At 40.6% G+C, this 57,671-nt stretch carries 51 protein-coding genes (1 of these 51 running past the window's edge); 26 read left to right on the forward strand and 25 right to left on the reverse strand.

Annotated features, from left to right (window positions below):
- Window positions 1-332 precede the first annotated feature (332 nt).
- Both L4D78_RS16370 and L4D78_RS16375 read left to right on the forward strand, forming a co-directional pair.
- Window positions 333-1,646: a sulfite oxidase gene (locus L4D78_RS16370; RefSeq protein ID WP_428467926.1), complete on the forward strand. Its 1,314-nt coding sequence runs from the start codon at window positions 333-335 to the stop codon at window positions 1,644-1,646.
- Window positions 1,647-1,655: 9 nt separating this feature from the next.
- Window positions 1,656-2,000, forward strand: coding sequence for a hypothetical protein (locus L4D78_RS16375; protein ID WP_428467927.1), 345 nt, complete (start codon window positions 1,656-1,658; stop codon window positions 1,998-2,000).
- A 58-nt stretch (window positions 2,001-2,058) separates the two neighbouring features.
- On the opposite strand, the gene L4D78_RS16380 is transcribed toward L4D78_RS16375, so the two are convergent.
- The 3 genes from L4D78_RS16380 to L4D78_RS16390 form a co-directional block, all read right to left on the reverse strand.
- Entirely contained in the window at window positions 2,059-3,066 is a 1,008-nt protein-coding gene (locus L4D78_RS16380; protein ID WP_428467928.1) for a hypothetical protein, read from the reverse strand.
- 182 nt (window positions 3,067-3,248) lie between these two features.
- Window positions 3,249-4,457, reverse strand: a complete 1,209-nt coding sequence (locus L4D78_RS16385; RefSeq protein ID WP_428467929.1) for an RHS repeat-associated core domain-containing protein — start codon at window positions 4,455-4,457, stop codon at window positions 3,249-3,251.
- 15 nt (window positions 4,458-4,472) lie between these two features.
- The gene (locus L4D78_RS16390) at window positions 4,473-8,225 is read right to left on the reverse strand and encodes a hypothetical protein (protein ID WP_428467930.1); all 3,753 of its coding nucleotides are present in this window, start codon (window positions 8,223-8,225) and stop codon (window positions 4,473-4,475) included.
- Between the two features lie 984 nt (window positions 8,226-9,209).
- Between L4D78_RS16390 and L4D78_RS16395 the strand changes: the two genes are divergently transcribed.
- From L4D78_RS16395 to L4D78_RS16410, 4 genes are all read left to right on the forward strand, one after another.
- A complete protein-coding gene (locus L4D78_RS16395) occupies window positions 9,210-10,340 on the forward strand; it encodes an S-(hydroxymethyl)glutathione dehydrogenase/class III alcohol dehydrogenase (RefSeq protein ID WP_428467931.1) in 1,131 nt (376 codons plus the stop codon).
- A gap of 55 nt (window positions 10,341-10,395) precedes the next feature.
- Entirely contained in the window at window positions 10,396-11,025 is a 630-nt protein-coding gene (locus tag L4D78_RS16400) for a MarC family protein (protein ID WP_428460299.1), read from the forward strand.
- A 268-nt stretch (window positions 11,026-11,293) separates the two neighbouring features.
- Window positions 11,294-12,526 (forward strand): NAD(P)/FAD-dependent oxidoreductase, encoded by a 1,233-nt coding sequence (locus L4D78_RS16405; RefSeq protein WP_428467932.1) that lies wholly within the window; start codon window positions 11,294-11,296, stop codon window positions 12,524-12,526.
- An 86-nt stretch (window positions 12,527-12,612) separates the two neighbouring features.
- Window positions 12,613-13,902, forward strand: a complete 1,290-nt coding sequence (locus L4D78_RS16410; protein WP_428467933.1) for a dicarboxylate/amino acid:cation symporter — start codon at window positions 12,613-12,615, stop codon at window positions 13,900-13,902.
- A gap of 182 nt (window positions 13,903-14,084) precedes the next feature.
- Here L4D78_RS16410 and L4D78_RS16415 read toward each other — a convergent pair whose 3' ends face one another.
- From L4D78_RS16415 to L4D78_RS16425, 3 genes are all read right to left on the reverse strand, one after another.
- Window positions 14,085-14,336, reverse strand: coding sequence for a hypothetical protein (locus tag L4D78_RS16415; protein ID WP_428467934.1), 252 nt, complete (start codon window positions 14,334-14,336; stop codon window positions 14,085-14,087).
- A gap of 150 nt (window positions 14,337-14,486) precedes the next feature.
- On the reverse strand, window positions 14,487-17,813 hold the full coding sequence (pulA, locus tag L4D78_RS16420; protein ID WP_428467935.1) for a pullulanase-type alpha-1,6-glucosidase: 3,327 nt from the start codon (window positions 17,811-17,813) through the stop codon (window positions 14,487-14,489).
- A 255-nt stretch (window positions 17,814-18,068) separates the two neighbouring features.
- Complete coding sequence (locus L4D78_RS16425) at window positions 18,069-19,271, reverse strand: autotransporter domain-containing protein (RefSeq protein WP_428467936.1); 1,203 nt, start codon at window positions 19,269-19,271, stop codon at window positions 18,069-18,071.
- A gap of 254 nt (window positions 19,272-19,525) precedes the next feature.
- Here L4D78_RS16425 and L4D78_RS16430 point away from each other — a divergent pair, with 254 nt between their 5' ends.
- Window positions 19,526-20,860, forward strand: coding sequence for a winged helix-turn-helix domain-containing protein (locus tag L4D78_RS16430; RefSeq protein ID WP_428467937.1), 1,335 nt, complete (start codon window positions 19,526-19,528; stop codon window positions 20,858-20,860).
- Between the two features lie 109 nt (window positions 20,861-20,969).
- The gene (locus L4D78_RS16435; protein WP_428467938.1) at window positions 20,970-21,320 is read left to right on the forward strand and encodes a hypothetical protein; all 351 of its coding nucleotides are present in this window, start codon (window positions 20,970-20,972) and stop codon (window positions 21,318-21,320) included.
- A 426-nt stretch (window positions 21,321-21,746) separates the two neighbouring features.
- Here L4D78_RS16435 and ppiC read toward each other — a convergent pair whose 3' ends face one another.
- Window positions 21,747-22,028, reverse strand: a complete 282-nt coding sequence (gene ppiC, locus L4D78_RS16440) for a peptidylprolyl isomerase PpiC (RefSeq protein WP_428460556.1) — start codon at window positions 22,026-22,028, stop codon at window positions 21,747-21,749.
- A gap of 117 nt (window positions 22,029-22,145) precedes the next feature.
- Window positions 22,146-22,835, reverse strand: coding sequence for a VC0807 family protein (locus tag L4D78_RS16445; protein WP_428467939.1), 690 nt, complete (start codon window positions 22,833-22,835; stop codon window positions 22,146-22,148).
- A 257-nt stretch (window positions 22,836-23,092) separates the two neighbouring features.
- Between L4D78_RS16445 and L4D78_RS16450 the strand changes: the two genes are divergently transcribed.
- Together L4D78_RS16450 and L4D78_RS16455 are read left to right on the forward strand one after the other, a co-directional pair.
- Window positions 23,093-24,637 (forward strand): glutamate synthase-related protein, encoded by a 1,545-nt coding sequence (locus tag L4D78_RS16450; protein WP_428467940.1) that lies wholly within the window; start codon window positions 23,093-23,095, stop codon window positions 24,635-24,637.
- Window positions 24,638-24,726: 89 nt separating this feature from the next.
- Window positions 24,727-25,266: a hydrolase gene (locus L4D78_RS16455; protein ID WP_428467941.1), complete on the forward strand. Its 540-nt coding sequence runs from the start codon at window positions 24,727-24,729 to the stop codon at window positions 25,264-25,266.
- Window positions 25,267-25,363: 97 nt separating this feature from the next.
- Here the strand turns inward: L4D78_RS16455 and L4D78_RS16460 are convergent, their stop codons facing one another.
- A complete protein-coding gene (locus tag L4D78_RS16460) occupies window positions 25,364-26,779 on the reverse strand; it encodes an MDR family MFS transporter (RefSeq protein WP_428467942.1) in 1,416 nt (471 codons plus the stop codon).
- 95 nt (window positions 26,780-26,874) lie between these two features.
- On the opposite strand from L4D78_RS16460, the gene L4D78_RS16465 reads away from it, so the two are divergent.
- The 3 genes from L4D78_RS16465 to L4D78_RS16475 all read left to right on the forward strand — a co-directional run bounded on the left by L4D78_RS16465 (window position 26,875) and on the right by L4D78_RS16475 (window position 29,990).
- Window positions 26,875-27,792 carry a LysR family transcriptional regulator gene (locus L4D78_RS16465; RefSeq protein ID WP_428467943.1) on the forward strand — a complete coding sequence of 306 codons (918 nt, stop codon included), beginning with the start codon at window positions 26,875-26,877 and terminating at the stop codon, window positions 27,790-27,792.
- Between the two features lie 107 nt (window positions 27,793-27,899).
- Complete coding sequence (gene nagA / locus L4D78_RS16470; protein ID WP_428467944.1) at window positions 27,900-29,024, forward strand: N-acetylglucosamine-6-phosphate deacetylase; 1,125 nt, start codon at window positions 27,900-27,902, stop codon at window positions 29,022-29,024.
- 87 nt (window positions 29,025-29,111) lie between these two features.
- On the forward strand, window positions 29,112-29,990 hold the full coding sequence (locus tag L4D78_RS16475; RefSeq protein WP_428467945.1) for a LysR family transcriptional regulator: 879 nt from the start codon (window positions 29,112-29,114) through the stop codon (window positions 29,988-29,990).
- Here L4D78_RS16475 and L4D78_RS16480 read toward each other — a convergent pair.
- Window positions 29,979-30,596 carry a LysE family translocator gene (locus L4D78_RS16480; protein ID WP_428467946.1) on the reverse strand — a complete coding sequence of 206 codons (618 nt, stop codon included), beginning with the start codon at window positions 30,594-30,596 and terminating at the stop codon, window positions 29,979-29,981. The genes L4D78_RS16475 and L4D78_RS16480 overlap by 12 nt on opposite strands.
- A gap of 139 nt (window positions 30,597-30,735) precedes the next feature.
- A complete protein-coding gene (locus L4D78_RS16485; RefSeq protein WP_428467947.1) occupies window positions 30,736-31,038 on the reverse strand; it encodes a hypothetical protein in 303 nt (100 codons plus the stop codon).
- Window positions 31,039-31,307: 269 nt separating this feature from the next.
- Between L4D78_RS16485 and ltaE the strand changes: the two genes are divergently transcribed.
- Window positions 31,308-32,318: a low-specificity L-threonine aldolase gene (gene ltaE / locus L4D78_RS16490; protein WP_428467948.1), complete on the forward strand. Its 1,011-nt coding sequence runs from the start codon at window positions 31,308-31,310 to the stop codon at window positions 32,316-32,318.
- 72 nt (window positions 32,319-32,390) lie between these two features.
- Here ltaE and nhaD read toward each other — a convergent pair whose 3' ends face one another.
- Window positions 32,391-33,818: a sodium:proton antiporter NhaD gene (gene nhaD, locus L4D78_RS16495; RefSeq protein ID WP_428467949.1), complete on the reverse strand. Its 1,428-nt coding sequence runs from the start codon at window positions 33,816-33,818 to the stop codon at window positions 32,391-32,393.
- A gap of 193 nt (window positions 33,819-34,011) precedes the next feature.
- On the opposite strand from nhaD, the gene L4D78_RS16500 reads away from it, so the two are divergent.
- Both L4D78_RS16500 and L4D78_RS16505 read left to right on the forward strand, forming a co-directional pair.
- Window positions 34,012-34,485 carry a DUF2753 family protein gene (locus L4D78_RS16500; protein ID WP_428467950.1) on the forward strand — a complete coding sequence of 158 codons (474 nt, stop codon included), beginning with the start codon at window positions 34,012-34,014 and terminating at the stop codon, window positions 34,483-34,485.
- Window positions 34,486-34,718: 233 nt separating this feature from the next.
- Entirely contained in the window at window positions 34,719-35,933 is a 1,215-nt protein-coding gene (locus tag L4D78_RS16505) for a serine hydrolase (RefSeq protein WP_428467951.1), read from the forward strand.
- Between the two features lie 125 nt (window positions 35,934-36,058).
- Here the strand turns inward: L4D78_RS16505 and L4D78_RS16510 are convergent, their stop codons facing one another.
- The 5 genes from L4D78_RS16510 to L4D78_RS16530 form a co-directional block, all read right to left on the reverse strand.
- Window positions 36,059-36,181: a hypothetical protein gene (locus L4D78_RS16510; RefSeq protein WP_428467952.1), complete on the reverse strand. Its 123-nt coding sequence runs from the start codon at window positions 36,179-36,181 to the stop codon at window positions 36,059-36,061.
- 127 nt (window positions 36,182-36,308) lie between these two features.
- On the reverse strand, window positions 36,309-38,009 hold the full coding sequence (gene sgrR / locus L4D78_RS16515) for an HTH-type transcriptional regulator SgrR (protein WP_428467953.1): 1,701 nt from the start codon (window positions 38,007-38,009) through the stop codon (window positions 36,309-36,311).
- A 187-nt stretch (window positions 38,010-38,196) separates the two neighbouring features.
- The gene (locus L4D78_RS16520; RefSeq protein WP_428467954.1) at window positions 38,197-38,619 is read right to left on the reverse strand and encodes a hypothetical protein; all 423 of its coding nucleotides are present in this window, start codon (window positions 38,617-38,619) and stop codon (window positions 38,197-38,199) included.
- Between the two features lie 296 nt (window positions 38,620-38,915).
- Window positions 38,916-39,302, reverse strand: a complete 387-nt coding sequence (locus tag L4D78_RS16525) for an NADH:ubiquinone oxidoreductase (protein WP_428467955.1) — start codon at window positions 39,300-39,302, stop codon at window positions 38,916-38,918.
- A gap of 376 nt (window positions 39,303-39,678) precedes the next feature.
- The gene (locus L4D78_RS16530) at window positions 39,679-41,070 is read right to left on the reverse strand and encodes a HAMP domain-containing sensor histidine kinase (RefSeq protein ID WP_428468026.1); all 1,392 of its coding nucleotides are present in this window, start codon (window positions 41,068-41,070) and stop codon (window positions 39,679-39,681) included.
- 322 nt (window positions 41,071-41,392) lie between these two features.
- On the opposite strand from L4D78_RS16530, the gene L4D78_RS16535 reads away from it, so the two are divergent.
- Complete coding sequence (locus L4D78_RS16535; RefSeq protein ID WP_428467956.1) at window positions 41,393-42,025, forward strand: hypothetical protein; 633 nt, start codon at window positions 41,393-41,395, stop codon at window positions 42,023-42,025.
- Window positions 42,026-42,112: 87 nt separating this feature from the next.
- On the opposite strand, the gene L4D78_RS16540 is transcribed toward L4D78_RS16535, so the two are convergent.
- The 6 genes from L4D78_RS16540 to L4D78_RS16565 all read right to left on the reverse strand — a co-directional run bounded on the left by L4D78_RS16540 (window position 42,113) and on the right by L4D78_RS16565 (window position 47,666).
- Window positions 42,113-43,018 carry a L,D-transpeptidase family protein gene (locus tag L4D78_RS16540; protein ID WP_428467957.1) on the reverse strand — a complete coding sequence of 302 codons (906 nt, stop codon included), beginning with the start codon at window positions 43,016-43,018 and terminating at the stop codon, window positions 42,113-42,115.
- A 304-nt stretch (window positions 43,019-43,322) separates the two neighbouring features.
- Window positions 43,323-43,943 (reverse strand): heme-binding beta-barrel domain-containing protein, encoded by a 621-nt coding sequence (locus L4D78_RS16545; protein WP_428467958.1) that lies wholly within the window; start codon window positions 43,941-43,943, stop codon window positions 43,323-43,325.
- A 238-nt stretch (window positions 43,944-44,181) separates the two neighbouring features.
- Entirely contained in the window at window positions 44,182-45,306 is a 1,125-nt protein-coding gene (locus L4D78_RS16550; RefSeq protein ID WP_428467959.1) for an acyl-CoA desaturase, read from the reverse strand.
- 152 nt (window positions 45,307-45,458) lie between these two features.
- Window positions 45,459-46,091 (reverse strand): SDR family oxidoreductase, encoded by a 633-nt coding sequence (locus L4D78_RS16555; RefSeq protein ID WP_428467960.1) that lies wholly within the window; start codon window positions 46,089-46,091, stop codon window positions 45,459-45,461.
- Between the two features lie 100 nt (window positions 46,092-46,191).
- Window positions 46,192-46,683: an acyl-CoA thioesterase gene (locus L4D78_RS16560; RefSeq protein ID WP_428467961.1), complete on the reverse strand. Its 492-nt coding sequence runs from the start codon at window positions 46,681-46,683 to the stop codon at window positions 46,192-46,194.
- Window positions 46,684-46,952: 269 nt separating this feature from the next.
- Window positions 46,953-47,666, reverse strand: coding sequence for a hypothetical protein (locus L4D78_RS16565; protein WP_428467962.1), 714 nt, complete (start codon window positions 47,664-47,666; stop codon window positions 46,953-46,955).
- A gap of 252 nt (window positions 47,667-47,918) precedes the next feature.
- Here L4D78_RS16565 and L4D78_RS16570 point away from each other — a divergent pair, with 252 nt between their 5' ends.
- The 3 genes from L4D78_RS16570 to L4D78_RS16580 all read left to right on the forward strand — a co-directional run bounded on the left by L4D78_RS16570 (window position 47,919) and on the right by L4D78_RS16580 (window position 50,159).
- Entirely contained in the window at window positions 47,919-48,770 is an 852-nt protein-coding gene (locus L4D78_RS16570; RefSeq protein ID WP_428467963.1) for a lipase family protein, read from the forward strand.
- An 82-nt stretch (window positions 48,771-48,852) separates the two neighbouring features.
- A complete protein-coding gene (locus tag L4D78_RS16575; protein WP_428467964.1) occupies window positions 48,853-49,581 on the forward strand; it encodes a nitroreductase family protein in 729 nt (242 codons plus the stop codon).
- Between the two features lie 89 nt (window positions 49,582-49,670).
- Window positions 49,671-50,159: a hypothetical protein gene (locus L4D78_RS16580; RefSeq protein WP_428467965.1), complete on the forward strand. Its 489-nt coding sequence runs from the start codon at window positions 49,671-49,673 to the stop codon at window positions 50,157-50,159.
- 71 nt (window positions 50,160-50,230) lie between these two features.
- On the opposite strand, the gene L4D78_RS16585 is transcribed toward L4D78_RS16580, so the two are convergent.
- Complete coding sequence (locus L4D78_RS16585) at window positions 50,231-51,409, reverse strand: amino acid aminotransferase (protein WP_428467966.1); 1,179 nt, start codon at window positions 51,407-51,409, stop codon at window positions 50,231-50,233.
- A gap of 256 nt (window positions 51,410-51,665) precedes the next feature.
- Between L4D78_RS16585 and L4D78_RS16590 the strand changes: the two genes are divergently transcribed.
- Both L4D78_RS16590 and L4D78_RS16595 read left to right on the forward strand, forming a co-directional pair.
- Window positions 51,666-51,977, forward strand: coding sequence for a DUF3081 family protein (locus L4D78_RS16590; RefSeq protein ID WP_428467967.1), 312 nt, complete (start codon window positions 51,666-51,668; stop codon window positions 51,975-51,977).
- 263 nt (window positions 51,978-52,240) lie between these two features.
- Entirely contained in the window at window positions 52,241-52,411 is a 171-nt protein-coding gene (locus L4D78_RS16595) for a hypothetical protein (RefSeq protein WP_428458546.1), read from the forward strand.
- Between the two features lie 69 nt (window positions 52,412-52,480).
- Here the strand turns inward: L4D78_RS16595 and L4D78_RS16600 are convergent, their stop codons facing one another.
- A complete protein-coding gene (locus L4D78_RS16600) occupies window positions 52,481-52,879 on the reverse strand; it encodes a VOC family protein (RefSeq protein WP_428467968.1) in 399 nt (132 codons plus the stop codon).
- Window positions 52,880-53,250: 371 nt separating this feature from the next.
- On the opposite strand from L4D78_RS16600, the gene L4D78_RS16605 reads away from it, so the two are divergent.
- The 4 genes from L4D78_RS16605 to L4D78_RS16620 all read left to right on the forward strand — a co-directional run.
- Window positions 53,251-55,041, forward strand: coding sequence for a flavin monoamine oxidase family protein (locus L4D78_RS16605; RefSeq protein ID WP_428467969.1), 1,791 nt, complete (start codon window positions 53,251-53,253; stop codon window positions 55,039-55,041).
- 5 nt (window positions 55,042-55,046) lie between these two features.
- Entirely contained in the window at window positions 55,047-55,640 is a 594-nt protein-coding gene (locus L4D78_RS16610) for a carboxymuconolactone decarboxylase family protein (RefSeq protein ID WP_428467970.1), read from the forward strand.
- 82 nt (window positions 55,641-55,722) lie between these two features.
- Complete coding sequence (locus L4D78_RS16615; RefSeq protein ID WP_428467971.1) at window positions 55,723-57,186, forward strand: Dyp-type peroxidase; 1,464 nt, start codon at window positions 55,723-55,725, stop codon at window positions 57,184-57,186.
- Between the two features lie 8 nt (window positions 57,187-57,194).
- On the forward strand, window positions 57,195-57,671 hold the 5' portion of the coding sequence (locus L4D78_RS16620) for a thiamine pyrophosphate-binding protein (RefSeq protein WP_428467972.1). 1,359 nt of this gene lie beyond the right edge of the window; 477 of the gene's 1,836 nt are visible here — the first part of the coding sequence; it begins with the start codon at window positions 57,195-57,197; its stop codon lies beyond the right edge, outside the window.

The following is a 57,671-nucleotide window of genomic DNA, read 5'->3' on the forward strand; positions in this document are numbered from 1 at the left end:
CAAACCGCGCGCTTTTCAGCACCTAGTCATCGTGATGCTGGCGTAATGACCGTGATTAAACGTGAGTTACTCGATTAAGCCTGATAAAGCTCGAGTGGAAAGCTGTCAGGATCTTTAAATAAATAGGGGCAACGCATTGTGCCCCTTCCCCTTTAGCATCCCCCTCCCCAAAAAACACCCATTAACACTTGCTTACAATTTCACTTCCGAAATATTGCTTATTTTGCCAACCCAAACAAACACTGCATTGTTATCTATACAATAATCACCAATTAAAATTAACAAGTCATTAACAAGAAAGCAGTGGGTAAATTCAGTCAAAAGGATTAAAAATGACAAATAAAAATAACCACAAAGGCATTCATGAGCTCTATCGTGAAAATCCAATAAACGCAGATAAAAAGGTTTTTGGAAGAACATCTGATCCCATTTCACGCAGGGGATTTCTTACTGGGCTTGGCACAATGAGTGCCATTTTAGGGGCTGAAGTTGTTTTCGGACGATTTATGCCAGCAGGGATGATCCCAGCAGCTTTTGCTGAAACAACCGAACAATTTGCACTAACGGGAAAGCACTCCGGTTTAATTGTTCTCAATGACCGCCCTATAAATGCAGAAGTTCCCGCTCATTTGCTCAATGACTGGATCACTCCCGCTGATAAGTTGTTTGTTCGTAATAATGGACTTCCCCCTGAAACTGTTGACCCGAAAAGTTGGACGCTAACTATAGATGGAGAGTCAACTAAACAAAGTAAAACGTTCACGATTCAAGAACTGAAAGATAAATTCGAGCATCATACTTATCAATTAACCATTGAATGTGGCGGTAATGGTCGTGCCGAATTTAATCCACCAGCAAAAGGGAATCAATGGACCACTGGCGCTGTTGGATCGCCTCAGTGGACAGGCGTAAGGCTACGAGATGTACTAGAAGATTGTGGGATAAAAGACGATGCGGTCTATATTGGCTATCATGCTGCGGATTCTCACCTAACTAGAGACCCAACCAAGACACCAATATCCCGTGGTGTACCAATAAATAAAGCGTTGGAGGATGAAGCTCTCATTGCTTGGGAAATGAATGGCGAAGCAATTCCGATGTTAAATGGTGCCCCTTTACGTTTGGTCTTTGGCGGGTGGCCTGCATCGACATCAGGAAAGTGGCTAACAGGTATTTCCATTCGCAATAAGGTGCACGATGGCACCAAAATGGGTGCTCCAGCCTACCGAGTTCCCTGCTCACCCGTAGCGCCAGGCGCAAAAGTAGACAAGGAAGACATGTGCATTATTGAACAGATGCCAGTGAAGTCTTTAGTTACCTACCCTAAATCCGGCGAGCGCCATAATATAAAAAATAAGTTTATAGCAAAAGGTCACGCTTGGGCTGGTGATAAGAGTGTGAAAGTTATGCATGTTTCCATTGATTTCGGGCAAACATGGCAAGAAGTTGAAATAACAAAGCCAGTCAATAAAAATGCGTGGCAACACTGGGAGGCTGAGCTGACTTTTCCTAAAAAAGGCTATTATGAAGTGTGGGCAAAAGCAACAGACAGCGATGATATATCGCAACCCATGATACTTCCCGGCTGGAATCCCAAAGGATACTTAAATAACGCCTGCCACCGAATTGCGGTTCAAGTTGTGTAGAGGGATTTTATGTATAAATGGATATTATTATCTTGCCTTTTCGTTATTCCAACGAGTTACGCCTCCGACCCAAAAGGACATGATGAGCAAACAGGGCTTATCATTGATACGGGCTACGAATTGGTTAAAGGAAATTGCACGGTGTGCCATTCGGCGAAAATTATTGTTCAAAACCGACTATCACGTGAAAGTTGGTTGGCGAGTATTCGGTGGATGCAAGAAACTCAAGGGCTATGGCCACTTTCTGTTAATGAGAAGCCTATTTTGGATTATTTAGAGAAGAATTATGGCCCAACAACGGTCGGCCGACGCGCCAACCTCCCCGCAGCATTACTTCCAGTAGGCAGCAAATAAATAAAATAGAAGGCATTACACAACGTGATGCCTTCTACTTCGTATCAAAAATTTCTATTTAGGGCTTAACCCATTCAAGCTCAATATTACCGCTACTGTTAAAACTTACGGAAAGTGTAGCCTGTGCATTACCATATACATCCAAGCCTAACAGGTAGAAGGAAGACAAATTTGAGAGGTGTGGTGAAACTGACGTTTCTCTCGCTACATTCGATATATTTGGGCATGTATAGTATCTATATGGTATTGGATTTGCCGATGATGGATTAAATGGACCAACACATAATCGGTCTGTATATAGAAAGCCGTAGTTGTATTTCAGTTCCAAAACCGAAAGGAAGGTATCATCCTCACTCTTTAAATCAAAACTTCCAAAGCTATTTATCTGGTTGTTTTGGTTTGTGTATTTAACCGTGGTGGTATCTCTGTCTATAATCGCAACATTGGTTGAGTTATACGACGCTGGAGAGCGAGTTAATCTTGCTGCTACATTCGTAGAAAGAATATTATCATTATTTTTTAAAAGTATGGCTGAGTGCTCTGTACCTCGACTTACAGACCAATCTAACCTTGATATCTCTTCACTACTGCCAGTGTAAGTTAGGTTGTAGTTTTTAATACTCGCGCCATTATTTTGGATGCTATTACTCTCTTCAATGGACAATTCATTGAAATTCAATGCTGGTGGCAACACAGCGCTAATCGGGACAACGCCATTGGCATTCTCCCCCCAACATGTATCTTGCACGGCACCTGACTTGGTTGTTAACTCAACACAAACATCCATATTCTGGGATTTCTCCGTGGAAATATAGAAAAACGCCGACTCAAGGTCACTACTGGCAGAGACCGCAGAGGTACTGTAAGCATTAGGGCTAATAAAATGAGGGTAACCATTCGACTGACTAGATACTCGCCAGTCGTAGTCCTCTATATTATTGTTTGTGTATTTTCTTTTAAACGTTATTGATGACACCTCCTCACCATCGCCCAATTCAAACAGGACAAAGACTTCCGCCTGCATTCTTCCGTTCGCGTATATTCTGTCATCACCCGAGTTGCGCATAATCCGCAAATCATTAATCTCATTTCCTGGTGGTAAAGGTGGATCGTTTGCTAGCACTACCGAACTAAACATAGAACATATGATAACTGGAGCAACTATATTTATGGTCATTTCATATTTCTCTATCTGAAGCTGACTAATACGTTTCTTATTTAATAACGTGACGATATTTCAGGTCTAAATTAAGCCGCGCCCACTATATTTTCACCACCCCACTGTGCACTCGTACCAGCTTGTGTATTTCGAGCGTAGTCCATTAGGCGCTGCATTGTATTATTCGCATCGCTCTTCAAACTCTCAGGGCTAATCAAAGACAGCTTAGCGGTAGCATTAATAAAACCAGCAGTGCTTTTGGGCGTATCCGCCCCATCCTTTTTAATATCAGTCGCTTTGTCTGCAATTGATTTAGGATCTTTGCTTAAACTAAAACTTCTTTTCGACCAATCAACTCTGACATCGACACGTTTTTTAGGGTCAATATAATAATGTCCCTTACCAAACATCGGTGTGGTTTTTTTAAGGTTCTCTTTCGTTTTTATTCCTCCTTTTGCCATTCCGGAGGTGAATTTAATAATTGTTGCCGCCAGTTTTAATTTACTGTCATCTTTTATCGTACCCGCGAGGTCGACTGTTGAACCGATAGCGCCGTATACATCGGCTGTAAGCCCCGTTAACTTGTATGTACTTGCATGCGAAAGTTGTTTGCCTAGGTTTTTGCTGGCAAACCCTGTTACTTTGGTAAACTTCGTAGCGGCGCCAGCTGCTTTACCCACGGTTTTAAAGCCATTACCCAATGCAGATACGGCACCTTTACCGCCACTCGCAATTGCTGAGATAAGACCCGTCGTAGCAGACGCAATTGACAAACCTTTCTGAGCTGGATGATCTGCGTCTAGAGAGGCTGATGCCATATCGAGTGCTCCAGATACTGCGCCAGCAACACCTGCAACTACTCCCAAGCCAACGACCAGTGCAGCCCCTCCGGTAACGACCGCAGCAACCGCAACGGCAATACCAATCACAACAGAGACCAGAGCTTTAAAAAATGCACCTATGTTAAACCGACCATCAGGGTCCACTTGGTTTACAGGATCGTTTAATACATACGTATACCCATTGATACCGCCTTTCTCAAATGGTGCCATCTCATGGTCGTATTGCATAAACCGCCGCTGAGTTGGATCATAAAGTCGGTAACCTAATCCCGTATGATAAACGCCAACTGTGCTCTCAAAACGGTGACCGTGGAATCCATATTGAGTTAAATCAATGATTAAATCGACAGTATCATCAAACATCATTGCATTGATTGGCAATGATGTCGCCGCTGCACTTAAACCAAGAGTCATGCTGCTCGATTTTAAAAATTGTCGCCTGCTTAGATTGTCCATTTTCTTATCCTATGATTATCCAAATGGTGTAAATACTTTATGGTCTGCACTACTGCTAACGCTGCCGACATGATCAGAACTAACCGTTTTGTATTTAATATCGAAGTTAACTTTCCCATTTGCATTTAATGCCGTAATAGAGGCTCCGGTATCAATGCTTCTTAAGCTCATTAAATTTGAGCCCGCTCTAAGCGCGACTAATTCACCGTCGTGATTAAACATTTCACTCGAGTCAATTCCGTTTAATGCAAATATTTGCTCGCCAAGCGCATTGTAGCGATACTCTTTAATAAGCTTATTTTCTGGGGTAAGAATTTTTTCAACCTGGTTGTTGCCGCTATAACTATATTTGATGCCATTACTGCCTAAAGTTTGATTACCAAACTCATCATATTCAAAATGTTGATTAAGATATGCCGAGTGGGAATTATAGATAGACATTATCCGCATTGGGTTCGTCGCATCGTACGTGTAGAGTTCTATATTATGCTCATCGTTTTCAAAAATGGTTTCGCATTTCGTAATGTTATTAAATTCATCATAGTTAAATAACTGTTCTTTAATTTCATTCTCATGCGGATCAAGCGGATATGTATTTCCCTCAACTTTATAATGGATTACCCTTCCAAGTTGATCATAGATAAAGGTTTCTTCGGTCTGCTTATTCCCATTATTGCTTATGCGAGTGCTAACCCTGAGGGTATCGTCATAGTGTGTCGCAATACTCAATGTCTCTAGACCATTAACAGCCCACTGCCTTTTGCTTTCAAGCCCAATATCGTTATAAGTAACCACTAATTCAACGTCGTTCTCGTTACCAATAAAGCGGTAAAATACGGGACGGGAATAGGCATCATATTCTGTTGAACCTGTAAAAGTCTCACTACCAACAGTCATGATGGTTTTGATGACACGCCCAAAATCATCGTGTTTTAACTCTATATTTGCTCCTGCAAAGTCAGAGATGTTGAAAAGTGTACCTACAATCGAATTTGAGAACGACATGCTCAACGGTGATTTACTCATCACCGACGAAGTGACTCGTGCTAAGTTACCCGCGCTATCCCTATCGTATTCAATATCACTATTAACGTTATGACATGATTTCAGTTCGCCTGACTGGTTATAGGTATAATAAGCGGTAGACTTTGGGTCACCGTCGATATAGTCACTTAATACTTGCTCGGTAACTTCATCATAAGTGAGATTTCTTGTTGCGCCATTTGGCAATATGATTGTTTGGGGATTCCCATTTACATCAAAGTCTTGGTATGAATATTCACAGCCGTTATAGCGTTTTCTTGTCACTCTTCCTAAATCGTTATATTCCTTTTCGGCAATAAGCACGTCATTAACATGTATGGTAGTAACAAGTGATTCAGAAGAACGTGAATCATAAGCAAAACGTTCAGTGACCGTCTCGCCATCGGCGTGGATTCGTCGTTCAATCACTCTCTCTAAACCATCGTACTCATACTCAATCTTTGCACCTAAAGAAGTGGTCGCGTTAGAAAGCAGCCCCTGAACGTTATAGCTATTTTCCGTTGTATATAAATGCCTGCCATTTGCATCAGAATGGGATTCAGAAACCAAACGGTCAGCTTCATCGAACCGCTGAGTCGTTCGATTCAACCCATCAATCCACTTACTCTTTGACAAAGTGACAGGATCATAATCAAAGTTCTCCACCATGCCTGTAGGATGAACTATTTTGCTCACTTCTCCCCACTCATCATAATCGTATGTGGTCGTCATCTTAAGCTGACGATCAGGAAGATAGTCATAAGCGGTATAACTGTCTTTTTCACCAACATTGTTATAAGTCGTCTCAGACAAGATAAACTGTTCGCTATTTATTTCAGCATACTGTCGACGCTCTGCGCCCTCATTATTGAGTTCTGTAATGAGTTTGATCCCATCAGGCTTAATCTCAATAACCTTGTTCTCTTCAGCACCAACATGCTGTTCATATTGCGTTGCTGATACAGCGATACCTCGAAGCTCAAGTACTTCTTCTTTGATATTATTATCGCTTCCCCACGCCACTTTCATTTGTATCGTGTCGTTTACCGAAGTAGAAATCACTTTCTGATTAATGAGGTCGAACTCTTCATATTTATTAACTTCGGTTCCATCGGAGTAACGGTTTGTACGGTGAATCTTAAAGCAGGACGAGTCGCGGGTGTATTGACTATCGTAAACAACCTCATTGCCATTTAAGGCTTCACGTTCTATTTTCTTGCGGCCAAATCGTATTTTATCGCTTCGATCTGTATAGTGCTCATAGTCAATCGTGACGTTAGAAAACGTTTCTTTCTTTAGTAGACAAACTTTATGCTCAGATAGCCCCTCTATCATTTCATATTCATAGTGCTTAGTATTAGTTACATCAATATCACCTCCATTAGGTACTATCGATTGTTTTTTAAGTTTGTTCCTAAACCCAAATGGCGACGGCTCTATTGCTCCATCGCCGTTCTCATGAAAATATTCTCTTATCTCCTTCGTATTATCTAACCCAGTGAATTCAAGTTGGTTACCCCATTCATCAAATGAGAAACTTTCGTCCATCGTTCTTGTTTCACCAGATCGATTATGAAGCTTTACTCGTTTTGTTTTCAAAAAAGAATACTGTGGGACTTGCTGCGAAATATCTCTGCTTTCGTCACAGTAATAATCGTATTCAGTTTCCTGATACGGGCTGCCATCGGTATACGCAACCTCAGAAGTTACAAGGTGATACTTATTGTAGGTTCTTTCTATGCGCTTGTTACCAATGAACTCAGTGCATTCGTATCGATAATCTTTATTTTCCTTAAAAAGAGTATCTTCACCTGCTTTATAAGCTCTAGTCCCGAACGCACCTAAATAGTTTTTTTGAGAGTACTCATAATTGTGAACAACCGTTGGTTGATCAGCACCAAGAAAGCGTTGTAATTCGGTGACATAAGGGACATATTCCATAGGAGTACCGGAAGGAGTACTAAAGCCATAATCCCGATAACGAACCCTTTCTTCTAGGCCACTAGGGTACACGCACGACTCTATCAGCATGACACTCATTGAACCGATATACTTATAATTAAACGTCGTATATTTAGAGGTATCATTGGGTATACATGCATATTTCAGCGCTTTCCCGTGCCCCTCCTGCGCTAAATATAGCTTTACCTCAGAAACAAGATTACTGTCATCCCATAGCTGCACAGACGTAATCCATTTATCCGACCAGGTATCAATATTTATAAACAGGCCATTTTCATCGCTAACTCTATATAGCGTCTGTTCGTTGTACCTACTGTAGTAACTGAATGTAAGGACTCGGCCTATCGGTGATATTTTTCGAACTAGCAAGCCACTCGAATAATCATACACTTCAGTATCGCCAGAAGAGTGATACACAAATATCTCACCACTTTTCGTTCCTGACGTATTTTTATAATGCACTTGGATATTTTTGATCTTATGGTATGGCATTTCGTAGCGGCCAAGGCTGCTATTCCATCTAATCTTAAAGTTTGACCCATCACATAATGTTAACTCTGAAGTTGCTGATCTAAAACGACCAATAGGCATACTCCAACCCACACCAAAACCTGAATCAAACGTATTAAATGAGCTATACGTCAGTGCACCTGAAAAAATAGGCCCTAATAAATCGTTACCTGTTAACGTTATTGTATTTATAGATGCAGAATACGTACCTGTTCTGGGGTCTACACCCGTATCTAAAAAATCTGAAAAGTTAAAGGCATTACTGGTAATCATTACATATCCCTATGGTATTTATTAGATCAGTATTAAATGCAAATGAAGGTAGTTAAGATGTAAACTATATTTAGGTTGTCACGGAACTAATACAAAAATATGACGGTTATATAACAAAAGCCATTCAATCATTATTTATTACTAGATATAACAATATTTTTATTTTATCTATTTATTTATAAAAGATTTTCATATAAAACAAAATCGACCGTTTGCTATAAGTGACACTTTACATAATAAATAAACACACTAAACAAGCCAAAGTAATAACTAAGCGCACATGCATCAAAGCACCTACCTAACCTCTCGAATAACTATTACCACTCAGTAAAAGTAATTTGACCATAAGCCAGATTATCAACACAGGTGTGATAAAGGATAATACCCATACAGAATGAGTACGAATAATACATCTCTACTTTTAAAATACTCGTACTCACCTAAGTTAATTCAATCAATTTGCTCAAGAAGCTGCAATATAGAAAGGTCATTATGAACGCTATAAATATGGTCGTGTTTACACTTCTTATTACACTATCAACTCCCATATTCGCTGATATTAATAACAACAGTAGCAACACTTGGGTAAATGTTGCTGATAGTAGCCATCGCGCTAATGTTAACTCACATAGAACCAATCAAATGAGCATTAAAAATCAACAACTTAAAACTAATAAAGAAGAATGGCGTATCAATATTCCTTCATCATTAAAATATGCACGAAAAATAGAATACAACACGCGACCATGTCATATTCATCGCTCTTCAATTGAAATATAGTCAGTTCGTCTATAGAGTTTATTAAGTGCTTTTTTACCCAACCCAGCCCAAACAATGTCCTGCTATTTACATTCCAATATCAAACAGATAATAGTCTCGTGCACTATTATCTGTTTGAACCTTTTCAACAATTCCTTTCGAAAATTGTCTAGCATCTATACTGGTTAAGCATGTAACTGACATTTGGACTCTCTAGGAACGACTATGACTGATAAATTCATAAAATCGAAAGCTGCTGTGGCATGGGCTGCAGGTCAACCTGTATCTATGGAAGAAGTGGATGTTATGCTCCCTCGTGCTGGTGAGGTACTTGTGCGTATCATAGCCACAGGGGTATGTCATACTGATGCATTTACACTTTCAGGCGATGATCCTGAGGGTATTTTTCCTGCGATCCTAGGGCATGAAGGCGGCGGTATTGTCGAAATGATCGGTGACGGCGTTACTAGCGTTGTGGTTGGCGATCATGTCATCCCCCTCTATACCCCTGAGTGTGGCGAGTGTAAGTTTTGTCTATCCGGAAAAACAAACCTTTGCCAAAAAATACGAGAAACCCAAGGTAAGGGCCTAATGCCAGATGGCACGACCCGCTTCTATAAAGACGGTAAACCCATTTATCATTATATGGGCTGTTCAACATTCTCGGAATACACCGTATTGCCTGAAATATCCTTAGCGAAAGTCAATAAAGCAGCACCGCTTGAAGAAGTCTGTTTACTCGGCTGTGGTATCACTACGGGTATGGGCGCAGTATTAAATACAGCCAAAGTCCAAAAAGGTGACACTGTCGCAGTATTTGGTCTTGGCGGAATCGGTCTTTCAGCCATCATAGGGGCCCAAATGGCTGGAGCCAGTCGCATTATCGGCATTGATTTCAACGAAACAAAATATGAACTAGCGACCAAACTTGGCGCGACTGATTGTATAAACCCACAAAAATATGAAAAGCCAATCCAGGATGTCATTGTTGAATTAACCGATGGTGGCGTTGATTACTCATTTGAGTGTATTGGTAATGTCAATGTCATGCGCTCTGCCCTTGAGTGCTGCCATAAAGGTTGGGGAGAATCGGTCATTATTGGTGTCGCCGGGGCAGGCCAAGAAATTTCCACTCGCCCGTTCCAGCTCGTAACTGGGCGTGTATGGCGCGGCTCTGCGTTCGGTGGCGTTAAAGGGCGTTCTGAGCTGCCTGAGATCGTTGAACGTTATATGGCCGGTGAGTTTGCTTTAGATGATTTCATTACCCATACCATGGGGCTTGAAGACCTTAATCACGCGTTTGATCTTATGCATGAAGGTAAAAGTATCCGTAGTGTTATTCACTTCGACAAATAACATGATCAATTGACGCCACTGTGAACACAAACTTTTAGCAGGCACTTAACGAATTATGACAACTGCGGGCTTATTCCAAAATATTGTTTCTTTATGGGCAGTGGTCGATCCGGTTGGGTCGATCCCTGTTTTCATTGCAGCTACGGCAGGCATGAATGCAGCCCTTAAGCGCAAAGTAGCGTTACGTGCAGTGTTGATGGCCTTTTTGGTGCTGTTTGGGTTCATGGTCGGCGGCCAATTGCTGCTCGAAGCTCTCGATATTCAGCTCGAGGCGTTCCAGATTGCAGGCGGATTAGTACTATTACTCTTTGCGCTTTCTTTAATTTTTGCTGATAGCAGTAAACCTGAGAAAGAAAGTGAAATGTGTGACGGTAAAGAGCATGCGCTTGATATTTCCGTTTTCCCCTTAGCTGTTCCTTCTATTGCTGGTCCAGGTGCAATGACGGGCGTGGTCTTAGCGACAGATAAGTACCGTTATTCATTGCACGATCAATTCACCACTTTCGTTGCTTTGATCATTGTCCTAACCTTTACTTATTTGTTTTTCTTACTCGCCAACAAAATTCAACGAGTCATTGGTACAAGCGGTGCGAGTATTGTAAGCCGTGTAATGGGGCTAATCCTTGCTTCAATTGCGGTGCAAACCATTCTAAACGGCCTAATGGCCTTTCTTGAAGGTGCTTAACTTCCAGCATCAATCAACTGGTTACACGTAAATAGTTAATATATTAATCTCCTACTTCAACACTTCCTATAAGATATAGCCAAACATCTTTATTCGTCCTTTCATACTCAAAAACTTGATTATTACCCACCAGTAAAAGTTATTTATGTTTTTACGCGATTATCATCCTTCTGCGTATCAATATAATACTCGCCAACAAGGTTACTGGCTCAGACGGTGAGTAACCAGAATTTCTAAATGTGAATAATGCGACAAGGTGGAAAACAGTATGTCAAAGATTGTTGTTGTTGGAGGCGGTGCAGCAGGCTTAGAGTTAGTAACTCGTTTAGGTAAAAGCTTTGGTCGCAGCAATAAGCATCATGTTATTTTGGTTGAGCCTTCAACCCATCATTATTGGAAGCCTCGTCTACATGAGATTGCTGCAGGGACTTTTGATGATGAACTTGATGCCGTAAATTACATTCAGCACGCCCGCTGCAATAAATATCAATTTGTACAAGCAGCGATGACAGATCTAAACCGTGAAACCAAGACGCTGCAATTACGCTCTGAAAATGGCACAACCTCAGAACTTGATTACGATTACTTGGTCATTGCTGTTGGGGCCATCAGCAATGATTTTAAAACACCAGGTGTAAGTGACCATTGCTTGTTCCTTGATTCTTCCGTTCAAGCTCAAAAAGCATGGCAACAGATCAACCCTTTACTCAGAGCTGAAGGCCAACACCATTTATCCATCGTTGGCGCTGGTGCAACAGGCGTTGAATTAGCCGCAGAGCTAGCGAAAGTAAGTGCAAAGTTACAGCGCTATCGCCATGGCGCTGAACTCAAGATTTCACTGATTGAAGCTTCTGAGCGTGTATTACCCGCTGGCCCAGAATGTATGTCAGCAAAAGTACAAAGCCAACTAGAAAAACAAGGGATTACTGTTCGTACCAATACCCGAGTACAGCGTGCAGAAGAAGGGAAACTAATAACATCCGACGGTGAGGTTATTAACGCTAATCTGCAAGTATGGGCTGCTGGTATAAAATGTGCAGAATGGCTAACGAAACTCGATGGACTAGAAACAAATCGTTTGAACCAACTTAAAGTTGACGAAAACCTTCAATCAACAATTGATGATGCGGTATTCGTTATGGGTGATAGCGCTGAATGCCCACAGCCTGACGGTTCGTTTGTACCGCCTCGTGCACAAGCTGCAAATCAAGCTGCAGCCCACTTGGCAAAACAGTTCAAACGATTACTAAAAGGTAAGTCTTTAAAGCCGTTTATATTCAAAGACGGCGGAATGGTGATCGCAGTTGGCCACGACTATGCCGTTGGCAGCTTAATGAGTGGAAAACTAATATTGAGAGGTCGATTAATTCGTAATCTCTACGACACCATTTTCCGCCTCCACCAACAAATTTTATTCGGCTGGGGACGCGTAACCGCACTTGTACTGCTCAAACGTATTAAATGTGCATTAAACCCATACTATAAAAGAAATATTTCCTAAGCCAACCATTGAACCAAAGGGAGGAGCTTTAGGCTCCTTCTTGCATTAACGCATATATAAACAATTAATATATTGGAACAACAATCATGTGGTCTAAACTTCGTGGCTCTCTACCTCTGCAGCTGATGCTGGCAGCCGTTTCTGCTTGGCTAATCGCATTAGCGTTCTCAACCACAACCGATGTTGTTCAGCAAGGCTGGTATCAATTACTTATGCTGGGCAAAACAACTTATATTGGTTTACTGAAAATGATCGTTGGCATTGTCGTCATGCTTTCATTATTACAAGGCATAACGAGTATTGGTTCGATTGTACGTTTGAAGAAAATCGGCTTTCAAACATTACTGTTTTATAGTTTCACCACTTTTATTGCAATTAGCTTAGGTCTGGGCGCTTCACTACTATTACCAGCTTGGCAACCATTAACGGAATTTGCGCCTGTTGCAGATGGCGTAAAATTAATCAGTGAAGATGCTGCGGGTGGCACCGCAATCATAACTAAGCTATTAAACATGGCATTAGTTAATCCAGTGTCAGCTTTAGCTGAAGGCAATTTGCTGGCCGTCGTCGTGTTCTCGTTTATGCTTGGGATCGCCTTGCTTTCATCACTCCCAGCCAAGCATCCTTTATATGATCTGCTTGATGGGTTAAGTAAAGGTGTGAATTCCATCGTGCGGGGCATTGTTCGATTATCTCCAATCGCTATTTTCGCTATCGTATTTGATTTTACAGTGAATGGCGGTGAATCATTATTCGAACAATTAGCGTTATTCGCTTTGCTAGTATTAGCACTAACTGCTATTCATGGTGCAGTTGTATTACCTACGATTGCAAAAGTGGCAACCGGAATTAAATATACAACACTGTTTAAAGCAATATCAGCCCCCTTAGCGATGGCCTTTGCAACATCTTCTAGCTCGGCAGCGCTACCTTTGGCAATGCGAAGTGCAGAGGAAGAACTAGGCGTGTCACAAAGTACAAGTAGTATGGTACTACCACTGGGTGCTGTTATGAATATGGATGGGACTGCACTATTCGAAGGTGTTGCGGCGATATTCTTAGCTCAACTGTTTGGTGTTGATTTAACGACCACAGGCTTAATCATGATCTTCATTATGGCAATGGTCTCATCGGTTGGCGCACCAGGTATGCCATCAGGTTCAATGTCTGGTATGCAATTAGTACTGCTTGCTGCCGGTATTCCACTAGAAGCTATTGCTATACTACTGATCATCGAGCGTCCACTCGATACATTCCGGACAGCTGTGAATGTAGAAGGCGATCTGGTTGCGTCTTTGGTTATAGATAAGTGGCAACAGCGCTCAATTCCAGCTCCAGTTCAAACATTGGCAAAGGATGCCAGCCTTATTGGATAATTCATTATTATCAAGCACTCTACGTTAGAGGTTTATTCTGTGGGCAAAAAAATCCCCACCGCCTTATACACTTTCAACTAGAAAGAAACTAAAGTGGTAGGGATTTTCTTTTTGCAGTCAGACATTCAAGCTTTCTTCAACAAGCAGCATGAAGTAGTCCGCTACAGGCGTTTATGCTCTTTTCAAGCCATACTCTGGCTTGTGCGAGGTGATGCTTGCGACGTTAAATCTTCAAACTCACCTTCAATGGTTGAACCATTTTGTTGATATGCTTGCTGCTTTGCGGCTTCTTCATAAGCTGTTTGGATTTTTTTCTTCACGAATGGCTTGGCTATCAATGCGGCAATGCCGATAAACAGTCCAACAACAGCTGCAAAAATCACAGTAAAGAAACCAATCACAAGAGCAACAACACTAGTAATGATATTTTTCATCGTATTCTTTTCTCTTTCTTAATCACTTGGCTTTAATTTACCTCACTGAAAATGAACAAACCATGAACAGTACATTAATCTAAAGCAAAAAAGCCCTCTTACGAGGGCTTAGAAACAACTTACATCAGTGTAGTTAAGCTTCTTATTGCGCTATTTCTGAGAAACAGGGATACCCACACCACGCGTAATGTTACGTTCTTGGACATAAACGACTGGCGTCCATGCCGGTACTATCATCTGACCGTCTTCAAATGACGCACCGTTCGCAAGTTCAACACTGTGTAGCTTGCTTAAGGCTAACTCTGCATCTTTTGGAGCATCAATCTTCATCTCGTCTGGCGTTGCATTAATGACAATCACTAATCCATCAACCGTACTATCAAGATCTTGGCCTGCACTTATACCATTATCAATCGACATTACGACTAAACCCGGTGTCTGTTGAGCGCCTGTATTGTGGAAATCAACACGCTTCTTAACCTCTTCACCACTAGGTAATGCCATTAATGGGTAGGATTGACGTAAATTTGCGAGCTCTTTATAGAAAGCTAACATCTGAGACATTTCTTTATTTGTTACCTCAGCATTAACGCCCGCGCCTTCAATAACATCTTCGATGATATCGTAGTTATCGCCATCTTTATCTTTACGTGGTAAGCCTTTATTCCAGTTGTTATCTTGTAATGTAAAATCGACAAGGTTATACCAATCACCAGAATCGTATGAGTCACGCTGCATTGATTTCGAGCGAAGTAGTTCAGATCCCATGTGAGTAAAAGGCATAGCCTGCCCTAACATTGCTGTCGCTAAAGACACCGCCTGAATACGTACACGATCTTCTACTGTTACACCGTAAGGCGTTTTGTATTGGTTGTTATCCCATAAGGTTTGGTTATCGTGCTTAGATACGTAATTCTGAATCTCAGATGGATTCACAGCATACCCAGCAGGCACACCATTATAATCAATTTCATCCCCACGAACGGTATCGCCTTTTGAATCAACCATGACGAAATCTTTTAAGTTCCCCGCCATACCTAAGCGAGTTAAATCAGCGTAGTGAAGCGCTAACTCAAGTGTCTCTGCATCAGGTGTTGCTAGGTCATTAGGCTTCACATAAATACCATTACCGAAGCCCTGCATTTTGCGAAGATTTTCCTCACTGTCAAACGGGCTGCCACCGCGTACCGCATCACGCAGGCGATCAGAGAAACTGCCGATACCAGTACCACCTAAATTGGGTTGAGTGGCTTGCGTAAACAATGCATTACCTTCAACTTCACCAAAGTCCCAACCTTCACCATAAAAATAGGTATTAGGGTCAACTTTTTTCACCGCTAATARTGAACGTTCCATTTGATCGAGTGGGTGGTGCCCCATTAAATCAAATCGGAAAGAATCAATTTTATAATCACGCGACCATACAATTAACGAGTCGGTGATCATTTTTTCAAACATCGCGCGTTCAGGTGCAGTATTCGAACAACAAGTCGAATTCGTAACATTGCCTGTCTCAGGGTTTAGCCGTTGGTAATACCAAGGCACAATTTTATCGAGTACAGAAGTACGAGCTTCGGGGCCTGCCGAGTTCGTGTGGTTATACACCACATCCATAACCACGTTCATTCCAATATCATTTTTGACCGACATAATCGCTTCGCGCAATTCTTTAATTCGAACAGGTCCTTCTGCGTCTGTTGCGTACGAGCCTTCAGGCACAGTGTAATGGAATGGGTCATAGCCCCAGTTAAATGAATCGACATCTGAAACATAGCGGTTTAGTTCTTGAACTACCGGATTTTCAGCTGTGTCACTTTCTTTAACTTCGGCTAATACTTCAGAAATGAGCATATCTGTACCGCAATATTGCTTGAATTCTGAAGAATTAACGCCACTGTTTACTTTACACAGTTTGCTAAATGGTTCATCGATATCAGCCACTTCATCTGGATTTTCATTAATTGTCGCTATATCAAAAATAGGTAATAAATGGAGGTGTGTAACACCACTTTCACTTAACGATTTAAGGTGTTCTACAGGCACAGTATCTGGCTGACTGAATGCCTTAAACTTTCCTCTCGCATTTTCCGGCGTCGAGGCATCTAACGCTGAAAAGTCACGTACATGTGATTCATATATCACGAACTGGCTTGGGTTTGTTTGGTCAATGGGCCGTTGAAGGTCGTCCCACCCTGTTGGTTTAAGGTTTGTGTCATTAAGGTCAATAACCTGACTATATTCAGAGTTCATGGATAAGCTTAATGAATATGGGTCGGTAACTTGATAGCTCTCAATCTTGCCAGACACCGGATGGAATACATCGATTAAATAGCGGAAATAAGTACCACTCGGTGCCTTATCGGTTAACAATGACCAAATACCGGATTGATCATCGTAGTCCATTTGTAAGCGACCAAGTTCTTTTTTATCATTATTAAACAAGACTGCGACAATATTTTGTGCCGACGGTGACCACACTTTAAATTGAGTGTCGTTACCTTTAATCACAGCACCTAACTCTGCCGTTTGTGCATTTTCGGCAAACAGCTGATCAAGCGCCCCCGCAGACTGCACTTTTGTGCCAGCGATAAGTACACCGTTATCATCAACCGCCAATACGGCTAACTCAGCTTTAATAACCGGTCGAATATCGATTGATGCATCAATAGCAAATGCAGGTTTATTCGCTAAGTGCGGAAATTTAGCTTTCACGTCAGCAGATAATACTGTTGGCTCTAACACTATATACTCAGCGTTATACGTATTATTACTGTCAGGGCCAAAGCCGCCCTCTAACTCAACATATAGGCGAACTTCATCTGCATTGGTTGCCTCATCCCAAATAAGCGTGTGCCCTTCGACTAAATGAGCGCTCGCATTCGCAACCCCAAAAAGTTGCACGTAAGCGTCACCGCGTTCATTGTAAGAAGCCGTACTTCCAGGTAGGTAAGACGCTGTACGATCAGGGATTTCGACAAAGTCCACTTTCCCGTCACTACCAGACAGGTTACTTAAATTATCATCCCGAATAATAAAATTAACGCATTCTGTGTCACCATTTTTAAGCTTTAACTTCCAATAAGGACCGTATTCATCAACACCTACAGGCTTAATACTGTCATCATCCCAACCAGAGTTCGTATCTAACGCGCGATCACATGTTTCGTTATTCCAAACATGTAAGCTGTACTGATCGTAACTTGCGGAACGATTCCGTTCCGTACCATTTTTAGCCACCATATAAATGACAGTTTCATTCTCCCCAGCCACTACGGGTTCATCAACGGCGCCGCTCGCTGGTATAGAAGCAGAAGGGCCATCGGTTGCCGGTAATTCAATATCAATTGATGGTGGATTGGTCGTGTCAAAATAGCCATCACCCGTATTATCGTTAGAAGAACTATTACAACCAACGAACAGAACGACAGAACAAAGAGGTATAACGGCTTTAGCGACCACAGATAATTTAAAGTTCACGATGTTTCCCTTAATACTCATAATTTTAATAGGGGGAAGTAGAAAAATTTGAGTTTGTTTTTATGGCAGGAACAATACTGAACTTGTTGGACTACAATCTGTGATCAAACGCTATTTGATTGATAAGAAAGCAGAAATAGATGCTAAATTTGGCACCGCATCACTAAATGTACATGCTATTTATTATTATCTGTTGTGCACCGTATTTTACATTGGTCACAGAACACCTTAGATCTTAAGTTAATATTTATATTATTAATCTAAAGCGACGCTTAAACCAACAGATATCGTATAGGCTGATAAATCGTCATGAGCAACTAACTGGCTAGCTTCAGCATACCCATACCAATCTTGATTAAAGGCACCCGATATACCAAAATGCATTCTTCCATATACATTATCATCCGATTCCACAACAATCGGTAATATACTTCCAGAGTGATTCGACTTTAATTGTGAAATTATACGTTCATTTCCACTTGCTATATCATAATGTACATACGCTTTCGCATAAGGTTGAAACACCCCGAACGGCGTCCTCAAAGGATGAGAGATACTTACACCTGAAATTAACATTGTCGATTCAAGTGCATTGATATTGTCAACTTTTGAGATTAAGTAGTTTGAATTCGATAACGATACACGCTCGGAGTAACGATCGGTATCCGATAATGTATATTGAAGGTTACTTTCTAATGCGACATTCAGATAATTATAATTAAATACATACCCACTCCCTAATGAGAACACCCAAATATCTGAATCTACCTCGTTGGCATTATTAATTACGGTATCGCTGTAGAGGGTAACTTGACGCTCAATATCAGTATCCATAACCGCATAGCTGGCGGTAAAATCAACATACCAAGCATTACGAAAGTAGCTAAAGTAACCTGATGCAATCATTCCATCAATTTCGTTTTCACTATTTTCTGTCAATGGCTTATAAAATGGCAACCCCAACGTTAAACCAAATAAATAATGTTCATTAAATAAGTAATCTCCCCCTAATGTTAATGAGTAGCCACTTTGTTCTTGTTCTGCGCCCTTCTGTAGCGAGACGTTATCATTAATTGATGCGTTATCCATTCGAATATAGGTATCTAATCGAGAGTAATCATTAATAAGAGGACCATCGTTGAATCGGACTTCATCATTGGTTAAAAATGAGTTCGTTTTTGTCGATGACCGATAACTCGCAGTCCTTTCATTTACAGCAATAGAGCGTAGAGAGGTAGAATCAGCGTTTTTTAGCTTACGCTGTAATTTTTTACCTATCTTATCGCCTCTTACGCTGTTTGCCATTTGCTTCAAATCTGAGACGGCCGCATACACTTCATTAGAAAGTCGACTAGAAATTGAATCTTTCGCAGAGTCATCATTTGCCCACGCACATGAACAAAAAAAACCATAAACACATGAAAAACCACAACATAAATGCTTTAATGACAAACGCATATCGCCCCCAAAATATCACTTTCTTCTAATAATCAAAATATGAAAGTGCTTATTGCTATACCAACGAACTAAGTATAGAAAGGTAGGCAACAGGATTTTGTCGCAAAAATAATCATTACGGCTTATTTTTGTTAACAAATAAGTACAGAATGGCAAAATAACCAGAATCTATACACTAAGTAACAGCTTTGATAGTAGAAACATAAAATATATGTCAAAATTGAGGCGATTAATGAATTGTTATTGGCACGCGTATGACAGAAAAAAGTACAACAAACATAGTAAAGATTGGTAATACGCATTTCTTTGATCTTGAGAAAAAGTGCCTTTTTACTCTAAAGCAAACCATAAAGCTAAACAGAGCTGAGCGTGAAGTTCTAAACGAACTCATCGTTGCTTCACCAGCCATGGTATCTAAAGAAGCTTTACTCAGTGCTGGCTGGGCAAGAAAAGAGGTGGCAACAACATCATTATTCCAAACCATTCGTACACTCAGAATTAAGCTAAAAGAGCAAAACACAGGTGATACCATAGTCCTAATTCCAAAGCTTGGTTATCATATCATTACTAATGGCTATGCTGATAAACAAGATATTAATATCCCAATAAAAGAAAATAAAAAGGCTCTCTCAGCAAGTAAAAACAAACCATTATTTTTGGTCGGGGGCATTATTATTGCCTTTCTGGCTCTTATTTCTTACTTTTTGATTTTAAATAAAGAAACATCATACAACTACCTCGTTGAATTAGACGATGACAATAATACCATTGTATTGATTTCTCAACATGCTGATGATCTTAGCTACTTAATTAACTACACCGATACTTATATAAAGCCCTCCTCCAGCGTTACTAACAAACTACTTTTCATTGCGAAATCTAATGAATTTTATTCAATCGCGGTTTGTGACAAAACAAAAAGTGGTTGTAAAAAAAATACATCTCATGCCGTAAGCTTCAAGCATAATGATATAAACCTATCCTGGCCTATATTTGAAAAAGAACTAGAAAGTTTGGGTTCAATGCCTGTATTGCAAGCAGATACCGCAACGCGATCTGGGGCTAAATCTTATCATCATTTTATAGATAATGGTTTATTTTCTAAAAATTTGACCCAACACTTTGTTCACCAGAAAAAAGATAAAAGTTGGTCATTCACAAGTATTGGTTTTAAATTAAACACTAAAGGTACTGAATTTGTAACAACTAGCTTTCGAGGTGGTAGTTTAGTCTTTAATGATTCGGTGAAAAAACCTTTTATTTCGTCAATTACAACCACACCAGAATACTTCTATTGGGTGCTCAATGAAAATGAACAAAAAAAACTAGATCTTAATACTCCAGGTGAAATTGAACGCCATGGAGTTAATTTATTTAGAGAAGAAATAAAGATCACTACACACTTACTTTATACGCAGTTAGAACTCATGCTTTGGTTTTCTGAAGATCTTGGCTTTATTTGGTATCAAAAAGAAAATAACAATGGTTCAGGTTTTAGTGAACTATTTGGCCAATCCTTTCCTTGCTATGCAATAGGCTTAGGCCTAAATAGTAATTGTGAGCAAAAAAATCACCCTGTTGTGCCTTAGCTCCTGTTGTACCTGAGTTTAAGTGTCTTTATTCTACCTAGCTAGCGCCTTGAGAGAGTTTGGGTATAGGTATACACTGATAGCAAACATGCTGACAGTGGTTGTTCAAATGAAACCTACTTTCTACATTTTTTCCTGTCTTTCTATATTTAATTTTACAGCAATGGCTAACGACGATACTTCGCAAGCTGCAGATGATGTTTGTCAGTGTTTACAAGAGCCTTACCAACAAGCTGAACATGTTATTAGTGCATTCTCTAAAGCCCAACAATCTGGTGATTTGAGTACTGTAACGCAAACACAAGATCAGCTCATGAATGTCATAAACACAGCTGAGCTTTGTATGGAAAGGCTGCAAGTAAAATACCCAGAGATAAATAAAGATCAAGCTCTACAAGAAAAAGTCATGCTGTTGACTGAAGAGCAATGCCCTAACCCACTGAATAAATACAGGCAGTAATCTCAGGTTAATGCTTGACCTCCAACGCCCAAATGTTAACTTGTTGTTAATGGGAATGTAAGGGGGTATTGCCGATGAAGGATAAAATCACCAACGCTATAAAACAAGGCATCTATGCTTTGTTTTTTCACTATCGTTCTTTTTTCAACCTGACTTACCCGTTCCTGCTGGCAATGTGCTTTGGCGGTATTGGAATCTCTATTATCCTGCTATCGTCCCACCCTAGTATAAGAATTGGTCTTTGGACATTGGCAATATCAATCGCAATATGTACATGGGTATTTGTTATTCAACGCCAATATAGTGCAATCCTCTCATGGTCAGACACTCGACAAAATGACCATACAGTGCATTACCTATTCGACACCGATACAAAAAGAGCGCACTAAGCGCTCTTGTATCATACCAATTCAAACACCGACGGTACTAAGTGCGATAAAGCACTTTTATAATATGATATCCAAACTTGGTTTTGACAGGACCTAAAAGCTCAAGTACTTTCCCTGAAAAAACGGCCTTATCAAAAGCCGGGACCATTGCCCCTTTACGGAATTCACCCAAATCACCACCTCGTTTACCTGAAGGACAAGTGGAGTATTTTTTTGCAAGCGTTTGAAATTTTGCACCCTTTTTTAATTGCTTTAGGATGTCATCTGCTTGTTCTTTGTGCTTCACTAAAATATGAAGCGCTGCTGCTGTAGAAGCCATAGTGTTACCTTAAATCGAACTATCTCGGCATTATATCAAAAGATCGTCACGTTTAGCCTGCAAAAATAAAAAGCCAGCAAGAGTGCTGGCTTTTAATCTTTAAATCGTGCCTTAGGATCAGCTTTCAGTCTTCAGAATCTGAGCCGTTTCTAACTCTGTCATCTGGCGGATCTGACGCCACATATAATAGAAAACCCCCATCATCATTATCATCGATGGAATCGCTATCATTGGATAGCTAACTAACGTCAAACGTCCTAATTCTTCATTAAATGCTTGTGAACCCGACGGGCTAGTCACGATCATTTTGGCTAATACGTAATTCATTGCCGATGAAAAGACGAATGTACTCGCAAATAAATAGTTAGCAATAGCAAGACAACGTTCAAACTCGGTACGTTTATGCCTTTCACTTAACTTCTCATTAATCAATGCCATATTCAGCACAGTGTCATTGATTAAAAGTTTGCTAACAACCGGATACTTAGTAAAGGTTGATGCAAATACACCCACACCAATTAAGCCTGGTATCAAAGCTTCTTTTACGGCTAACCATTTGGGATCGAGCTCTAATAATCCAATGCCCCCAGTTAACAAAACGCTGACAAAACCTAACAAAGAGATAAAGTTAAATTTCTTGTATTTGATGAGTTCAAAACCACCAAAGACAACAGGAAAGGCCAAAGCGACAAGTAACGCACCGACTGATCCCAAATAGTCATCGCCACTTAACTTCATTAGCACGACCGAAGGGATAATGACGTTAAAAATCAAATCATTAAATGGGCTCGCTTTTTTTTCTGTCATAATCTTTTCAAAATTCTCTAACAATTACACTTCAGCATTGTTCATCGAAAAACAACAACTGTAAAGTAGTTGACCGTTACAAAGCGTTAAAACTTCGTGCTAGTCAGCGGCTATGTCACAATCTTGAGTGTAAATGACTCACTGACCACTTTTCAAATTTATCTTTATGCCCAACAAGTACACTGTTTGCTGAAAATATTGCTTTCCTCTTCCATACTCTAGCGGTATCACCTCTGTTTCTTGATTTGGAGTGAGTCATGACGAAGCCTATTGTCGCGAATAACAAGCCTATGAAAGTGACATTAAAAAAAGATCAAGAGTACTATTTTTGTGCTTGTGGGCGTTCAAAAAAACAGCCTTTCTGCGATGGGTCTCATCAAAATACAGGAATAACACCGCACCCTTTTAAAGCTGATAACGACGAGGATGTTTACCTTTGTGCGTGTAAACATACAGCTAATACGCCATTTTGCGATGGTACCCACAAGAAGTTTGGTGAACAAGATATCGGAAAAGAAGGTCCCGGTATTAGCCATTCTGCAGATGCTATGCCTATTGCAGAGCCGACAAATGAAGAACCAACCGTCGCCTTTATCCATCAATTAGCAAGAGAAGGGTTAAGCAAACTAGGTCATCATGGACCGATGACGGCAATGGGGGTGCCTCGGTATCAACTACCTGACTGGGACGATATCCAGATTATGGTTGCACAGATGGCAACCAAACCCTTACTGGAAACAGAAAGAGTTAATACTGAATTAATCATAGGGCCGAAAGCCAAACGGCCGTTAGTGCTCGATATCCCTTTATTTGTCTCTGATATGAGTTTTGGGGCTTTATCTGAAGAAGCAAAAACAGCCCTCGCAATGGGAGCAGAAATGGCGGGGACAGGAATTTGCTCTGGTGAGGGAGGAATGCTGGCAGAAGAGCAGGCAGCTAACTCACGTTACTTCTATGAACTAGCAAGTGCCAAGTTTGGTTATCACGAAGGGTTACTACAAAAGGTTCAAGCTTTTCACTTTAAAGGTGGGCAAGGTGCAAAAACAGGGACCGGCGGCCATTTACCGGCAGCGAAAAATGTTGGAAAAATAGCAAAAACCCGATGCTTAAGTGAAGGCATTGATGCTATTTCACCACCAACATTTGAAGATTTAAAAACACCCCGAGATTTCGCCGCCTTTGCTGAGAATGTCAGAGCGGTCACCGGCGGTATCCCAATCGGTTTCAAACTCAGTGCTAATCACATTGAGCGTGATATCGGCTTCGCACTGGAAGCTGGGGCTGACTATATCATCCTAGATGGCCGCGGTGGTGGGACAGGAGCGGCTCCTCAGATATTCAGGGATCACATTAGTGTACCAACCATCCCTGCCCTAGCCAGAGCCCGCTCTTTTCTAGATAAACAAGGCGTATCAAACGACGTTACGTTAATTATTACAGGTGGATTAAGAACACCCAGTGACTTCGTCAAAGCCCTTGCACTTGGTGCTGATGGCATTGCTATTGCTAACAGTGCTATGCAATCTATCGGCTGCGTGGCCGCGAGAATATGTAACACCAATAATTGCCCTGCTGGGATTGCAACACAAAAAAAAGACCTTCGACAAAAATTAAACCCCGACAAGGCCGCAAAACAACTGCATAATTTTTTCATGGCATCAACGGAACTGATGCAGGTTATGGCAAGAGCCTGCGGGCATCATCACTTAAATCAGTTTAATCGAGATGACCTTGCCAGTTGGCACTACGATATGGCGCGCCTTGCTGGCATCGAATATTCAGGATTCATGCAGCGTAATTAACGCTTGGATAACAAAACAAAGGGGAAGCCTTGTACACGGTGGAATAAATCTTTTAAAGTTGAATAACTTATTCTCTGAAGGGCTCGATAATGCTAAAAGCCAATAACACCGCACTCGTAATTGTTGACGTACAAGGTAAGCTTGCTCAAATTATGGATAAGCGCGATGAGCTATTCCATAATCTTGAAACAATGGTTAAAGGAGCTAATATTTTAGAGCTACCTATTATCTGGGTTGAGCAAATCCCAGATAAGTTGGGCTCTACCATCCCGCAACTTTCTGATCACTTACAAGGTCATGCACCTATCGCGAAGAACAGCTTTAGCTGCTACCGTGAGCCAAAATTCATTGAAGCCTTAGAAAAAGCAGATTGTAATAACATTCTTGTTGTGGGTATTGAAGCACACATCTGTGTTTACCAAACAGTCCGCCAACTACTCGATGCTAACTACCATGTTGAAGTCGTTACAGATGCTGTTTCTGCAAGGAATGTACAAAACAAACAAATAGCCATTCATAAAATGGAACAAGCAGGCGCTTCATTAACGAGTACGGAAATGGTTCTTTTTGAGTTACAAGAAGTGGCAGAAGGCGAACGGTTTAAACAGATTTTAAATATCGTCAAATAACCTTGTGTTCAACTTGTTAGCTTGAATAAAAAAGCCATGATGTCGCTTTCGCACATCATGGCTTAAATGTTAAGGCTAAATGAACGTATATTATCTACTACTTTGTAGCCTCGGCGATCTCGACATTTTGCTCATCCATTTTTACACTACCTGATAATTCTCTCGCTTTTAATGCAATAATAGTAATAACTAATGCAATCAAAGCAATAACCGCCATTCCGCCATATGTTAGCGTAAAACCTTCACCAAGCTGTATAGCATCAAAACTCCCTAACCCCTCACTTGATCCCTCTCCGACCAATACCGGTACTTTTAAGTGAAATAAAGCCGCACATAGCGCAACACCGATCGCGCCGCCTAACTCCCTACCATAACCGAACATTGATAGACCAATCCCTCTATCCGCTGCGGGTAATACGTCTTGGGCTATAACATTAAGTGCTGGCAGTGTGAGACCCAGACCAACACCTGCTAACGCTAGTGCAAAAGAAGTTGCTGTTCCGAAGTAAAGCTGTGTCATTGCCAACATTGTCAGTGTGAAGCCAATGACAACAAGTGACTTGTAATAACCAGATTTCGCAATACGTTTACCACCAAAATACGCACCTGCCGTAATGCTCATCATAAAGACCATCATAAACAAACCACTGGTTGATGCCGTCATGCCATGCTGCCATTGCATTTGTAGAGGTAAATACACCAATACTGCGAACATCAGTAGCTGCGAACACATGATAAGTACAACACTTATAAGGTAACCGGGAAGCTTAACTAACCTTGCAGGTAGAATTGGATCTGAGACGCGTCTTTCAACCAAAATAAGCAATGCAATACTAACTAATAATGCTCCAAGTAATACTGATGAGCTGATAACCGTTTCAGGTGAAAGCAGAAACAATAAAAGTGTTGTAACAACAATCAATAAACCGGCACCTAACCAATCAAATTTACTGTCACGCCCTTGATTCAAGTGCTTAAGATTCGTATTGATTAAGATCAGCGCTAACGCACCTAAAGGTATATTGATCCAAAATACCCAACGCCAACTTAAATGCTCAGCAAAAAAACCACCAAGCAACGGGCCCGCAATACTCGAAGCCGCATAAACAGCTGAGATATAGCCCTGATATTTACCCACCTCGCGTGCTGGAATACAATCCGCGATAACGGTAAAGGCAAGCGCGATTAAGCCGCCGCCTCCAATCCCCTGCAAAACACGTGAAGCAATCAAACTCGTTAAATCTTGAGAAAGTGCACAAGCAACTGAGCCAATAACAAATAAAACAACGCTCACATTGAGCATTTTCACTCGACCGAAAATATCACTTAATTTGCCATAAATAGGCAGCACTGCCGTTGCAGCAAGTAAATAAGCCGTAATAACCCACGTCAACGCTTGCCCTGCCCCAAGGTCATCACCAATCATAGGCAAAGGTGTTGTAACAATACTTTTCTCTAAAGAACCGAGGGCAATCACTAACGCCACACTGGCAAAAATCGTTTTTGGCGACATAATCTCTCCTTTAATAACCCGGCAATGATAATCTATGCGATGGATTTCGAAAACAGGATATAATGAAGGTCAAGATTCCATAAATGGGATAAATAATGAAACTTGATGATCTTGAGCTTTTTCTTCACATCGTAAAATCAGGCAGTTTTGCTGCCGCGGCAAGAAAGAAAAACATTCCAACAAGTACACTTAGCCGTCGGATTCAGCAGCTTGAATCGGATACTGGCAGAAAACTATTAGTCCGCCATGCTAAGGATATGCAGCTCACAAAAGATGGGCGTTTATTTGTCAGTCAATTTGGTACTATCTTTGATGAGTTAGAAAAAAGAGTCATTAGCCTTGATGACGAAAAAGAACAACTTTCAGGATTGATTGTTATCAACGCTCCTATTAATCCGATCCAACATCAGATAGGTCAACTGGCGCTAGAATTTGCAGAAAAACACACAAAGATACAGCTACAATTCCAACTAGGTAATCAAGCCGATTACTATTTACGGGGTGATATCGACATCGCACTGCGTTTTGGTATACAACCATCTTCAGACTGGGTTGAACGCAGAATGGCGCACAACTCTGCCATTTTATGTGCCAGCCAAAAATACTTAAATAAATACCCGAAAATCACTCACCCATCACAGTTACAACACCATAGCTTACTCACTGCGAACCCCTATCAAAAATGGCACTTTCACCACCAGAATGGGGATACATTTGGTCTACAGCATAATGGACGAATTCAATCAGACGTACTGGAATGCATTCATTACACAGCAATAGCAGGATACGGCATCGCCCGATTACCCGAGTGGTATGCAAAAGAGTGGATTGATCGAGGTGAACTACAGCAAGTTTTACTTAACTGGCAATTGGAAGGTTCAGATGTTGTGATGTTACACCCACAACGAAAACTACTACCAGAGCGAACCCAAGCGTTAATTGACTTTATTCATGAACGCTGGACAGGCAATGGCACAACACAATTCCTTCATCGCATTTATAATAGTAAGTAAGGACAAATATATACGCATAAATCAACATGAACAGTATTGACAAATTTTCCTTATCGAATTAACTTATTTATATACGAAAAATAAGTCACCTTTGAAAGTAGGTTTTTATGTTTGCCATCACTAATGTCAATATTTTCACCGGAACAGCTACCCTAACCAATCATGCTATTTTCATTGATGGTGATACCATCTCTGCTATAAAACCAATGGCAGAAAGTGCATTGCCTGACACTGTTTATGATGGCTACGGACTAACGGCAACCGCCGGTTTCATTGACTTGCAGCTTAATGGTTGCGGTGGTGTGTTGCTAAACACCGATATTCAGAAGCGTACTCTGGATATTATGAATGCAACGAATCTCGCCAATGGCACGACCCAATACTTGCCTACATTCATTACCAGTGACAACAGCAGTATGCGAGATGTTATCAACCTCGTTGCGAATATTGACAATAAAGAGCAAGAAGGCATCCTTGGACTACACCTTGAAGGTCCATTTATTAGCAAAGAAAAAAAAGGGGCTCACAACATTAGCCACATTAGGGTACTGGACGAACTAACCGCCTACTACCTTGCCGATAACAAAGATCATATTTCTGTTGTGACTCTCGCGCCTGAAAATACCTCACAGTCAGTGATCGATATTCTAAAAAATGCAGGTATTACCGTTTCTCTTGGGCATACAAATGCCACTTACGATGAACTGACAGATAAAAACAATTTGGATATGGCAACTCACCTTTATAATGCCATGACACCACTAGGCTCTCGTGATCCAGGTACTGTTGGATATATTTTTGATAAAAAACCCTACGCCGGTATTATCGTCGACGGCATTCACTCTTCATTTGCATCAGTACGAATCGCTCACCAATTATTGGGCGAAAAGCTCTTTATGGTAACGGATGCCGTTACCCCTGCTGGAACTGATATGACTGAGTATGATATGGCAGGTACCAAAGGTTACGTTACTAACGGTAAATGTCACTATGAAGATGGCACGATTGCAGGAGCTGCAATTACCATGATAGAGGGAGTGAAAAACCTCATCAACCATGTTGGAGTTAGTCGAGAGGAAGCATTTCGCATGGCAAGCCTCTACCCAGCTAAGGCTGCGGGTATCGACCATGAATACGGCCGTTTAGCAGAAGGCTATAAAGCAAACATCAGCTTAATTGACAACAACAACAACGTAAGTGCTGTGTTCCAAATGGGGCAGAAGAAAATATAGTCTGATTTCAAATTCTTGGGCAATATCATTGAAGATAACCAATTTATTATTAAAATAGAGTAAATTAATAATTTAAGGTTATCTTTAATGCTTAATACTCAATGGTTAGATACTTTTATCGTCTTAGTCGAAACAGGACATTTTACACAAACAGCCGAAAAACTGTTTATGACGCAACCAGGTGTTAGCCAGCATATAAAGAAACTAGAAGCCCAGACCGACACTTTACTTCTCAAACGTATCGGGAAGCGCTTTGAATTAACACCTGCAGGTGAAAGCCTTTATCAATATGGGTTGCGCCGTCGTGACGATGAAGCGCTATTGCTGAAAAATCTGCTTAAAGATGAAGAAGATAGTGGTGAATGCTATATCGCCTGCTCCGGTTCATTAGCCATGTATCTATACCCGATATTCCTTTGTCATCAGCAACATAACCCTAAACTTAGTGTTCACGTTGAAGCCGCGCCAAATCATAAAATAATAGAAAGTGTAAAAACGAACAGTATAGATCTTGGGATTGTGACGCACGCCATCGCAGACCCAAATATTGACCAAGAATCAATTGGCTTTGAGCCGCTTTGTGTGGTCGTTCCAGCCAGCTATCCACCCGATACCCTTGATATGCTTCAGCTCTATAGGCTTGGTTTTATTAATCACCCTGACGGTGAACATTATTTACAGCAAGTGCACCATGCTAATTTTACTGACACTCCATTTGATTTCAATAACGTAAAAGTGACAGGTTACATCAACCAACTTAATCAAATTCTATTACCCGTTTCACTTGGGCTAGGTTTCACCGTATTACCCAAAAAAGCGGTGGATAGCTTWTCCTCTCCATCTGACATCAAAACAATCCAACTTCCAAATACGGTTGATCAGGCACTATTTTTAATCCAGAAAAAGCATCGTACTTTAGGGAAACGATATGAGTACTTTATCGATAAGATAAAGTCATCGCTGTAACCCTACGGTTGCAACCCCAGCACTAATAATGAGTGAGCCCCCCGTCCGGTTGATCCACCTCTGTGCTATTGGGCTTCTCACCTTATTTCTTGCTATAGAAGCAGTAATTCCATAGGCACTCAAACTTATTAATGCTAAGCCAATAAATGTAATAACAAGCACTATCATCTGGGGAGCGATAGGTTTACCGGCATGAATAAATTGAGGGAGAAAAGCCACAAAAAAAACAATACTTTTGGGGTTTAACAACGTGACAATGTAAGCGTGGCGAAAAATATGTCGGCTATTCACATTACTATCGGTCGGTTGTTCATCTTCAACAATCGGCGATTTGAATAATTGCACACCAAGATAGATTAAATATATCGCACCAAGCCATTTAACGACCGTAAACAATTCTGCTGATGCTGCTAACAATGCGCCTAAGCCAAGTAAAGAAGCAAGCATCGCGGTTAAATCACCTAATACAACACCCCCAACTAACGCAACTGCAGCACTACGCCCATGACTTAACGCATAAGAGATAACTAAAAGAATTGTGGGGCCTGGAATTACAACAAAAACGGCAGACGCCGCAACAAATGCAAGCCAATTTTCTAATGGCACAATGATTACTCCCTGTAAAATATAAAAAAACCACCGTCATATCAGGTGGCTCTCTTAGATTCAATCTATCACAAATCTACAGATCGATAAAATTCACAGCCATCAAATGGCATAGATACACACATAGCATGAAATGATTTTATAAAGAACGCATCAAAATCTCATACTCTTCTGCCGCCAGTTCAATTAACTTAGCTAGCTCTCGTGCATCATCATTCGCAAGATGGACATGCCACTGTATCGATTCTGGCGTCAGCAAATCCTTGCAAACTAATTCGGTTTTCTTACCATCAGAGTAAAAGTAAAGTTGGTCAAAATCCCCTTCCATACTGCTATTATTTTCTAGAATAGTAACTTTGAGCTCCCCTGTCGGTATTACGGTGACATCTGCATGTAACCCAGGCTCATCAGGCAACGCAAAAAGTCTATTTTCAGCCAACATATTCCAGCCTCCTATTGGAAATAACCCATATCAGTGCTTTCTTCTACAATCTGGATAAGCGCCAAGCCAGAAACCTAACCAAATTATATTAAGTCTAGTCAAGCATATTGGCGACCAATAAAAATTCATCAAAACGACACAATAATTCATCATTAATTTGACCTTGATCCGATGTATCAGGCTTGTTAGCTATTTTAACGTGAAATATTCTCGTTTCCTGTGGCTATAGCAAAATGATATATTGATAAAAAATACCAAGGATGTCCCTAATGATTGATTTTCGTTCCGATACTGTTACACGCCCTACCATCGCTATGAGACAAGCGATGTCTTCTGCGGAAGTTGGTGATGATGTATATGGTGATGACCCAACTATTAATGAACTTGAGCAATGGACCGCGCAAAGGCATGGATTTGAAAGTGCATTATTTTGTAGCTCAGGCACACAAGCTAATTTACTTGCCTTAATGGCTCATTGTGAACGAGGTGATGAATACTTATGTGGCCAACAAGCACATAATTATAAGTTTGAAGGTGGTGGTGCTGCTGTCCTTGGTTCGATTCAACCACAGCCGATTGAAAATGAGAAAGACGGTAGTTTATGCTTAAAAAAACTCGCATCAGTGATTAAGCCTAATGACCCTCACTTTGCTCGCACGCGTTTATTGAGCTTAGAAAACACGATCAATGGTAAAGTTTTACCTTTAAGCTATCTTGCTGAAGCAAGGGATTTTGTTAATGAGCATGATTTAAAGCTACACCTTGATGGTGCACGCGTGTATAACGCTGCAGTTGCATTGAATGTTGATATTACAGAAATCAGCCGCCACTTCGATTCAATGACGATCTGCCTATCAAAAGGGCTCGGGGCGCCTATAGGTTCGTTGGTGTTAGGCGATAAGGCATTTATTCAACGCACACGACGTTGGCGTAAAGTGCTTGGTGGTGGTATGCGACAAGCAGGTATTCTCGCAGCAGCGGCAAAGATTGCGTTGACTGAACAGACTACGCGCTTAATTGACGACCACGATAATGCGAAATATCTAGCCCAACAACTCAATCAAATTACAGGGTTTGAGGTGAATACTGCACATGTAGAAACAAACATGTTGTTTGCAAAAGTCGACCCTCAGATAGATCAAGACAAGCTAGTTTCAACGCTGAAAGAAAAAGATATTCTGATTTCAGCCGGACAGCCAATGCGCCTTGTGACGCACCTTGACATTACACGTGAAGACATTAATACCTTTGTTCACGCATTAACAGAGGCCGTTGCCTAATACGCAAATAGCCTCCTCAATAAAAAAGGCACAATATGTGCCTTTTTTACCGCGAATTGAAATGCTTAAGGATTAAAACAAAGCGTTATTTAACAGCAAGTGGCATACGATACTCGCCACATACCCCAAAGCTATCACTGGCATCCACTTTAAATGACCGAAGAAAGTATACTTGCCATGAGCGGCTCCCATTAGTGCAACGCCGGCTGCTGAACCAATTGACAATAAGCTTCCCCCTACCCCTGCCGTTAATGTCACCAGTAACCAATTACCCAACGTTAAGTCTGGTTGCATCGTTAATACTGCGAACATCACTGGAATGTTATCGACGATAGCAGAAAGGATCCCGACCATGACATTGGCCCAAACAGGATTCCACTGATTGTACATAACATCAGAAACCAACCCTAAATAGCCTAATAAGCTTAATCCACCGACGCACATTACAACGCCGTAGAAGAATAACAATGTATCCCACTCAGCATGAGATACGCGTTTAAATACATCGAAAGGTACAACAGAACCAATACGTTTCAATGCAGCTTCATCTTTGTTCGCCTCTGCAATCGCCTTTTTCTTCTCTAACGATCGAGGTAAGGTTTTCCTTAAATAAAAACCAAAGAACTGTAGATAAGCCAGCCCCATCATCATACCGATAACTGGCGGGAAATGTACAAGGGCATGGAAACCGACCGCTGTTGCAATTGTCAGTACAAATAATACAACAATGCGTTTAGCTCCACGCTTGAGCTCTACATATTCACTGGTCGTGTTTGGCTGCGTTTTCGGCACGAAAAACGACATAATAACCGCTGGCACTAAGTAATTAACAACCGATGGGATAAAGAGATCAGTAAACTGCATAAATGTCACTAACCCTGCTTGCCACACCATCAACGTTGTAATATCCCCAAAAGGGCTAAATGCACCACCAGCATTCGCTGCTACAACAATATTAATACATGCAATATTGATAAAACGTAGGTTACTTCCACCTACTTTTAATACGACGGCACACATTAATAATGCAGTAGTAAGGTTATCTGCTATAGGTGAAATTAAGAAGGATAAAATACCGGTAATCCAGAAAAGCGTCCTAAAGTTAAACCCTTTACTTACCATCCAAGCTTGTAGGGAATCAAACAACCGTCGCTCTTCCATTGCACTTATATAAGTCATAGCAACCAAGAGGAAAAGTAACAGCTCAGCATACTCCAGCAAGTTATGCTCAAGTGCTTGCTTGGCTAACTCAATTTGACCCTGTTGTTGATATACATAACCAATCATCATCCAAATCAGGCCTGCGGCTAACAAAACCGGTTTAGATTTCCGTAGCTGTAAATACTCCTCTCCCATGACTAAACAATAAGCTAAGCCAAAAATAATTAAAGATGCATAACCTATTGTTGATGTTGTTAAATCTAATCCTACACCACTTGCCAAAGCAGGTGCGGCTGCACTCAATCCTATTACGCAACCAATTAAATAACGCATTTTCATTGTATTCTCAGCTCCATGAGATTGATTCAACTCACTCTAGTTTACACATTCCAGTGTTGTATTTACGTGAAGCAAACCAACAAGTTAACAATTGATGTAACAAAAAGTTAACGACATGCATTTTTACTCTAAAATAGTAAATAGCTTATAAGAGTTAATGACCACTGTATTAATATAAAGAAGAGGTTACAGCGTGGATAACATACAGTCTTGGATAGACCAGCTCACACCTTGGTATAAAACCAATGGCCGCTGCGACAAATCAATACTCATTGAAACTATAAGTAATGCACCAAATAGTATTTTTACCTCTATTGACAGTCAGTTACATAGCGAAGCTCTTGCATATTGGTTAGACGCATGTTTAACGTTAAGTCGTATTTATCAAAATATTGGAAACATTGAGTTGGCATTTAGCTATCTGCAATTTGCTTATAGTAAAGTGCAAGAAGTCGCGACAACGCCCAATCAATCTCCAAACATGAAACGCTGGGGCTTAAAAAAACTTGATTGCATGATCATTGACCTAATGGCATTTTGCCAACAGCAACAACAAGAAAAGTGGCAGCAAGAATGCGCCGACCTCGTTAACTGCCATGTGTTATTTATGAAAGGTCAATTTCACCAAAACCTTGCTTACCCCAATAAAGAGCAATTCGATTACTAATTATTTTTACTCTAGTTAAAACAGGCTTGCTTTGTCTTTCCATAACAAAGGCAACATCAAATTTAGTCTGCTCTCAAAAATTTACTAAACTCATAATATCAATAGATTGATATCAACATAAAATGATGCGGAGTGAACGACATAGCGAATCACTCCATTATCACTATTAATCTACTAGCACTTAAACACAGAAAGAAAAGTGCTAACCCTAAGTGATTGAGGATTATTCAGTAATGCTGTTCATACATATCCCAAAGCCGTTAATCAATTTAGCTACCCTCAGTGCACTGCTTGTTATTTCTTTCACGAGTTTTGCTGAACCCCCACCCACTCCACCAGAAATTGCCGCTAAAGGTTGGGTATTAATGAGTTACGAATCGGGGCAAGTGATAGCGAGTAGCAATGAACGAAAACAACTTGCTCCAGCCAGCCTAACAAAAATAATGACCAGCTACGTCGTCGGGTTGGAATTAAAGTCGGGTCACATTGCTTCAAATGACCTGGTCATCATTAGCGAGAATGCGTGGGGGAAAAAATTCCCTGGTTCATCGAAAATGTTTTTAAATGTTGGCGATCAAGTTACCGTTGATGACCTTAATCGTGGGGTTATCGTTTCCTCAGGCAACGACGCAACCGTTGCACTCGCAGAACATGTTGCTGGACATGAATCTGCCTTTATCGAAATGATGAACCGCCACGCGGAAAGAATCGGCATGATGGATAGTTATTTCGCTAACCCTCACGGCCTTGATGCCAATGATCAATTCACAACACCTTACGACATGGCTGTACTAACGCGTGCTTTTATTAAAGACGTGCCTGATATCTACCCTCTTTTCAAAGAAAAATCGTTTACATTTGGTAAAATAAAGCAAGGAAACCGTAATGCACTGCTCTGGGATACCACCCTTAATGTTGATGGTGTTAAGACGGGCTACACTAAACAAGCCGGATACAGCCTTGTCTCTTCTGCAGAACAAAATGGGCAACGATTAATTGCCGTTGTTATGGGAACAAAAAGCACAGCAACACGCCGTACAGAAAGTAAAAAATTATTAACTTGGGGCTTTCGGTTTTATCAAGACATCACCCCTGACTTCAGCACTAAAGAGTTAATGCCATTGAAGGTATGGTATGGCTCACCATCAACCATTAATTTAGAAGTTGCTGACGGTGGAACGATTACGGTGCCAAGACGACAACGCAAACAGATCGACTTTAAAGTTTTTTATGACAATAGCCTAGAAGCACCTGTAGACAAAGGTCAGCAAGTAGGTAAAGTCGAATGGTACCTAAATGATGAAGTGATTGCAGAACAAGCTTTACTCGCCAAAGAAGCGTCTAATGAAGCCCCTTGGTATAAATCAATGGTAGATGTGGTATGGCGTCCCATTAATCAATGGTTTTCCAATCAAGACTGGGAACCTAATACTAATCTTGATAAGTAATAGATCTAAGTATTACGCAGGAAAAATTGTTGTTATCAAGGCAGAGATTTTGTAACTAGTGGTTCTAATTACAAAATCTCTAACGTAGAGAACACTAAAACAGGCCATGCGGCCTGTTTTATATTTTATTCATAAACATCATCAAAGCTTTCAGAATCAAACAAGTCATCCAGTTCAGCGTCTGTCATGTCTAGATCCCAAAGATCATCGTCATTCATTTCAATTTCGAACGGTTCAAAGTTGTACATGCTTACTCTCCGTTTTTTGTTTGTACCCCTACTTTTTAAAAGTTAAACATGTCATTAGCATGAACAATCTATTTCAACAATAAGAAATGAGTAATAATTAGGCTCTATATGGTTTAAATTTTGTACGCTAAAGCCTGTGGTCAGGTTTCATCCAAACTGACTTAAAGTCAAACCACCCCATTGAGTTCGACTGCATTCCTTGAACAACGCCAGTATCATCAACGCCTAACCAGTTATGAAATAATGGTAAAATTTGCCCAAATTCAACTAACTTTGCTCCTATCTGCTGACAAGGAGATTCTTGACCTAGCTGATTTCGCCACCGTTCAACTTCATACTCTAATGCCTCAAACTCAGTTTCAGGCATTGCTCTTGATATATGGTCAAAATTGAAAAACCATGATAGTAAAGCATCATCCCGATAATTCATTAAGCTCATACCACCAAGCCAAATATCAATTTTGTCTGCAAACTTCCCTAAGGCAATTTCTGTTATGCTCAATTCAAGTATTCTCAGCTTTACCCCGTCTTCTTGTAACAATTCCCGAATAGCTTGTGCAATATGCGGATAAACAGGGTGCTGACAAGAAAATGCAATTGTGACGGTACGTGTTGCAGGTGCTAAGGTAGGTTGAGTTTGTAATGGAACATGCGCCCAACCAGGCAAAATACCATAAGCATTGGTTAGCCTAAAATCACCAATTTTATGTTTATCTAAACGCTGCAATATATTCAGCGAATTTAAGCGCCCATGAAAATAATCTAACCACTTCTTATCAGTTGATAACCCTTTACGTCGATTAAACAATAAAAAGTTACACCCCTCATCAAGCTTTAACCGACTTGAAACACTGACATTGCCAAGTTGTGTTTCATCGGTCCCAGGTTGCAAATAACACGAGGCAACTTCAGATAACATCCAGATATCAACGGTATCGATCAATGCTCGAAAGCCAAAATACTGATCAAAGGCTTCTAACTTAAAACGTTTGTTATCATTTTGAACCACCTTATAAGGGCCTGTACCCACCGGAAATAACTCGTTTTGTTTGCTATGGTCAGCTTCTGCGGGCTGAATCATTGCAACCAAGTTCGTCAGCAAATCAGGAAAATGATGATCATTAGCGCTAAGAAAGAAATCTACCGTATTACTATGTGGTGCATCAACACGATCTATATGACGAAATAACCGATGTGTTTTAACGCTATCAAACGTCGTAATAATGTCTTGGTTGTTGAGTAACCTTCCATCATGGAAGCGTACTGACGGGCGAAGAAAAAATCGCCAATGACGAGGAGAGATGGCCTCCCAGTGATGAGCTAGATCACCTTCTACTTCCTCTTTTTCCTCATTTATTCGAGTTAGGCCATTAAATATTTGTTTAACAAGGTGCTGCTCAGATCGTCTTAACGGCTGTAACGGATTCAAATTACTGAATGCTCGATAATAAGGCAGCCTTACGATTTGTTTACCATGTGCCGTCGTATGCCCTAGCTGCTCTTGAATAATTTGAGCAAGCATATCAGCATTATTGCTTAATGCCTCAAGTGCTGGCTCTAACTTTCCCTCAGTAACCAATTTACGAGCATGAATCATCTGTAATTCACTTTCAGTACTATGGAATGTTAAACGTGATAACTTCCCTCGTCCAACAGCTGGCTCCCATGTTATCCAACCTTGATCTGCCATTTTGTTGATTACCATGCGAACATTACGACGAGTACAAAACAGCACTTCTGCAATATCTTGCAGATTAGTATCGCTGTCTTCACCTGAGAAGTGCTGGTATAACTGTTTAAATTGAGATTTGAGCCGTTGACCACTCATAAAAGAGGAACCTATATATCTGTTTTTTTCTGTTTTAGATTTCCTATTTTAGCGTAAAACTATCCTCGTACCCAAGTGGTATAGGTGGCATTGTCAGAAGTAAAGGTTTCCCCCGCCAGTTGCTCCGAGTGAAGCAATGCCACCTTTTTAATTTAAATAGCAGAATACTACAGCCCTGAGGTCGAACTCAGTTAAACAACGTACTATCTGTATCAGCTACCATTAGCTTATGGCTATCTTTTAGCCGTACATGCTTAAAACCACCAGACCCATAATAACTACGGCATGACTCTAAAACCCAGTCACGATAGTCATGCAGCTGTTCACCATTATACTGATGTGTACTCACAACACCTTCAGCCCAGGCTAACGCCATGAATGAAACCAGCTCCCACTGCTGACCAGCCATCACTTTAGCCTGCTTCTTAAAATGTTCTTTTAATCCTGCCAGCTGTGAATATTCTAAGTCTGAGTAATCTTCACGGGTAAATACATTGGGTGGTATAACCATTTTATAGCAACGGCCAATGTCTTTTGCCCTATCAACATCATTAGCCATCAAAGGATGGCTAATGATGAGCAGTAAAAATATTAGGGCAAAGTTTTTCATTTAGCTCTCTACTTGTTGTAATTACTTATCAGAATGTATCTCAATTTCTTAATCTGAAAACGGCTGAGACGGTAAATACATTACTGATTAACCTGCAAGAACTACGCCGAAACTTCACAACTGTACAAACTACGCTTACAGTCCGTTTTTATATTCATCCTAAGGTAATAGTGTAGAGGCATTAGCTATGCAACTACCCAGCATTATTATCTCAATTCGCATAATGCTAATGGCATTCCTTAAATACAAAAAAACGAGCCATAAGCTCGTTTTCTTAGTAGAGAACAGTGTAAGAGTTAAACTGCGTCACTCGCAAATTGACCTTCATTCGACGACTTAGATTTAGCTCTTTCTAACTGAAATTCACGTAATTTAAAGTACGAATATGTTACGACAATAGAAAAGAACAAGTACGACAATGAAAAGATAAATGGCGAATTAATTAGGTTTGCTTCTAGCCCCCACATGACACCGATTATAGTCACACCAATCTTTGCCGTTAATCCCATTAACAACATAAGTAATGCCAATTGCGGGTAACGTACCGAACAGCGGAAAGAGAGCCAGTATCCAGCACCTACAGCAATAGCAGCGACACCAAAACCAACCATAAACGAATGGAAATGCTCGCCAGAAAGAACGCCAGCAACGGCAGAAAGAAGGAAGATCAAACCAAATTTCATAAACACCTCAACACTAGAATAAGAAAAAGCATCCTTTCAACAACATTATTTTCCCACTGATCGTTTAAAAATTATACAACAATTTACTTCACTTCTGAAATATTAATCACAATTTTCATGGATTTACATTTCGCAACATTTTAACATGCTGTATCATAAGATTTTACAGGCATAATGTTAACACTTTGCTAATAAAAATTAAATTGTAAAAAAGTTTGTCTAACTGCGTATTATCGACATTAATCACATCTAGATATCTAAAACCACCAACAATCTAGAATGAAAATCTAGATATACCTTTTATTTATGACATTTAGTAAAGCCAAATTCGTGGTGCAGACAAAGGGTTAATGCGACGTCGAACAAAAAAATACAGTTACTTTACATTTCGATCAACGCAACGAAATAGTAACGTAACCTGAAAACCGCCTTCATCTAGGTTTTTTGCAACGGCCTTTCCTTTCATGATTCTCATAGACTCATTAACAATCGCTAAGCCCAGTCCATATCCTCCTGATGCCTTCTCTCTTGATGACTCAAGCCGTGTGAAAGGATCAAAAACAGATTGTAAATGTTGTGGTGGGATACCAAGCCCATTGTCTTCTACAGAAATAACAACGTTTTCATCTAGAATGTTAACTCTGAGATTAATCGTCGCATTGTTGCCGGCATATTTAATCGCATTGCCTACAAGATTCTTCAGTACCCGTTGAACTAAACGATGATCTGCAATTCCATACGTCGAGATACCTTTAGTCTCAATAAAAGACAAGCTCTGGCCTGGTTTAATTACCTCTTGATGTTCTAATACTTGATGTCGGCATAAACTCGCGAAATCGACAGGTAGAAGGTTCACTTCATAACTCGCATTTTCTAATCGACTATATTCTAAAATTTCCGATACAAGGTCATTCATCTCATTGGATTCACGTTCGAGCTTGGCCAGCATTACTTGGCTTTCTTCTGGTAATCTTCTTTTCAACAGGTGTAATGCAAGATCATGACGTGCCAAAGGTGTTTTTAATTCGTGAGAAACATCTCGAATAAGACGCTTTTGTTTTTCAACGAGAGCATCAATTCTTTGGGTCATGTGATCAAAGCTATCCGCTAGTGCTGAAAATTCTGTTACTCGATTACCAACTGCATGACTGACCCTAACGCTATAGTCACCTTCAGCCAGTTGCTGACTTGCTTCTTGCAGCTTTTTAAGTGGCACTTGTAAATACTTCGCCAATAGAACCGAAAACACACCCAGTATTAGTACCGCAATAACGAATTTGATAAACAAAAAATAATAAGTAAAGTACTTTGCAGGATGATATTGATGAGGAAATTGAATAACGAGCTGATGCTCTGTGGCAAGTGGAATAGCAATGATTGGCTGACTTACTTTATTATCAAAGATCGTATCAATGCTACGTGCAAAGCTTATTTTAAACTCAAAATGAGGGTGCATATCACGCCCACTAATTGGAATATTCTTATCGGTAATGACATAAAGCGTATAGTCTTGGCCTCGCTCCCAATCAGCCAACTCATCCATATCCCCCTCTTTAACCATCACCTCTGCCTGATAAGCCAAACCAAGCATTTCTGATTGAATTTTATCAGGAATGTGTAGTAATCCTCTCACCATTGCAACTTCTGCTATGTTTTGAAGAATTAGAATTAAAAATAAACTCACAGCAAAATAAGAAAATAATTTAAACGTTAAACCATCCTTATCACCAAGTTCAAAAAACACTTTTACCTTATTAAAACCAATCATATCTATAACTATTATCAATAACTCTTTCTGCACACAGAGTAACACATGTCACGAACAAAAATGTGCTACATCAATGTAGTCCAATAAGAGGCCCTAAAAAAATAGTCAACTCAGACACAATTTCCGCTTTCATTGCTTTTTTTTGTAGCTAATGACTCTTTTTTACTCACTAAACTACTTAAAATATGCATTGTGTCATATATTGTTTACTTCACTGCTTTATAAATAGAGAGCTTCTTATAGTCATCATAATGAGTAATCTTGAAGAAGACGTTTAATAATCAGTAGTGCGTAGATATAGATATTAGCAAGGATGCGAAAGATGAAACGATGGGGTCTATTTTTTATGCTCTTAACCCTTACAGGCTGTAGCTCTGGGGTTAACGTTGAAATACCAGATGAGTATTACCAATCCAGTTCAAAGAGCATGGGATACTTAACAGGGAGTCTCGCTGTCACAACAGTATGGCCTTCAACAGGTGAAGGGCTGGAAACAACACTATTTTTAAGAAAACAAGGCCAGAAAGAGCCTATTATCTTAACAAACAGTACTTCGCCCTCTCATTATCAAACAGAAATTATTAAAGGACACATCTTTTCCATTGAATTACCGACTGGGCACTATGAGCTATACAGTATAAAATTCAGAGGTAGCAATGGTATAAAAAAGGTCAACTCTAAAACAAACGATAATTTAGATATTCATTTTACCATTGTAGACAATAACGTTACCTATCTTGGCCAATTCCTAACTTCAAGCCTTATCGCTAAAAGTCCCCTTTGGAACACCCAATACCCAAGCGGACTTGGGATGATTGAACATAGTAATGAGGGGCGTAGAGATAAGCTGTTACTGAATAAATACTACCCTAAATTGAAAGGCATACCATATTCTCAGGAAGTTATTGAAGGGATTAACAATAATAAAATTCTTGCAACGGCCGTAGATTTATAAATCCATCAACGATTCAATCGTTCAGTATCATTTAACACAATAAATAGACGGCAGCTTAATCACTGCCGTTCAAGGGTAGAAATAATGTTACTTCAACTGCACCGGTATACCTGTTTGCAGTAACAGTGCTGAATTTAATTTGTTCTTCGCACTTTCACTACCAGAAACTGCAACGAGTAAATCATCATTTGCCTTAACCACTTTTGGATTACCCGATTGCCCATCACTGCGAGAAAGAGGCTCATGAACTTCCACAAAATGTGAGCCATCAGGTTCAACAGATTGCTTTAGCGGTTGATTAATGATTTTTACTTTTGTCCCTTTCGGTGTTTGTTCAAATAGCCATTCAATATCCCACGGGTTCATTCGTATACAACCAGAACTAACGCGCATGCCGATACCAAAATCTTTGTTCGTCCCATGGATCAAATACTGGCCACTACCGTACGAAAGACGCATTGCATATTCACCAAGCGGGTTTTCAGGCCCTGCAGGCACAACCGCAGGTAACGTAATATCATGCTTTTCACGGTACTCTTTACGTATATTTGCCGTTGGAGTCCACGTTGGGTTTTCGATTTTCTGACTTACTTTGGTTGTCATCCGAGGCGTTTCCCTGCCTATTCGGCCTATGCCTATCGGAAAAACATACATTTTCTCTGTATTATCAGAGGGAAAGTAATATAAACGTAACTCTGCAAGGTTAATGATAATACCTTCGCGTTTCACGTCTGGTAAAATCAACTGCATAGGAATGGTAAGCAATGATCCTGGTGTGGGTAAAAATGGGTCCACACCACGATTAGCCCCCATTAAGGTCAACAAGCCAACATCAAATTTATTGGCTATATCCAACAGGCTTTCGCCTTTATTAACTTGATAGTACTCCATAACCCCGACCATATTGCTGTCTGGGCTTGGACGTTGGTACTCAACGGCTTTTACTGAAATAGATACAGTACAAAAAAGTATAAAGAGTATAAAACGGCTCACAGTAATGCCTCCATCTTCACATCCCCTAAATTATGGCAAACTCTACAACGATACATTCCATGTACTCAATAATTCTCTTTTTTGAGACTATTTAGATCGTACTTAGCACCAGATTGATTCAAAAAGCATTGTATAAAGAAATGTTGTACCGAAAGTCATCATAGCGTCAACCTTTAAGGTATCCATAAACAGAACATTGTCAACGCAGGAAGGTGTTTGTTTCAATAATTTAATGAATGACAATAAAGGAGATCAAAAAAGGAGGGCATCCCCTCCTTTCTTTCATTACTTTCTAAGCTACAACTTATTTAACGCGTTGTAGCGTGCTTGAATCAGTATGCACTAAGGATTTATTATAGATATTCAACCCTGTGCTCTGCGAGTACGTTAACTTATCACCATCAATGTTTAAGTTCATTGTAAATGATGTCGTGGATGCGTTTTCAGTCATGAAGTTAGACTCCGCAATACCTCTTTTTGCTGCAACGAAAGTCATATTGTTTCCAGCAGGGCTTTCTGCCGTTACACAAGTTGTGCGTGGGACACAAAATGAATTATAAACAAGCTGATTCTCTGCATCATAAATCAAGTAACCACGCTGGTCATGGAACTTGGAGTCATCTTTCTTACGAAAAACTTCCTGCTTATAATACACCGCTACAAGATTTTGCTTACTCGCATTCGTTGCATCAGCGGCAAGCTCAAATGTCATTGTTTCATAGAATGGTGTAATAGCTGGAGTTCCTGCCTCCACGCCAGAATTTTCTTGTGCTGGTGCCATATCGACGCCTCCCATTCCACCAGACGTCCATGAGCCAACTAATTGAGCAAGTGGCCCAAAATCGACGCCATCGATAACATTATGCTCGGCCATTGCTGGGAGAGAGAGCGACATTGCGAAGGCTAACACGGTTAACTTTTTCATTTTTACTTCCTTGTAATTATCATTTATAAATTTTTGTGGATGTTAATAATTCAAGAGAAATAAGACATTGATCTAGATCAATTTTGCCATATAACAAAACAAGCCTGCACAATATGCGACTCGCCCCATATTTTCCACTATAGATCCGGAGCAAGTTAACACTTCTATAAATCAATTTTGCCATAAATAAAAAAGCGAGGCTGATTAGCCTCGCTTTTAAAATGATATTTATCAAAAACTACGCATATTGTGTGGTCAGGGTCTTCCACGTTTTGCGTTGTTCTTCGAGCAAACGCTTCATTTCATTGTATTGCTGAAGAAACTCAAAACTTTCATAGTGCTTAAGTAATCTATTTTTTTTCAGTTCAAGCATTCGCTTCTGGGCTGCGTAGTAATCAGTCATCTTGAGTAGTAGGATATTGTACTCCTCTTCAAGTCGCTCAAGACGTGCTTGACTGTTTGGTACATCAGCGAGTTTGCTTTGTAGACGCTTTAGAACCATCGTCGCTTTCGCTTTTTCTATGCGGTCTTCAGGGCAAGTACGTAAGTTCTTTGCAAATCCACACATCTCAGATGCTTTAATCAACCACTTCGTCGGGTCAAACTGCCACCAGCGAATACCATTTCGATAGTCATTTTCAAAGATATGATGATAATTATGATACCCCTCACCAAACGTCAAAAATGCTAATACACCATTATCCCGTGCCGTATTTTTATCAGTGTAAGGCTGACTGCCCCAAATGTGCGCCAAGGAGTTAATAAAGAACGTAGTATGGTGGCTTAGTACTAATCGTACTACACCAACTAATAATAACGCTCCCCAGACATCACCATGAATAAGCCCAAACACAAGTGGGATACCAAAGTTAGTGATAACAGCTAGAGGCGCATAATACTTGTGCTGCCACATAACAATTTTATCTTTTTGTAAGTCACGGCAATTTGAGTAATCGCTGTACCGGCTAGCCTGATACTCCCGCAGCATCCAACCAATATGGCTATAGAAGAAACCCTTTTTAGCTGAATAAGGGTCTTTATCATTATTATCAACATGGCGGTGATGCACCCGGTGATCTGATGACCAATGTAAAATACTATTTTGTAAAGCAAAAGCCCCACCAATAGCAAAGATGAAGCGCATAACAGCGTTCGCTTCATAGGCTTTATGTGACCACAAACGGTGATATCCCGCCGTTATCGATAGGCCACAAAATGAAAAAGCAGCAATCAGCATTAACACCTGCACCCAATCAAAGCCTATATAGAAAGCATAAATTGGTGTACCAATAGCAGCAATAGAAAATGTAATCGCGAAAATAGCTACGTTAAACCAGATAAATGGGGGTTTCGTTGTTGTCATCCTTTAACCTTTGCAATTGAGCGTACAACTGTAAGCTAGAATAATAAGGGAATCGTTTGCCGTCAATGGAGAAACACATTATTTACAATAAAAAAAGCCACTTTTTGATTAAGTGGCTACCTTTCGCTATTCATTTTAGTTTAATTTATCGATTATTTTTTCAGCTGAGGGTCAACGCAAGCATAAATCTGCCCGATTGAATCATCTTGCTCAAATAATGATAACGTTAGCCTTGCAACTTCATCGCGAGTTATTAAACCGTGTACTTCTTCACCTTGAGTCAAGCAACCTGAACCGGTTATCTCACCATCTTGCAACCCTCCAGGCCGTAAAACAGTGAACTCAAGCTGGCTCGTTTGTAGCCAAGCTTCAGCGAGTGTCTTTTCTCTTACAGCTTGACCAAATACGGCTTTAGCTCGTTCTGGAAGTGTATGCCAGCTATCACCACAGCCTAATGACGTTACCATAAGAAAACGTTTAAGGTGACTACGTTCTAGCGCATCAATAAGGTTTCGATGACCTATATAATCAACAGGTTGGCTTGACTGAAAGCTGCCCATTGTCGATAACACATAAGCCTTTTTAGGCGCATGTTCTAATACTCGTTCAATATCTTCTTTATTAAGTGCATCACCCTGTACGATGGATACCCCAACCGATTCAAGCTGAGCTGCAGCGTCAAGGCTTCTCACCATTGCGACGACTTTGAAGCCTTGCTGTCGATAGAATCGAGCAATACGGAAACCTAAACCACGACTTGCGCCAAATAATATTAATGTTTTCATTATTCAAACCAAAAAAATAAGTACAAATGATTATACATATCATTTGCACTTACATGTAAGAGCGCTTTTACTTCATTTTGATTTTGGTCAAGGCGACCTCTTATTTTTTCAAATCACCTTTTACGTGCGCTTCCATTTCTTCACCAATTTGCGTTCTCATGTTCATTAAACGAATGGCCGACTCACGAAGTTTAATGTCTTCTTCTTTTTCAGGCACCCACTCAGGTACTTTTGTTGGTTTGCCTGCTTCATCAACCGCAACCATGATAACAATACAGTGGGTCGTTAAACGGTTTTCAAGCTCTTTTGGATCACTAGCCTGTACATCTATTGCAATATGCATAGAGGAAGATCCGGTATAAATAACTTTGGCGCTTACTTCAACTAAATTACCGACATGAATAGGCTGCACAAATCGTATTCCACCAGCATAAACAGTAATACAATACTTCCCGCTCCAGCCTGCAGAGCATGCATAAGCGGCTAAATCGATCCATTTCATCACAGCACCGCCGTGAACCTTACCTCCGAAATTAACGTCGCCAGGTTCAGCTAGAAACCGCAATGTAATGTCTCTTTGTCTGTTACTCATGTTCATCCCTTCACTTCATCCCGTTGATTTTATACCAAACAGAAATACAACTATCCATAACGAAAACATAACATATATGGTGCAATAAGCACCCTCTTTATGCCTATACCGATAAGCAAACACTCAAGCTACCTCAATGCCCGGCTCCGGCATCATGACGTAGCTGGGTAAATAATAGATCTGCTCACTCATGGATAGGCTTACCTGTAACTGCGCATAAAAAAAGCGCCATCAAGGCGCTAATATCTAAAAATTATTTTGTCCTTAAATTACACGCCTTCTTGCAGTTTCTCTTCCGCGTGCTGTTTCAAAGACATTAGCTGTTGCTCTAACTCCGCGACTTGGCTCGCCAACGCCTCATTTGTTTTGGTTAGCGTTTCGGCCTCTTTATGACTTTTTGATAATTCAGCTTGCAGTGCCTCTGTTTGCTGTTCTGCTTGCTTAAATTGCTCTTTTTCAATATCAAGATCTGCTTTCAATTTACGATACTGGCGCTGAGCGGTTAACTTAGCTTTATGTGCTTTATCAGCGTCAATTTTGGCATTTTCACATAGCTTCGACTCTTCAGCTAACTTGCTATTGATTACACCAAGATCCAAATTTAACTGTGCTTCTATCGCAACAAGGGCTGCAATCTGCTTCTCTTGTTCAGTAAACTGCTCATTTGCTGTTTGTGCCGCCTGCCCCGTCATCACAGACAAGTGCTCAGTTACATTACGAGTAAACATATCCATCACATCAAACGGAAAACATAAACGTTCGCTTTCCTTCTGTTTCGGAAAATATTGTTTATCTAAACTTTCAAGTATATTTAATGTGTTTTGATAACTTTGCTCTAAAGCCTCTTTTGCATTCATTATTGCAGTGCTTTCGACAGTATTACCTGCACTAACTGCCGACTGAAACTGTTTAACCCACTCATCATACTGGTTTACTTGARCTAACTTAACGAATGGGTGGTTACGAAAATCATATTCCATCATGTATTTCCTGCCATGTATCTAAAAATTAAAATTAAAGTCTGCATACCTTTTTTAGCCTATAATTCATCAAAGTACGCGTGAAATATCATAAACTTTGAACTCTATTCGAATAATATTTAATCTACAAAAAATCAATGACAGTTTCGATAAGACTTTATGACAAATTGCTCACTGTTACATTTTTGCTATATACAGGTGCTATAACAAAATACAACTATTCTATTTTATAATTAAGTGGGCTTAACGTTGCCAATGAAACCCTTGAAACGCTATCAATATGAGCGATACGCTATTTTATGTAACCTTGCTTACCCGCTCACATTCAATCACACCCTGTACGGTTTCACTCAGGAGGGTCGGCATGAAATTTATGACCGCTGGGGACGTACTATAATTCGCATTTTATGGGGCGATAGTCCTGAAATCATTGTTGTCTTTAAAGGCTCTCAAAGTTTATGGGATTGGTTACTTAACCTCGCACTCATTCCTCAAAAAATCCCCTCGGGGGAAGGTTATTGCCATGTGCACTGGGGGTACAACTATTTATTAAACCAACACAGTAAACTTCCTTCCAATGTAACGAGCTCTCCTCATATTACCGAAGCCATGAAAGTGGACTTTACCCAATCGAAAGAAAGACAACCGTACAAAGATGGACACAGTATCTACCAACAAATCGAAGATATATTACTTCCTCTAATTAATGCAGGAAAGAAAGTCTCTTTTACAGGCCACTCCTCGGGAGGAGCAATGGCAATCTTGGTTGCACACCGCCTGTTTCAACACCAACCAAAGGCAATTAAGCGGATCGTAACATTTGGCCAGCCTGCAACTGGGTTTTGGAACTTTAAGCAAAGCTACCCGCTGCATCACCGTACTTATCGTATTTGTTGTGATTTAGATATTGTTACCTTTTTACCCCCTATTCCACTTATGTTTTGGCATGTAGGTAAAATGCTTTGGTTACATGATGGAAAGATTTATGAAGATACGCCAACAATTAAACGTTTATCTCGCTCATTAGTTAGCTGGATTTTACGACCAATCTCCTATCACTACATGAATAAATACATACGAAATAAGGATTTTTTCGACAAGCACTAATAAAGGTATTTTTGTAACCATTATTGAGGGTGCAAATATCAAAGTGGTATAGTGCACAAAACTCATTTTGGTAGCTGTAATAATGCCTGAAACACACCCCACGTTTGAAGACCTTATCCATTCAAGGCGCTCCGTTCGAAAATATGATCAAACCGCTGCTTTTGATCACGAGTCTGTTACGCGGTCACTTAACCTTGCCACATTGTCACCAAATAGCTCCAATATGCAGCTTTGGGAATTTCATCGCGTTGTTAACGATGATAAGCGCCAAACACTTGCTAAATATTGCATGAATCAAAACGCAGCAAAAACAGCCAATGAATTGATTGTTTTTGTTGTGACACCGTATAAATGGAAATCACGAGCAGAGCTTAACGCTGCGCAAATTCGTTCAGCATTTACTGGTCGTCATGATCAAACAGCTAAACGAGCACTAAAATATTACGAAAAACTCATTCCATTTGTGTACAACAACGACCGCTTCGGACTCTTAGGCCTTGCGCGTAAAGTACTGTCATTCTTCCTTGGGTTAAAGAAACCAATGGTTCGAGAAGTCAGCCGCTCTGATTTACGCGTATGCTTACATAAAAGCAGTTCACTTGCAGCGATGACATTTATGACATCAATGCGTGCCGAAGGCTATGACACTTGCCCTATGGAAGGTTTTGATTCCAAAAGAACTAAACAATTGCTTGGGCTACATAAAGATGCAGAAATAACCATGATTATAAGCTGCGGCAAACGTACTGATGACGGCATTTATAGTGAAAGGCATCGCGTGGCTAACGATGAGGTCATTTTTAGTCATTAATTAATCATTTACCCTTATTGCCATACCTTAAGCCAAGCTTTTGAGGTATGGTGGGTAATCACAAAATAAGAACGGTTATGCAGTTACAGATGGAACAGCTCATTAAATTAAAAAATGCGTGGATGGCCAGCCATATCACAGATGCAGAGTACCCAACACCACTGAGTGTAAAAGGCTTAGCACTGTATCAAAGGTACCTTCAGCAGCTAGAGAATCAACCACTGTCGCCACCTCCCGTTCAAACTAATAACCTGACGCTTTATCCTGTGGACTGCCATCCACTCACTATTCGTTATGCGCTGGTACTTTCAAGTCACTGGACTGATGAATCTGAGAAAGAGGCCTTAATTGAATTCCTAACACAAATCATGCTTGAGCCATCTTCTCCGGCGCAGCTTTACGTTGGATTCTACAAAGGTAAGCCCGCGGCCTGTGGCATGATTTTTAATTCGCCTGATGCTGAATTGATAACAGATGTTCATGCGCTCCCTCTTCCCAATAAGCAAACGCTTATCGAGGAAATGCAATCAGCACTCGCCGAGCGTTGTACAACAAATAACCTTAATATCGAACAGTAATTTCAATGACCGATTCATTTAAAACGCCAGCTTTTTGCTGGCGTTTTTGTTTGCGGCCACTATGAATTACACTATGACACTGTAATTAATGCATTCGCTAAGTAATCAATGTGCTGCTCTTGTAAACCCGCAATATTTATACGCCCGTCACCGACAGCATAGATTGCAAACTCATCACGTAAGCGACCAATTTGTTCAGGTGTTAGTCCTGTTACCGAGAACATGCCCTTATGTTGCTCGATGAAATTATACTGCTGTGAGCCTTGTGCTTGAATGGCTCCCACGAGACCACTACGAAGGCTCAACAAGCGGTTATTCATTTGTGTTAGCTCTTTCTTCCAATTAGCGGTCAACACGTCATCATTCAAGATAGTAGCAACGATTGCTGCACCATGATCAGGTGGCATCGTATACGTTGAACGCGCTAAATTCAGGATACGACCTTTCGCTTTTTGGGCTTCTTTCAGGCTATCGCTCACAATGATTGCAGCCCCTGTGCGCTCACGGTATAGACCAAAGTTTTTCGAGCATGACGTTGCGATAACCATTTCTTCAGTATTATCCGCCATGTACTGCAAACCTGCCGCATCTTGCTCTAAGCCATCACCAAAACCCTGATAAGCGATATCGACAAATGGCATGAAGCCGTTTTTATTTGCAAGGTCTGTAATCGCTTGCCAGTCAGAAAATGAGATATCAGCACCGGTTGGGTTATGGCAACAACCATGCAATAACACAACATCTTTAGGGCCCGCTTTTGAAAGCTCAGACAACATCGCAGCACTATCAACCTGTTTTGTTGCCGGATTAAAATACGGGTAGTAGCGCACTTTTAACCCAGCGGCTTCCATGACAGGTTTATGGTTTACATAACTTGGGTTTGAAATCCAAACCGTTGTATCTGGCTCTGCAATATACATAAGATCAGCCAACATACGTAACGCCCCACTCGCCCCAGGTGTTTGTACACCTGCAGAGCGCTGGAAGGCCGACGTACCTGTTAGCAACAAATCAATCATCGATTGATTGAATTGTTCATTACCCGCCAAACCAACATAAGCTTTTGTCGTTTGCGTACTCATTACTTGTTGCTGGGCAAGCTGTACGGCGTTCATGATTGGCGTTTCACCTTGACTGTTACGGTAAACACCAATACCAAGATCCACTTTTTCTTCACGAGGATCTTCACGATACGCTATAGACAATGACAATATAGGATCAAGTTGCGCTTCAGCTAGCTGCTTGAACATACTTAAAATTCCGTTTTACTAAATACACGATAACATCAACCTATCACTTCATTTGCGTTACGTCATCAGCTATTTAACGCATTGAATTCTCTTTTTTTTATAAGGCTGATTTGATCTTAAACAAAACTTCTTCCAAGTCTGGTTGCAGACTGCTACCAAAAGCCTAAATTTAAAGTATGTCAGGATAACAACTGATGATATTACATTTAATCAAAGCATTGGTATAACAACACGTTAGATACTAATGGAGGTCACTATGAAAAATAGTGTTGATGTCCGTACATTACTCAATGTCTATGAAAAGGTGAAAACACAAGGCCAAACCATTGACATGGGTAACCAGCTAGAAGATATCAGGTGTATAGAGAACCACGATGGTTATAGCGTCAGCTTATCTGATGATACTGTCAGCCTCGACATTAATTTCCACAACACCTATCACTTCCACACCATGAATGAAGACCCAGACACCGTTATTAATCAAACAACAACTGAATTTCATAATAATAATGAACAGCAAATTCAAGCTTTTATTCATAAGTTACAAGAGCTAGATAAAAAATACTAAATCTGTGCGGATAATTGAAAACTTTATAAACCGCCAAATAATTTAATGATGCCTATTTCCCTCAGAACCTGCCGGCTCTACGCCGGCAGAGAATCAAGTAAGAACGATGTTTCTTACCTTTTACATCGGCCTGACATTTCCCCAATAAAACTTACTTACTCTGTATATGATGAACAAAGATAACAAAAACTCGCGTTCAGGATTCATTCATAAAATTTATAGTACAGTTCAACTGAAAATACCTATATCAGGAAGTCAACCACATGATGGCACAAGAATTAAGATCAAATGAGATTGATATAGTCATTGAGGCCCTTGACGAGTGTTATCGTCGTCTTAACGCAGCAGAAATGTCTGCAAAAGATCTCACTCAAGATGGCTTTGCTTTAATGTTTAAATCTGCTTATCAAAGCATGGCTGATAAACAGCATTAGCCCCCCCCTGTTTATATGACATAAAAAGCTCAAGATATCCTTGAGCTTCGTATCTTCAGGTTTGTCTTTTTATAAATCCCAATCTCGATTTTGTAAAACGACACGATATCCATCAATATCTTCGAACGTCTTACCGACATTTTCCCAGTAAGGATTATTTGAGTCGACGACACTAAATCCCGCATCAATCATATTACGGCATGTTCGTTCCCACATCTGACTGCAGTCAATATAAAAAACAAGTAGGTGATCTGTGGATGGCGCCTTACCAGCTACCGTACCAATCTGATGAATAAACTCGAGGTGGTAAGAATGCTTTTGGTGTCCTAATACAACACCATCAAAGCCTTCATGATCTTTAAATTGTTTCAGCATTTCAAAGCCAAGTGCTTGACTATACATTACCGCAATTTGATTTAAATTATCTGTCGGTCTGACAACACGCAGCGTCGAATCTAAAGGTATCATAACTAAATCAAACTCCATTTTATTATTTCAATTCAGTATTTTACTCCTGTCACACTTCGTATTCAACAAGACACATAACATCCCTTGCACATTCTTTGATGCCAATCACACCAAGAATAATATTTAGAAATAAAAGTTCTGGAGGCAAAATCAATTATCTTTGAGTTTGTTTCATTATTCACCTGATTTTTTGGAATCCATGCTGCGTTAATTGTGGAATTAATGTGCAATCTGACGCACACACCTTGCCCTACTGTCAATATCTTCTAAATTCACAAACATGACTGGGATGTCTGACTGCCATATATAACTTGAAAGGCAGCGTTGTAGATAAACCGCTTGAAGAGCCATTAAAATTACAAGGAATGAATATGTCTACTGTCCCCACCCTTGACGACAAATTGCATGGATTACTCCCATACGAGAAAGATGAGATCAACCAAGCTTATCGCTCTTATTTAGAGTTTGGTCTACCAACCAATAATAGTGAAAAGAAGAACATCTTAATTGTGGGTTGTGGAATTGCTGGCATGGTTTCAGCCGCGCTGCTAAGAAAATCAGGGCATACCGTCACCATTATTGAGGCAGACAGTCGTGTTGGTGGTCGTATTAAAACCTTCCGAAATAGTGATAAAAAGCGCTATTTTGAAGATGACAATCTAACCGGTGAAGCGGGTGCAATGCGCATACCTGACATGCACAAACTTGTTCAGTACCTCATCGACTATACCGGGGTTGAAAAACAACTTTTCCTCAATAAAACCGTGTCTAAAGAAGATGCAACATCATCTCTCATTAACTCACCAAATATAGATGAGGATGGTAATGTCAATATAGAGGCTTTAGAGGCAACAGGAAGAAACTTCCTACACGTAAACCACAAACATGTTTCTCGTAAAGACTACGAAGATACCAATGATGTAAACAGCCTACTTAATTACAATCTATCAAATAACGAAAACAAAAAAGCAAGTGATCTACTTGAAGAAGCTATTGGGGAGCTTCGTCGCCAAGTAAACGAAGACCCTAAAACGGTTTGGCCAAAAATTATCGAAAAGTATGGCGAATACTCCATGCGCCGCTTTTTAAAAGAGCAAAATCCAGATTTATCAGAAAATGCGATTGAAATGATTGGTGTGCTAGAGAACCTTGAGTCACGCATGTCTTATTCTTTCATTCAAAGCTTCATTGAACTCGCCATTATCTCTCCCGAAACACCATTTTGGTTAATCAAAGGCGGCACTGACAAGTTTACCCAAGCCTATTACGAGAAAGAGGGGCTTGAAGATATTACCTTCTTAAATCAAACGCTGGTTGATATCTATAAGTGTAAAGAAACCGGTAAAGTGAAAGTGAATACGAAGGTTTCGTCTGAAAATCGTGATCATAGCGACCGTGACCATGCTATTGCCCAACTACTTAGCTCAAAAAGCTGGGATGAAGCCATCGTCACTATTCCTTTTTCAAGCTTCCGTATGGTGCATGTCTGGCCTGAAATGAGCCAGTCAAAACGTAAAGCAATTAGAGAGTTGCATTATGATGCTGCAACAAAAGTACTGTTAGAGTTCCGTGAACGTTTTTGGGAAACCGAGAACGAAATATACGGCGGTGGCTCTATTACAGATCTACCTAACCGTTTCATGTACTACCCAAGTGAGAGAATGGGTTCTGGCAAAGGTGGCGTTATGCTTGCTAGCTATTCTTGGGCAGATGATGCCCGGAAATGGGACTCAATGTCAGAATACGAGCGTTTTTGCTATGCACTCGAAAACGTCGCCATAACGCATGCCAAGCATACCCCCAACGATGATTATGAAACACGCAAAAAAGCACAGCAAAAAATCCGTGATTTATGTGTTTTCAACCCTGAAAAATATGAGCATACACAAGAAAACATTGTTGGTGCCGCTACCATTAGCTGGATGAATAACCCATATGCATTTGGTGAAGCAGCAATTTTCTATCCCGGCCAGTTAGAGCTTCTACATGAATCTATTATCAGTTCTGAGTGGCCAAGTAATGAAACAGGGAAATCTATCCTGCACTTTGCTGGTGAGCATGCATCTTTAAAACACGCATGGATAGAAGGTGCCATTGAGTCTGCGGTTAATGCCGCCCTCGTTGTTAATGAAAACCCACTTCCAAAACTTAACCAAGGGTAATCATCATGACGCGTATACCTTACTTAGACCAAAATAACGGACTCGATGATTCAGCTGCTGAGGTTTTCGAGCATATCAATGAAAGTCGCGGTAATGTGATTGGTGTTTTTGCGCTATTGCTAAATAGCCCACCAGTAGCAAAATTAACCGCTGATTTAGGTGGCTACCTTCGGTTCGATTCTATCTTGAATCAAACCGTAAAAGAGCTAGTAATATTAACAACACTAAGTGAAAACTATTGCCAATTTGAATGGGCTTTCCACGAAGGTTTCGCCCTAGAAGCAGGGATATCACCTCAGGTTGTCGATGTAATCAAGTATCGCCAAGAATTATCGAGTGAGCCTGAAGTTAGCCCAATCGAAGCGAAAATTATTCGATTTGTTAGAGAGCTAGTTAATAACAAACGTATTACTGACAGCACCTACCAAGCGCTTGAGCAAGAGTTTAGTACCCAAGAGCTGACAGAAATCACCTCTTTAACAGGGTATTACTGCATGGTTGCTTGCCAATTAAATGCTTTTGCCCTCTCTGCGCCAGAAGGTAAACCGCACCTTCCAGAACCAGCAGTGGCTTCAGATGCTGCAACTGAAACTAAGTAACACATATCAAAAACGATAGGCCGTAGAGGGTACGGCCTAAGCCCCTCATCGACATCTACTCACGGATAGCAGGAGATGAACAATGTCTGCAAATTTAAATCAAACGAATATAGAAGTTAATGACCCTAATTTTCAGCAAGCCTTTTCGCAACTACAGGGCAATATCTTAAAAGGTCATGGAAGAGACCATTCACGCCATGTTTTTTTCTCTTTCACAGGCGATAAAGAGGCCAACCGCAAGTGGGTCTCAAAACAAGCAGAACAAGTAACATCCACACTTGAGCAAAATAAACAGCAGATCAGCTTCAAAGAAAATGGGGTTATACACCTCTTCATGAATTTTATGCTCAGTTGTAACGGTTACAATCAACTCGGTATTGATGAAAATGAATGGCCATCAGACAAAGCGTTCCGCTCTGGAATGAAAGACTTAAGCACGCCTTTTGATACTTTACCTAGAGGTGACCATAACCCGACAGCAAACCCGCTTAACGATGACGTAAGCCAGTGGGAAACAGGGTTTCGGGAAGATGTTGATGGAATGGTTTTGCTTGCTCTTGGTGGATTAAACGATGAACAAGCCGAGTTAAAGCTTGAGCAAGAAGTCAAAAAACTTGAGCAGTCAATGGCAGGCACAGCACAAATCATTTTTGTGCAGAAAGGTCACGTCATGCGTAATGAAAAAAAACAAGTTATTGAGCATTTTGGTTTTGTCGATGGAGTAAGTAACCCGAAGTTTTTATTTTCAGAACTCAATGAAGAATTTAAAAATGGTGGTTATTCCAAAAATGACCCAAGCGCCCCGTTAAATACAGTAATGGTTCGCGACCCTGGTGGTGATGAAAATGGTTATGGTACTTATGTTGTCTACCGTAAGCTTCAACAAAACATCAAAGGATTTTGGGAGCGTCTTGATATCCTTGCCAATACTCTCTCCGAGACGAGCTCTGAAAAAGTTGATGCCGAGTATGCCGGTGCGCTTTGTGTAGGTCGCTTTAAGGATGGCACCCCCATCTCAGAACAAGGTAAAGATGGTTGGACAAACCTCTTTAATAATTTCAATTACGATGATGATTCTGATGGGTTGCGTTGTCCATTTCACTCACATACCCGCAAAACCAATCCTCGTGGCGATACCGTAAGACAATTTAACTCCCCACCTACGATTGAGCGGAGCCGACGTATCGTTAGACGTGGCATCAGTTTTGGCTCGACAAATTTAGAGCCAACGAGTGAGTGGACTGATGCAGGTTTACTCTTTATTAGCTTACAAGCCGATATTGTTGATCAGTTTATCTTCATGCAAAACACATGGTGTAACAACGAAGGCTTTGTACGCCAAGCAACCGGAACGGATCCACTCGTTGGCCAAGTTAAACCCGGTTCAGAGCCTATGGCACAAAAATGGTCTACCAGTTGGGGGAACCCAAATGCAGAACAAGTAGACTTTAGCTTCTCTGGTTTTGTCAAAAACTTAGGTGGTGAATATTTCTTCATGCCTAGCCTTAGCTTTTTACGCTCACTCTCTAATGAATTAAGTGAATAGGTTATTGTATGAATGAAGAAACAAAAAGTACCTTAACTGCTACCGACACAACCGTTAATACCACTACCACCGCGCGATATGTGCTTGATGCAATTGGCACGCAAGGTGTTAAACATGTATTTATGGTACCTGGTGGTGTCGTAGACCCTTTTCTCGATCAATTTGGAACTGACGAAGACGATATAAAGGCAATTGTTGCAGCAAATGAAGCTGGCGCAGCCTACATGGCTGACGGGTATGCCAGGGCAAGTGGCAAGTTTGGTGTCTGCATGGGGATTGGCGGCCCCGGTATCGCTAATATGGTGGGCCCTTTAGCTGCAGCTTATGCTGATAGCTCTCCAGTGCTGGCACTTGCTGGTGAAGTTCCTACAGCGTGGGATGGCCGAGGTGGATTCCAAGATGCCAGCGCAGCAGGACTCAATGATATCGGATTTCTTAGCCAGGTTACTGAGTTAGCACTAGAAATACCGAAGTCTAATATGGTT

The sequence above is a fragment of the Photobacterium minamisatsumaniensis genome (assembly GCF_050336695.1).
In the GTDB taxonomy this organism is placed as follows: Bacteria; Pseudomonadota; Gammaproteobacteria; order Enterobacterales; family Vibrionaceae; genus Photobacterium; species Photobacterium minamisatsumaniensis.

Excerpts from the sequence above, each read along its gene's own strand:
- L4D78_RS16370 (WP_428467926.1), top strand. The coding sequence starts at position 333 with ATGACAAATAAAAATAACCACAAAGGCATTCATGAGCTCTATCGTGAA.
- L4D78_RS16375 (WP_428467927.1), top strand. The coding sequence starts at position 1,656 with ATGTATAAATGGATATTATTATCTTGCCTTTTCGTTATTCCAACGAGT.
- L4D78_RS16380 (WP_428467928.1), bottom strand. The coding sequence starts at position 3,066 with ATGCGCAACTCGGGTGATGACAGAATATACGCGAACGGAAGAATGCAG.
- L4D78_RS16385 (WP_428467929.1), bottom strand. The coding sequence starts at position 4,457 with ATGGACAATCTAAGCAGGCGACAATTTTTAAAATCGAGCAGCATGACT.
- L4D78_RS16390 (WP_428467930.1), bottom strand. The coding sequence starts at position 8,225 with ATGATTACCAGTAATGCCTTTAACTTTTCAGATTTTTTAGATACGGGT.
- L4D78_RS16395 (WP_428467931.1), top strand. The coding sequence starts at position 9,210 with ATGACTGATAAATTCATAAAATCGAAAGCTGCTGTGGCATGGGCTGCA.
- L4D78_RS16400 (WP_428460299.1), top strand. The coding sequence starts at position 10,396 with ATGACAACTGCGGGCTTATTCCAAAATATTGTTTCTTTATGGGCAGTG.
- L4D78_RS16405 (WP_428467932.1), top strand. The coding sequence starts at position 11,294 with ATGTCAAAGATTGTTGTTGTTGGAGGCGGTGCAGCAGGCTTAGAGTTA.
- L4D78_RS16410 (WP_428467933.1), top strand. The coding sequence starts at position 12,613 with ATGTGGTCTAAACTTCGTGGCTCTCTACCTCTGCAGCTGATGCTGGCA.
- L4D78_RS16415 (WP_428467934.1), bottom strand. The coding sequence starts at position 14,336 with ATGAAAAATATCATTACTAGTGTTGTTGCTCTTGTGATTGGTTTCTTT.
- L4D78_RS16425 (WP_428467936.1), bottom strand. The coding sequence starts at position 19,271 with ATGCGTTTGTCATTAAAGCATTTATGTTGTGGTTTTTCATGTGTTTAT.
- L4D78_RS16430 (WP_428467937.1), top strand. The coding sequence starts at position 19,526 with ATGACAGAAAAAAGTACAACAAACATAGTAAAGATTGGTAATACGCAT.
- L4D78_RS16435 (WP_428467938.1), top strand. The coding sequence starts at position 20,970 with ATGAAACCTACTTTCTACATTTTTTCCTGTCTTTCTATATTTAATTTT.
- ppiC (WP_428460556.1), bottom strand. The coding sequence starts at position 22,028 with ATGGCTTCTACAGCAGCAGCGCTTCATATTTTAGTGAAGCACAAAGAA.
- L4D78_RS16445 (WP_428467939.1), bottom strand. The coding sequence starts at position 22,835 with ATGACAGAAAAAAAAGCGAGCCCATTTAATGATTTGATTTTTAACGTC.
- L4D78_RS16450 (WP_428467940.1), top strand. The coding sequence starts at position 23,093 with ATGACGAAGCCTATTGTCGCGAATAACAAGCCTATGAAAGTGACATTA.
- L4D78_RS16455 (WP_428467941.1), top strand. The coding sequence starts at position 24,727 with ATGCTAAAAGCCAATAACACCGCACTCGTAATTGTTGACGTACAAGGT.
- L4D78_RS16460 (WP_428467942.1), bottom strand. The coding sequence starts at position 26,779 with ATGTCGCCAAAAACGATTTTTGCCAGTGTGGCGTTAGTGATTGCCCTC.
- L4D78_RS16465 (WP_428467943.1), top strand. The coding sequence starts at position 26,875 with ATGAAACTTGATGATCTTGAGCTTTTTCTTCACATCGTAAAATCAGGC.
- nagA (WP_428467944.1), top strand. The coding sequence starts at position 27,900 with ATGTTTGCCATCACTAATGTCAATATTTTCACCGGAACAGCTACCCTA.
- L4D78_RS16485 (WP_428467947.1), bottom strand. The coding sequence starts at position 31,038 with ATGTTGGCTGAAAATAGACTTTTTGCGTTGCCTGATGAGCCTGGGTTA.
- ltaE (WP_428467948.1), top strand. The coding sequence starts at position 31,308 with ATGATTGATTTTCGTTCCGATACTGTTACACGCCCTACCATCGCTATG.
- nhaD (WP_428467949.1), bottom strand. The coding sequence starts at position 33,818 with ATGAAAATGCGTTATTTAATTGGTTGCGTAATAGGATTGAGTGCAGCC.
- L4D78_RS16505 (WP_428467951.1), top strand. The coding sequence starts at position 34,719 with ATGCTGTTCATACATATCCCAAAGCCGTTAATCAATTTAGCTACCCTC.
- L4D78_RS16510 (WP_428467952.1), bottom strand. The coding sequence starts at position 36,181 with ATGTACAACTTTGAACCGTTCGAAATTGAAATGAATGACGATGATCTT.
- sgrR (WP_428467953.1), bottom strand. The coding sequence starts at position 38,009 with ATGAGTGGTCAACGGCTCAAATCTCAATTTAAACAGTTATACCAGCAC.
- L4D78_RS16520 (WP_428467954.1), bottom strand. The coding sequence starts at position 38,619 with ATGAAAAACTTTGCCCTAATATTTTTACTGCTCATCATTAGCCATCCT.
- L4D78_RS16525 (WP_428467955.1), bottom strand. The coding sequence starts at position 39,302 with ATGAAATTTGGTTTGATCTTCCTTCTTTCTGCCGTTGCTGGCGTTCTT.
- L4D78_RS16530 (WP_428468026.1), bottom strand. The coding sequence starts at position 41,070 with ATGATTGGTTTTAATAAGGTAAAAGTGTTTTTTGAACTTGGTGATAAG.
- L4D78_RS16535 (WP_428467956.1), top strand. The coding sequence starts at position 41,393 with ATGAAACGATGGGGTCTATTTTTTATGCTCTTAACCCTTACAGGCTGT.
- L4D78_RS16545 (WP_428467958.1), bottom strand. The coding sequence starts at position 43,943 with ATGAAAAAGTTAACCGTGTTAGCCTTCGCAATGTCGCTCTCTCTCCCA.
- L4D78_RS16550 (WP_428467959.1), bottom strand. The coding sequence starts at position 45,306 with ATGACAACAACGAAACCCCCATTTATCTGGTTTAACGTAGCTATTTTC.
- L4D78_RS16555 (WP_428467960.1), bottom strand. The coding sequence starts at position 46,091 with ATGAAAACATTAATATTATTTGGCGCAAGTCGTGGTTTAGGTTTCCGT.
- L4D78_RS16560 (WP_428467961.1), bottom strand. The coding sequence starts at position 46,683 with ATGAGTAACAGACAAAGAGACATTACATTGCGGTTTCTAGCTGAACCT.
- L4D78_RS16570 (WP_428467963.1), top strand. The coding sequence starts at position 47,919 with ATGAAACCCTTGAAACGCTATCAATATGAGCGATACGCTATTTTATGT.
- L4D78_RS16575 (WP_428467964.1), top strand. The coding sequence starts at position 48,853 with ATGCCTGAAACACACCCCACGTTTGAAGACCTTATCCATTCAAGGCGC.
- L4D78_RS16580 (WP_428467965.1), top strand. The coding sequence starts at position 49,671 with ATGGAACAGCTCATTAAATTAAAAAATGCGTGGATGGCCAGCCATATC.
- L4D78_RS16585 (WP_428467966.1), bottom strand. The coding sequence starts at position 51,409 with ATGTTCAAGCAGCTAGCTGAAGCGCAACTTGATCCTATATTGTCATTG.
- L4D78_RS16590 (WP_428467967.1), top strand. The coding sequence starts at position 51,666 with ATGAAAAATAGTGTTGATGTCCGTACATTACTCAATGTCTATGAAAAG.
- L4D78_RS16595 (WP_428458546.1), top strand. The coding sequence starts at position 52,241 with ATGATGGCACAAGAATTAAGATCAAATGAGATTGATATAGTCATTGAG.
- L4D78_RS16600 (WP_428467968.1), bottom strand. The coding sequence starts at position 52,879 with ATGATACCTTTAGATTCGACGCTGCGTGTTGTCAGACCGACAGATAAT.
- L4D78_RS16605 (WP_428467969.1), top strand. The coding sequence starts at position 53,251 with ATGTCTACTGTCCCCACCCTTGACGACAAATTGCATGGATTACTCCCA.
- L4D78_RS16610 (WP_428467970.1), top strand. The coding sequence starts at position 55,047 with ATGACGCGTATACCTTACTTAGACCAAAATAACGGACTCGATGATTCA.
- L4D78_RS16615 (WP_428467971.1), top strand. The coding sequence starts at position 55,723 with ATGTCTGCAAATTTAAATCAAACGAATATAGAAGTTAATGACCCTAAT.